At 69.9% G+C, this 57,671-nt stretch carries 50 protein-coding genes, 7 pseudogenes and 2 riboswitches (1 of these 59 running past the window's edge); of the genes and pseudogenes, 42 read left to right on the top strand and 15 right to left on the bottom strand.

Features of this window, described 5'->3' with window-relative positions:
• Together JK364_RS48300 and JK364_RS48295 are read left to right on the top strand one after the other, a co-directional pair.
• A protein-coding gene (locus tag JK364_RS48300) for a cytochrome P450 family protein (RefSeq protein WP_201857817.1) crosses the window boundary here: on the top strand, nt 1–857 show its 3' portion. It extends 448 nt beyond the left edge of the window; 857 of the gene's 1,305 nt are visible here — the last part of the coding sequence; the start codon falls outside the window, past its left edge; the stop codon is at nt 855–857.
• A gap of 211 nt (nt 858–1,068) precedes the next feature.
• A pseudogene (locus JK364_RS48295) lies at nt 1,069–1,340 on the top strand (Tn3 family transposase); the annotation flags it as partial.
• Nucleotides 1,341–1,379: 39 nt separating this feature from the next.
• Here JK364_RS48295 and JK364_RS48290 read toward each other — a convergent pair.
• Nucleotides 1,380–2,462 carry an integrase core domain-containing protein gene (locus JK364_RS48290; RefSeq protein WP_307841635.1) on the bottom strand — a complete coding sequence of 361 codons (1,083 nt, stop codon included), beginning with the start codon at nt 2,460–2,462 and terminating at the stop codon, nt 1,380–1,382.
• 903 nt (nt 2,463–3,365) lie between these two features.
• On the opposite strand from JK364_RS48290, the gene JK364_RS48285 reads away from it, so the two are divergent.
• The 21 genes and pseudogenes from JK364_RS48285 to JK364_RS48185 form a co-directional block, all read left to right on the top strand.
• Complete coding sequence (locus JK364_RS48285; RefSeq protein ID WP_201857816.1) at nt 3,366–5,027, top strand: ABC transporter substrate-binding protein; 1,662 nt, start codon at nt 3,366–3,368, stop codon at nt 5,025–5,027.
• A gap of 35 nt (nt 5,028–5,062) precedes the next feature.
• Nucleotides 5,063–6,112, top strand: a complete 1,050-nt coding sequence (locus JK364_RS48280) for an ABC transporter permease (protein WP_201857815.1) — start codon at nt 5,063–5,065, stop codon at nt 6,110–6,112.
• Nucleotides 6,109–7,011, top strand: coding sequence for an ABC transporter permease (locus JK364_RS48275; RefSeq protein WP_201857814.1), 903 nt, complete (start codon nt 6,109–6,111; stop codon nt 7,009–7,011). The genes JK364_RS48280 and JK364_RS48275 overlap by 4 nt, the downstream gene beginning before the upstream one ends.
• A 59-nt stretch (nt 7,012–7,070) precedes the next feature.
• A complete protein-coding gene (locus JK364_RS48270; RefSeq protein WP_307841634.1) occupies nt 7,071–8,660 on the top strand; it encodes a dipeptide ABC transporter ATP-binding protein in 1,590 nt (529 codons plus the stop codon).
• A gap of 12 nt (nt 8,661–8,672) precedes the next feature.
• A complete protein-coding gene (locus tag JK364_RS48265) occupies nt 8,673–9,875 on the top strand; it encodes an acyl-CoA dehydrogenase family protein (RefSeq protein WP_201857813.1) in 1,203 nt (400 codons plus the stop codon).
• 9 nt (nt 9,876–9,884) lie between these two features.
• Complete coding sequence (locus JK364_RS48260; RefSeq protein ID WP_201857812.1) at nt 9,885–11,132, top strand: LLM class flavin-dependent oxidoreductase; 1,248 nt, start codon at nt 9,885–9,887, stop codon at nt 11,130–11,132.
• Between the two features lie 17 nt (nt 11,133–11,149).
• Nucleotides 11,150–12,064 carry an LLM class oxidoreductase gene (locus tag JK364_RS48255; protein ID WP_201857811.1) on the top strand — a complete coding sequence of 305 codons (915 nt, stop codon included), beginning with the start codon at nt 11,150–11,152 and terminating at the stop codon, nt 12,062–12,064.
• Nucleotides 12,065–12,130: 66 nt separating this feature from the next.
• Nucleotides 12,131–13,273: an acyl-CoA dehydrogenase family protein gene (locus JK364_RS48250; RefSeq protein WP_201857810.1), complete on the top strand. Its 1,143-nt coding sequence runs from the start codon at nt 12,131–12,133 to the stop codon at nt 13,271–13,273.
• Between the two features lie 26 nt (nt 13,274–13,299).
• Nucleotides 13,300–14,385 carry an LLM class flavin-dependent oxidoreductase gene (locus tag JK364_RS48245; RefSeq protein ID WP_201857809.1) on the top strand — a complete coding sequence of 362 codons (1,086 nt, stop codon included), beginning with the start codon at nt 13,300–13,302 and terminating at the stop codon, nt 14,383–14,385.
• A 50-nt stretch (nt 14,386–14,435) separates the two neighbouring features.
• Nucleotides 14,436–15,260, top strand: coding sequence for an NADPH-dependent oxidoreductase (locus JK364_RS48240; protein ID WP_201857808.1), 825 nt, complete (start codon nt 14,436–14,438; stop codon nt 15,258–15,260).
• A gap of 58 nt (nt 15,261–15,318) precedes the next feature.
• On the top strand, nt 15,319–16,674 hold the full coding sequence (locus JK364_RS48235) for an NtaA/DmoA family FMN-dependent monooxygenase (protein ID WP_201857807.1): 1,356 nt from the start codon (nt 15,319–15,321) through the stop codon (nt 16,672–16,674).
• Nucleotides 16,675–16,766: 92 nt separating this feature from the next.
• On the top strand, nt 16,767–17,990 hold the full coding sequence (locus JK364_RS48230) for an acyl-CoA dehydrogenase family protein (protein WP_201857806.1): 1,224 nt from the start codon (nt 16,767–16,769) through the stop codon (nt 17,988–17,990).
• Between the two features lie 27 nt (nt 17,991–18,017).
• Entirely contained in the window at nt 18,018–19,040 is a 1,023-nt protein-coding gene (locus JK364_RS48225; RefSeq protein ID WP_230993666.1) for an aldo/keto reductase, read from the top strand.
• 63 nt (nt 19,041–19,103) lie between these two features.
• On the top strand, nt 19,104–20,141 hold the full coding sequence (locus JK364_RS48220) for an aldo/keto reductase (RefSeq protein WP_201857805.1): 1,038 nt from the start codon (nt 19,104–19,106) through the stop codon (nt 20,139–20,141).
• 159 nt (nt 20,142–20,300) lie between these two features.
• Nucleotides 20,301–21,521, top strand: a complete 1,221-nt coding sequence (locus tag JK364_RS48215) for an MFS transporter (RefSeq protein ID WP_201857804.1) — start codon at nt 20,301–20,303, stop codon at nt 21,519–21,521.
• 502 nt (nt 21,522–22,023) lie between these two features.
• A complete protein-coding gene (locus JK364_RS48210; protein WP_201857803.1) occupies nt 22,024–23,148 on the top strand; it encodes an LLM class flavin-dependent oxidoreductase in 1,125 nt (374 codons plus the stop codon).
• A gap of 62 nt (nt 23,149–23,210) precedes the next feature.
• On the top strand, nt 23,211–24,926 hold the full coding sequence (locus JK364_RS48205; RefSeq protein ID WP_201857802.1) for an ABC transporter substrate-binding protein: 1,716 nt from the start codon (nt 23,211–23,213) through the stop codon (nt 24,924–24,926).
• Between the two features lie 66 nt (nt 24,927–24,992).
• A complete protein-coding gene (locus JK364_RS48200; protein WP_307841633.1) occupies nt 24,993–25,952 on the top strand; it encodes an ABC transporter permease in 960 nt (319 codons plus the stop codon).
• 11 nt (nt 25,953–25,963) lie between these two features.
• Nucleotides 25,964–26,839, top strand: a complete 876-nt coding sequence (locus JK364_RS48195; protein ID WP_201857801.1) for an ABC transporter permease — start codon at nt 25,964–25,966, stop codon at nt 26,837–26,839.
• Nucleotides 26,836–28,548: a dipeptide ABC transporter ATP-binding protein gene (locus tag JK364_RS48190; RefSeq protein ID WP_201857800.1), complete on the top strand. Its 1,713-nt coding sequence runs from the start codon at nt 26,836–26,838 to the stop codon at nt 28,546–28,548. The genes JK364_RS48195 and JK364_RS48190 overlap by 4 nt, the downstream gene beginning before the upstream one ends.
• Before the next feature lie 99 nt (nt 28,549–28,647).
• Nucleotides 28,648–28,899 (top strand): annotated as a pseudogene (locus JK364_RS48185) (hypothetical protein); the annotation flags it as partial.
• A 425-nt stretch (nt 28,900–29,324) separates the two neighbouring features.
• Here JK364_RS48185 and JK364_RS48180 read toward each other — a convergent pair.
• Nucleotides 29,325–29,930 (bottom strand): NADPH-dependent FMN reductase, encoded by a 606-nt coding sequence (locus JK364_RS48180; protein WP_201857799.1) that lies wholly within the window; start codon nt 29,928–29,930, stop codon nt 29,325–29,327.
• Nucleotides 29,931–30,081: 151 nt separating this feature from the next.
• Between JK364_RS48180 and JK364_RS48175 the strand changes: the two genes are divergently transcribed.
• Entirely contained in the window at nt 30,082–30,930 is an 849-nt protein-coding gene (locus JK364_RS48175; RefSeq protein WP_201857798.1) for a helix-turn-helix domain-containing protein, read from the top strand.
• Between the two features lie 127 nt (nt 30,931–31,057).
• On the opposite strand, the gene JK364_RS48170 is transcribed toward JK364_RS48175, so the two are convergent.
• From JK364_RS48170 to JK364_RS48125, 11 genes are all read right to left on the bottom strand, one after another.
• Nucleotides 31,058–31,504 (bottom strand): hypothetical protein, encoded by a 447-nt coding sequence (locus JK364_RS48170; protein WP_201857797.1) that lies wholly within the window; start codon nt 31,502–31,504, stop codon nt 31,058–31,060.
• A gap of 32 nt (nt 31,505–31,536) precedes the next feature.
• Nucleotides 31,537–32,589 carry an LLM class flavin-dependent oxidoreductase gene (locus JK364_RS48165; protein ID WP_201857796.1) on the bottom strand — a complete coding sequence of 351 codons (1,053 nt, stop codon included), beginning with the start codon at nt 32,587–32,589 and terminating at the stop codon, nt 31,537–31,539.
• Between the two features lie 13 nt (nt 32,590–32,602).
• Complete coding sequence (locus JK364_RS48160; RefSeq protein WP_201857795.1) at nt 32,603–34,279, bottom strand: dipeptide ABC transporter ATP-binding protein; 1,677 nt, start codon at nt 34,277–34,279, stop codon at nt 32,603–32,605.
• A complete protein-coding gene (locus JK364_RS48155) occupies nt 34,276–35,199 on the bottom strand; it encodes an ABC transporter permease (RefSeq protein ID WP_201857794.1) in 924 nt (307 codons plus the stop codon). The genes JK364_RS48160 and JK364_RS48155 overlap by 4 nt, the downstream gene beginning before the upstream one ends.
• The gene (locus JK364_RS48150) at nt 35,196–36,155 is read right to left on the bottom strand and encodes an ABC transporter permease (RefSeq protein ID WP_201857793.1); all 960 of its coding nucleotides are present in this window, start codon (nt 36,153–36,155) and stop codon (nt 35,196–35,198) included. Before JK364_RS48150 ends, JK364_RS48155 begins: the two co-directional genes overlap by 4 nt.
• A gap of 3 nt (nt 36,156–36,158) precedes the next feature.
• Entirely contained in the window at nt 36,159–37,778 is a 1,620-nt protein-coding gene (locus JK364_RS48145) for an ABC transporter substrate-binding protein (RefSeq protein WP_201857792.1), read from the bottom strand.
• Nucleotides 37,779–38,025: 247 nt separating this feature from the next.
• Entirely contained in the window at nt 38,026–38,142 is a 117-nt protein-coding gene (locus tag JK364_RS58315; RefSeq protein WP_372462084.1) for a putative leader peptide, read from the bottom strand.
• A 34-nt stretch (nt 38,143–38,176) separates the two neighbouring features.
• Nucleotides 38,177–38,289, bottom strand: a riboswitch (SAM riboswitch).
• Between the two features lie 88 nt (nt 38,290–38,377).
• A complete protein-coding gene (locus JK364_RS48140; protein WP_201857791.1) occupies nt 38,378–39,202 on the bottom strand; it encodes a DUF1684 domain-containing protein in 825 nt (274 codons plus the stop codon).
• Nucleotides 39,203–39,269: 67 nt separating this feature from the next.
• Nucleotides 39,270–40,193, bottom strand: a complete 924-nt coding sequence (locus JK364_RS48135; RefSeq protein ID WP_201857790.1) for an LLM class F420-dependent oxidoreductase — start codon at nt 40,191–40,193, stop codon at nt 39,270–39,272.
• Nucleotides 40,194–40,297: 104 nt separating this feature from the next.
• Entirely contained in the window at nt 40,298–41,698 is a 1,401-nt protein-coding gene (locus tag JK364_RS48130) for an NtaA/DmoA family FMN-dependent monooxygenase (RefSeq protein ID WP_201857789.1), read from the bottom strand.
• On the bottom strand, nt 41,695–42,801 hold the full coding sequence (locus JK364_RS48125) for an LLM class flavin-dependent oxidoreductase (RefSeq protein WP_201857788.1): 1,107 nt from the start codon (nt 42,799–42,801) through the stop codon (nt 41,695–41,697). The genes JK364_RS48130 and JK364_RS48125 overlap by 4 nt, the downstream gene beginning before the upstream one ends.
• Nucleotides 42,802–43,101: 300 nt before the next feature.
• Here JK364_RS48125 and JK364_RS57345 point away from each other — a divergent pair, with 300 nt between their 5' ends.
• From JK364_RS57345 to JK364_RS48110, 4 genes are all read left to right on the top strand, one after another.
• On the top strand, nt 43,102–43,230 hold the full coding sequence (locus tag JK364_RS57345) for a hypothetical protein (RefSeq protein ID WP_269146421.1): 129 nt from the start codon (nt 43,102–43,104) through the stop codon (nt 43,228–43,230).
• An 81-nt stretch (nt 43,231–43,311) separates the two neighbouring features.
• Nucleotides 43,312–43,557 (top strand): PLP-dependent transferase, encoded by a 246-nt coding sequence (locus tag JK364_RS56380; protein WP_201857787.1) that lies wholly within the window; start codon nt 43,312–43,314, stop codon nt 43,555–43,557.
• A 35-nt stretch (nt 43,558–43,592) separates the two neighbouring features.
• The gene (locus tag JK364_RS48115; protein WP_201857826.1) at nt 43,593–43,778 is read left to right on the top strand and encodes a hypothetical protein; all 186 of its coding nucleotides are present in this window, start codon (nt 43,593–43,595) and stop codon (nt 43,776–43,778) included.
• A complete protein-coding gene (locus JK364_RS48110) occupies nt 43,779–45,248 on the top strand; it encodes an MFS transporter (protein ID WP_201857786.1) in 1,470 nt (489 codons plus the stop codon).
• Between the two features lie 35 nt (nt 45,249–45,283).
• Here JK364_RS48110 and JK364_RS58310 read toward each other — a convergent pair whose 3' ends face one another.
• Entirely contained in the window at nt 45,284–45,607 is a 324-nt protein-coding gene (locus tag JK364_RS58310) for a hypothetical protein (protein WP_372462085.1), read from the bottom strand.
• 361 nt (nt 45,608–45,968) lie between these two features.
• Nucleotides 45,969–46,088, bottom strand: a pseudogene (locus tag JK364_RS58305) (hypothetical protein); the annotation flags it as partial.
• Nucleotides 46,089–46,233: 145 nt separating this feature from the next.
• Here JK364_RS58305 and JK364_RS48100 point away from each other — a divergent pair.
• The 14 genes and pseudogenes from JK364_RS48100 to JK364_RS56370 form a co-directional block, all read left to right on the top strand.
• Nucleotides 46,234–46,722, top strand: a pseudogene (locus tag JK364_RS48100) (TauD/TfdA dioxygenase family protein); the annotation flags it as partial.
• Nucleotides 46,723–46,902: 180 nt separating this feature from the next.
• Nucleotides 46,903–47,011: riboswitch (SAM riboswitch) on the top strand.
• Between the two features lie 322 nt (nt 47,012–47,333).
• Nucleotides 47,334–48,314, top strand: a complete 981-nt coding sequence (locus JK364_RS48095; RefSeq protein WP_201857785.1) for an amino acid ABC transporter permease — start codon at nt 47,334–47,336, stop codon at nt 48,312–48,314.
• Entirely contained in the window at nt 48,311–49,108 is a 798-nt protein-coding gene (locus JK364_RS48090; RefSeq protein ID WP_201857784.1) for an amino acid ABC transporter ATP-binding protein, read from the top strand. Before JK364_RS48095 ends, JK364_RS48090 begins: the two co-directional genes overlap by 4 nt.
• A 63-nt stretch (nt 49,109–49,171) precedes the next feature.
• The gene (locus JK364_RS48085; protein WP_201857783.1) at nt 49,172–50,197 is read left to right on the top strand and encodes an ABC transporter substrate-binding protein; all 1,026 of its coding nucleotides are present in this window, start codon (nt 49,172–49,174) and stop codon (nt 50,195–50,197) included.
• An 89-nt stretch (nt 50,198–50,286) separates the two neighbouring features.
• Nucleotides 50,287–51,012 (top strand): GNAT family N-acetyltransferase, encoded by a 726-nt coding sequence (locus tag JK364_RS48080; protein WP_201857782.1) that lies wholly within the window; start codon nt 50,287–50,289, stop codon nt 51,010–51,012.
• A 2-nt stretch (nt 51,013–51,014) separates the two neighbouring features.
• On the top strand, nt 51,015–51,158 hold the full coding sequence (locus JK364_RS58300) for a putative leader peptide (protein WP_372462083.1): 144 nt from the start codon (nt 51,015–51,017) through the stop codon (nt 51,156–51,158).
• Nucleotides 51,159–51,235: 77 nt separating this feature from the next.
• Complete coding sequence (locus JK364_RS48075) at nt 51,236–52,444, top strand: LLM class flavin-dependent oxidoreductase (protein ID WP_201857781.1); 1,209 nt, start codon at nt 51,236–51,238, stop codon at nt 52,442–52,444.
• A gap of 21 nt (nt 52,445–52,465) precedes the next feature.
• Complete coding sequence (locus JK364_RS48070; RefSeq protein WP_201857780.1) at nt 52,466–53,839, top strand: NtaA/DmoA family FMN-dependent monooxygenase; 1,374 nt, start codon at nt 52,466–52,468, stop codon at nt 53,837–53,839.
• On the top strand, nt 53,836–54,927 hold the full coding sequence (locus JK364_RS48065) for an LLM class flavin-dependent oxidoreductase (protein WP_201857779.1): 1,092 nt from the start codon (nt 53,836–53,838) through the stop codon (nt 54,925–54,927). The genes JK364_RS48070 and JK364_RS48065 overlap by 4 nt, the downstream gene beginning before the upstream one ends.
• On the top strand, nt 54,920–56,068 hold the full coding sequence (locus JK364_RS48060; protein WP_201857778.1) for an LLM class flavin-dependent oxidoreductase: 1,149 nt from the start codon (nt 54,920–54,922) through the stop codon (nt 56,066–56,068). Before JK364_RS48065 ends, JK364_RS48060 begins: the two co-directional genes overlap by 8 nt.
• Before the next feature lie 32 nt (nt 56,069–56,100).
• A pseudogene (locus JK364_RS56375) lies at nt 56,101–56,303 on the top strand (dimethylsulfone monooxygenase SfnG); the annotation flags it as partial.
• 41 nt (nt 56,304–56,344) lie between these two features.
• Nucleotides 56,345–56,902, top strand: coding sequence for an NADPH-dependent FMN reductase (ssuE, locus tag JK364_RS48055; protein ID WP_201857777.1), 558 nt, complete (start codon nt 56,345–56,347; stop codon nt 56,900–56,902).
• Nucleotides 56,903–56,937: 35 nt separating this feature from the next.
• A pseudogene (locus tag JK364_RS48050) lies at nt 56,938–57,485 on the top strand (acyl-CoA dehydrogenase family protein); the annotation flags it as partial.
• Nucleotides 57,479–57,671 (top strand): annotated as a pseudogene (locus JK364_RS56370) (hypothetical protein); the annotation flags it as partial. The pseudogenes JK364_RS48050 and JK364_RS56370, both read left to right, overlap by 7 nt.

Here is a 57,671-nt window from a genome sequence, read left to right as displayed (position 1 = left end):
ACTGCGAGCGGTTCGCCGACGACATGGTCGACACCTTCGCGGGCCGCGGCAACTCGAACCTGATAAACGAGTACGTCTACGCGGTGCCCTCGCTTGTCATGGCCCGGCTGTTCGGCATCCCCAACGACGAACTGGAGACCGTGGCGAAGGCCGTGTGCGCCACGGTGATCGCCGACGACGACGCCATCCCGGGCCAGCAGCGCGCCGCCGAGCTGCTGGCGCGGCTGGTGGCGGCCAGGCGCCAGGCTCCCGGATCGGACATCATCTCCCAGCTTCTCCAGGCTGCCCCGACCCTGAGCGATGAGCAAGCCGTCGCGGACCTGATGGCGATGATGGCCGGACAGCTACCCCTCACAGCCTGCTGGATCGGCAACACCATCCGGCTGATGCTCATGGACGACCGCTTCTCTCTGACTCTGTCGGGCGGCCGTCTCAGCGTCGGCGAGGCGCTGACCGAGGTGCTGTGGGCCGACTCCCCCATGCAGAACCTCCTCGGGCGTTACGTCACCCGGGACACCACGCTCGGGGGCCAGCACCTCCGCGCCGGGGACCTCGTCGTGCTCGGATACGCCGCCGCGAACCGGGACCCCCTGCTGTGGTCCGACTCGGACGCGGGCTTCGCCGGGAACAGCGCCCACCTGTCCTTCAGCCACGGGGACTACGGCTGCCCGGTGGGGGCGCCGGAGATGGCCAAGACGATCGCGCAGACGACGGTCGCGGTGCTCCTCGACCGACTTCCTGATGTGACGCTGGCAGTCGCCCCGGACGAGCTAGAGTGGCTGGATTCGCTCTGGTACCGCGGCCTGGCCAGCCTTCCCGTCACCTTCACACCCGCTCCGGCGGGGCAGCCGCGCTGATCCCTCGCTGCAAGGAACCACCCTGACGAACCTCCCAGCCCCGCAGAGCCACCCACCCCCTTCCCCAGCCGCTGCACGGGCCGCAGTTCTGGAGGATCCGGCTGCGGCCTGCCCGCGGATACGGTATTCACCACCCACTGCGGACCGGAGCACAGCTCTGCGCGATCCTGCTGCCCATTTGCCGGCTCGGTCGCGGGCATGACCTTGATCGGGCGTGTGGTCCTCGAACTTCATGACCGAGACCCACGCCCGCTACGGAACTGGATGATCTATTGGCATGTGGAGCGGAAGAACGTCTGCGTCTACTCCCAGCTCAAGAGCTGTTCGTCGTCCGAGGTCGCGGCGATGATCGAGGGCCTGTTGCGGCACTGCACGGACACCGAGATCGAGTCGAACTACGTCGACACGCACGGCGCGAGCGTGGTCGGGTTCGCCTTCACCGAGCTGCTCAAATTCCGCCTGCTGCCCCGTCTGAAGAACATCGGCAGCATCCTGTGCCGCCCGAAAAGTGATCGCTGCACGTCATGCTGCATGTATGTACTCGTTGATGAGGCCGCCGAGGATCCGGGTGCGCAGGACTTTGCGGGTGTTGAGGTTGGGCGCCGCGATGGGTTGTTCGGAGGCTTCGGGTGGTAACTGGTTCCGCGCTTGGTGGGGCCGGTGTCGGTTGTAGTGCCGCTCATAGGCGCCGAGGACCTGGCGGGCGTGGGTCTCGTTCATGATGAGGATGTGGTCGAGGGCTTCGCGTCGGATGCTGCCGATGACGCGTTCGCAGTGCGCGTTCATGCGGGGAGCTTGTGGCGCACTTTTGATGATCTCCATCTCCTCGGCCTGGAAGACAGCGTCGAACGCCTCGCCGTACTTGCCGTCGCGGTCGCGCACCAAGAAGCGCAGGGTCTCGATGCGTATGCCCAGGTCGGATGTGAGGTTCCTGGACTGCTGCACTGCCCAATCCCGTGTCGGGCGGGCGGTGACCCCGGCGATGTGCAGCCGCCGAGTACCGTGCTCGAGGAACGCCAATGCGTACAACCGCCTGCCGAGAGCGGTGTCGAAGTGGAAGAAGTCTGCCGCGATAATCCCGTCGGCTTGCGCGGTCAGGAACTCGCGCCAGGTGGGACCTGAGTGACGCGGTGCGGGGTCGGTGCCGGCCGCGTTGAGAATCTCCCAGACCGTAGAGGCGGCGATCCGATGCCCGAGTCGGGTCAGTTCACCTTGGATCCGCCTGTGCCCCCACCTCGGATTCTCCCGGGCCAGCCGCAGGACGAGTGCCTTGATCGCTGCCGTAGTGGGTGGGCGTCCGGTGCGTCGGCGCGCGGTGTAGTCCCACTTCGCGGCGATGAATCTGCGATGCCAGGCGAGCAGGGTGCCGGGGGTGACAGGGAAGACCTCGCGCCAGTGGCGTCGAGGTATCAGGCCGGACAGAGTTGCGAACCAGAACCGGTCGGCGGGCTCATAGCGCACCGGTCCGGTCAACTGGCGGCGCAGGACCGCGTTCTCGTGCCGCAGCACCAGCAGTTCCGCGTCCTTCGCCATCTCGCGACGGAGGAGCACTGTCGGAACGGTCAGTAGCTTCCGGGTCACCTTGTACAGCAAGGACACGATCACGTAAGGCATGATTTCAGCGGCCCGCCGCACCCCGCTCACCTGCGGCGATGACTTTTCGAGCGGCACAGGATCGAGGCTAAGAGGGCGCGCGGATAGGTGGGGTGGAGGAAGGAGCGGGGCGAGGGGCAAGCATGGCAAGGCGGAGGAGGGAGGCGACGCGGAGCGTCGTCGACCGACGACAACGCCGCCAGGCGCCGCCCATCGCCCCGCGACGCCGCCCCACCTATCCGCGCGCCCTCTAACCTCGGGCTTTCGCGTGGCCGGGTGTCCGATGGGTGATCGGAAACGCGAAGAGTGCTCCTGACCTGCAACGATGGGACTTGTCTAGGGCCCGGGTCGTCGCATGAAAGAAGCACTCCTCAGGTGAAGAAGCGTATCGGGTCCTATCCGCGTGTCCGCATCGAGGGCGGCGGGAGCGGGGCTCAGGTGCGCGTCTCGGGATTTGGGCGACCCTTGACCGCTCCCGCCCGCGGATGCCACCCTCTCGCTCATGCCGAGGACCCCGCTGACCAGCCGCCGAGTGGTTGATTACATGCTGATCGCCACCAGCGAGTGTCGCTTCCGCTGACGGTTCATCCCGTCGGGCGTTCTCATCGGTTGATCGCCGGATTCCGCTAGCTCGTCTATTGCGTTCGTCCCGCCTCTCCCGTCGCCCAGCTCCTTGCGTCCCGGTGCGTGAGCGACGGCGCTTTCCTGTCGCGAACGTCCCGTAACGCGCTGGCTGTTCTGCCGCCTTGCCCACTGCCGTTGTGCGCTCTCACGCGCCCACCGGGCGGGCGCGAACCACCCGTGAAGCGCTACCTATTCCTGCTGCCCTGCCGTGCTGCCCGCCGCCGTTGTGCGCTCTGACGCGTCCACCGGGGGGCGGCTTCGTGCGGCCCAAGAAGGAAGACAGTTCAGGCCATGACCACGTTCCGTCCACGCCGCCCAGCGTTTGCGCTCGGCGCCATTGCCACCGCCTCCGCCCTGTTCCTGTCGGCGTGCGGTTCCTCAGGCAGCAGCTCGAACCCAGGTTCGGGTGGCGGTTCGCCGCAGACCGGCGGCACGCTCACGTTCTACGACCCCGTCCCGTACCAGAAATGGCAGACCACCAACTCGCTGTGGTCGGTGAGCCAGGTCACCGACAACATCGGTGAGCGCCTCATCTGGCAGGATCCCAAGACCGGCAAGCTGAAGCCGTGGCTCGCGCACTCATGGTCGGTCAGCGCCGACCATAAGACCTACACCTTCCGCCTCAAGCCGAACCTCAAGTTCACCGACGGCACCGCGCTGACCTCCCAGGTGGTCAAGGACAACTTCGACCAGCATGGCTTCGGCGACAAGAAGTTGGGCATCTCGGCCGACCAATTCTGGAACGGCTACGCCGGCACCAAGGTCATCAGCGACACGACGTTCCAGATCAAGCTGAACACGCCGGATGCCGGCTTCCTGCAGGTGCTGTCGAACTACCGCGCCTCCACGATCCTCGCTGAGTCGTACGTCAAGCAGAACCTGGCAGGACAGAGCAAGATCCAGAACTGGGTCGGCACCGGCCCGTTCAGGTACGCCGGCGGCGACGGTGTCAACGAGGTCATCCTCAAGCCGAACCCGCACTACACCTCGTGGCCGACCGGCTCGGCCCACACGGGCCGGGCGTACCTGAACGAGATCGACTTTAAGTACGTCCCGGAGGAGAGCACCCGCATCGGTGCGTTGCAGTCCGGCCAGGCGCAGATCGTCCGCAACCTGTCGCCCACTGACGAGCAGACTGTCAGCTCCTTCGGCGGCCAGCTGAAGTCGTTCGGTGTGCAGGGCGAGACCAACGCGCTTGCCGTCCAGGTCAAATCCGGCCTCATCACTGACGACAAGCATGTGCGGCTTGCGCTCAACGCGGCCACCGACCGCAAGGAAATCAACCAGGCCGTTCTGTCGTCGAACTACGGCACCCCGATCGGCCCGCTCGTCAAGGGCACGCCGGACGCCCCCGACCTGTCGAGCTATCTCACCTACGACCCCGACAAGGCCAAGCAGCTGCTGCAGAACGCCGGCTGGACGCTGAACTCGGACGGCTACCGCTACAAGAAAGGTAAGCAGTTGCACTTCGACATCTGGGTCGCGCCGTACTACCAGGTCTCCCAGCAGGTGCTCGAGGTGCTGCAGTCGCAGTGGAAGAAGGTCGGCATCAACCTGACGATCCACAGCGTCTCGCTCGACCAATACGAGTCGATCTCGGCGGCCGGCGGCACGGGCAACAAGAAGTTCTCGTTCAGCCAGTCCCAGACCTCGACAGCTGACCCGAACGTCCTTCGCGTCGACTACGACACCATCCGCGCCAACGGTCTGGGCCAGGACGTGAAGAGCCCGGACACGAAACTGAACGAGCTGGTACGCAACCAGGCCGAGATCTTCGACCCGACCAAGCGCGCGGCGGCCGTCAAGAAGATCGGCGAGTACGTGTACCAGCAGGGCTACAGCATCCCGCTCTACGACGAGACGCAGGTCTTCGGCCTGTCGTCCGCGGTGCACGGCTTCGGGACCGAGTCGACGGCTCGCGCCTGGCTGTACGACACCTGGCTGAGCAAGTGACGGACGGGGACCAGCGAAGAGGCCGGTGAAGAGCAATGCGACGCTACATCCTCAAGAGACTGGCACAGGCGATCGTCGTCCTCTGGGCGGCATACACCCTGTCCTTCATTCTCCTGAGCGTGCTGCCCGGCGATGCCATCAGAAACCGGATCAACGCGCCGGACTCCCTGATGACACCGCAGCAAGCACAGACACTCCTGGAATACTACGGATCGAATCGACCGCTCATTGAGCAGTACTTCCGCGAGCTGGGTGGCCTCTTCACCGGCGACCTTGGCTACTCCATCACCAACGGCGGCACGGTGTGGAGCCTGCTGACGCTCAACCTGCCCCCGACGGCGAAGCTCACAGGCCTGGGCCTGGTGATCGGGCTCGTGTTCGCGGCGATCGTCGCGCTCCTGATCAACTATGCGAAGTTCGGCTGGCTGAAGGACATCTTCAGCTTCCTGCCTGCGCTCTTCACCTCGGTGCCGATCTTCGTCATCGGCATCATCGTGCTGAATGTCTTCGCCTTCGACCTGCACTGGATCCCGCCGGTGGACAACCACACCTTCACGGCGCTGATCGCACCGGCGGCGACGGTAGGGCTGGCGGTCTCGGGGCCACTGGCCCAGGTGCTGAGCAACTCGATCCGGCGGACCCGGGGCCAGCCGTTCGTCCATGTCATGCACGCCAAGGGAGCGGGCGAGGGCTATATCTTCCGCAAGGACATCCTGCGGAACTCCTCGCTGCCGATCCTGACCCTACTCGGCCTGACGATCGGCGAACTGCTCGCCGGCGCGGTCGTCACCGAGAGCGTCTATGCCCGCGCCGGCCTGGGACAGCTGATCGTGACGTCGGTCAACACCCAGGATCTGCCGGTCGTGCAGGGCATCGTGCTGCTGACGACGGCGATCTACGTGACCGTCAACTTCATCACCGACATTGTCTACCCCTTCATCGACCCGCGTATCACGCTCGATGGGAAGACAACGCGCGTCACTCGCACCAGGCGGGCTGCGACGGCCGAGGAACTCGGCGGAGATCTTGTTGGGGCGGCTGAACTGTCCAAAGAGCGCTCCCCAGTTGAGGTGGCAAGGCCATGACCGCAATTGCAGATACCGCTGGCCTCGTCGACGCCAGGTCCGGACAGTCGGCTCCCGGCAACGACGGTAAGTCCCGTGCTGCCAGCGGCCTGGTGTGGCTCTCTCGGCACTGGAGCCTGGTGCTGGCGGTCGCGATTGTGGCGATCATCCTGCTGTGGGCGATCGCCCCCAGCCTGTTCACCAGCCAGGACCCGCTCACCATCGTGCCCACGGCGAAGTTCCTCCACCCGTCGTCCGAGCACTGGTTCGGCACCGACCAGCTCGGCCGTGACGAGTACGCGCGCATCATCTACGGCGCCCGCCCATCGCTGATCGGCTCCGCCCTGGCCGTTGCCATCGGCGTCGTGGTCGGATCCCTCATCGGCGCCGTCTCCGGGTGGTTCGGCCGGTGGGTGGACGCCCTGATCATGCGAGGGATCGACGTCGTGCTGTCGATCCCCGGTTTCCTGTTCGCGATCGTCATCGTCGTCGTGCTCGGCTTCGGCGTCATCCAGGCCGCGGTTGCGGTCGGCCTGACGTCCTCGGCCACCTTCGCCCGCCTGATTCGCGGCGAGGTACTCAAGGCCAAGGCCAGCAACTACGTCGAGGCGGCGGTGACGAGCGGCACCTCCTCGCTGGCGATCCTGCGGCGCCACGTGTTGCCCAACTCGATCGCCCCGACTGTCTCGCTCATCACGCTGCAGTTCGGCGTGGCCATCATGTGGATCGCCTCGCTGAGCTTCCTCGGACTGGGCGCCCAGCCGCCGCAGCCCGAGTGGGGCCGCCTGGTCACCGACGGCCGTAACTACATCGCCAGTGCCAGTTGGCTCACGCTCTGGCCGGCCGTCGTGATCATCGTGGCGGTTCTGGCCACCAACCACATCTCGCACTTCATCAGCAAGCGGAGCAGCTCCCGATGACCGTCACCAACGAATCCGCCCCCGGGAGCGTCGACGGCACGAGCGGCGAGCGCCTGCTGGTGGTCGAGAACCTCAACGTTGCCTACAAGGTCAATCGGCGGCTCAAGCCGACCCTGCATGACGTCAGCTTCAGCATCGCCCCAGGTGAGGTGGTCGCACTCGTCGGCGGGTCCGGTTCGGGCAAGACCACCACCGGCCATGCCATCCTCGGGCTGCTGTCGGAGAACGGGCATGTCACTGGCGGCAAGATCATGTTCCGTGACCAGGTGCTGACCGAGCTGTCGCCGAAGGGCTGGCGCTCTTTGCGGGGCCGTGCCGTCAGCTTGATCCCGCAGGATCCGACCGTTTCGCTTGACCCACTGCGCCGTGTGGGTGAGCAGGTCGAGGACATGCTGTCCCTGCACAGCAACCTTGACGCCGCACAGCACCGGCAGAGGGTCTACGAACTGTTCGAGACCGTCGGCTTCCGTGATGTCGAGCTTCGGTATCGCCAGTACCCGCACGAGCTGTCGGGCGGTATGAAGCAGCGCGTCCTGATCGCCTCCGCGATCGCCGGCGAGCCCGACCTGATCATCGCCGATGAGCCGACCTCGGGCCTGGACGCCACCGTCCAGAAGCAGGTACTTGACCTCATCAGTGACCTGTGTCGCCGCAGCCGCACGGCTGTCGTTCTGGTCACCCACGACCTGGGGGTCGCCGCCGACCGTGCCGACCAGATCGGCGTCATGGAGCACGGGCGGCTCGTGGAGGTCGGCACCCCCGACCAGATCTTCAACAGTCCCCAGCACCCGTACACCAAGCGGCTCGTCGGGGCGGTGCCGTCACGGGTCGCGGTACCCGTCCGCGATGTCGCAGCGGTCGAGAAGCGCGAGCCAGCCATCACCGTCACGGACCTGCACAAGTCGTACGGCGACATCGAGGCGGTTGCCGGGACATCGTTCGAGGTACGCCATGGCGAGACGTTCTCGATCGTCGGCGAATCCGGCAGCGGCAAGTCGACGACGGCCCGCGTGCTCCTGGGACTCACGGAAGCAACCTCGGGTTCCGTGTCCGTGCTCGGCAAGGACATCACCCAGCTCGACCGGCGCGGGTACCGGCCGCTGCGCCAGGACATCCAGATCGTCTACCAGAACCCGTACTCGTCCTTCGACCCGCGATTCGACGTGTTCGATGTCGTCGAGGAGCCGCTGCGCGCCTTCCAGCCCCCGCAACTGCCCTGGAAGCGAAAGAAGGCCAACCGCGACCGGATCGTGGCGGCACTTGAGGCGGCCGCGCTGCCGCCGTCATTCGCCGACCTGCACCCGGCGGAGCTTTCGGGCGGCCAGCGCCAGCGCGTCGCCATCGCCCGAGCGCTCGTGGTCGAGCCGAAGATCCTGGTGCTCGACGAACCCATCTCGGCGCTCGACGTCTCGGTCGCGGCGCAGATCCTTCAGTTGCTGGAGAACCTCCAGAAGGAGCGAGGTCTGACCTACGTCTTCATCTCGCACGATCTGGCGGTCGTGCGGGCGATCTCGGATCACGTAGCGGTCATGCAGAACGGGCAGATCGTCGAGCAGGGGTCTGCCGACGATGTCTTCAGCCGGCCGTCGTCGCCGTACACGCAGAAGCTGCTGGCGGCGATTGCCGGCCAGAAACTCGTCCACCTCTAACGATCGAGGATCATGAACACCACTGTTGCCGCAACCTCCCTCCAGGAGGCGCGGGCCACGTTCGACGCAGTCTTCGCGGAGTTTGCCGAAGGAGCAGGGGAGCGGGATCTCAGCCACGAGAACCCCATCGACCTTGTCCGGGCCCTCACGGACGCCGGCTTCGGCCGGCTGCGGGTGCCGGTCGAGCTCGGCGGCTTCGGCGTGGACCTCCCGACGCTGTTCGAGCTGCTTGCACAGGCCGGCGAAGCCGACTCCAACGTGCCGCAGATCTTGCGCGGTCACTTCACCACGGTTGAGATTCTGCGCCACACCGAAGACCAGGAGACCGCGGCCTATTGGCTGCGCAAGGTGGCCGCGGGTGCCGTCTTGGGCAACGCGCAGTCAGAACTCAACGGAGCGCCCTTCGAGACCACGACGAAGGTCGAGTCCGTCGATGGGCAGCATCTCGTCTCGGGCACGAAGTTCTATTCGACGGGGTCGCTGTACGCCGACTACATCCGCGTCGCGGTCGCGGACGACAAGGGCAACCGACGGTTCTCCGTTGTCCCCGCCCGGCACCCCGGCGTCGCCCACCTCGACGACTGGGACGGCATCGGGCAGCGCTTGACGGGCAGCGGCACGACGGTCTTCGACCGGGTGCCGGTCGAAGACCACGGCGAACTGGGCCGCTACAAGGAAGACCTGCGTTCGCTCAACTCCTTCGTGCAGCTGGTGCACCTGGCCAACCTGACGGGCATCGCCCGCAGCCTTGTGGCCGAGACCGCTGCCGTGGTGCAGGGACGCAGCCGCACCAGTCTCCACGCCCTGTCCGACAAGGCCACGCAGGATCCCGACGTACTTGGCGTGGTCGGGCGCCTGTACGCGCACCGGTTCACCGCTGATGCCGTGCTGCGCAAAGTGTCCGAGGCATTGGAGAGCGCCGAGACCGCCGACACCCCGGAGGCCTTCGCCCAGGCCTACATCGAGACCTCGGCTGCCCAGGTCGCGCTCATCGACATCGTTCTGGAGGCAGCGAACCTGGCCTTCCACGCCGGCGGTTCCTCCACCGCACGCGAGCGGGCACATCTGGATCGCCACTGGCGCAACGCCCGCACGCTGGCCTCGCACAACCCCGTCATCTACAAGCCCCGCGTGATCGGCGACTACGTCATCAACGGCACCGGCCCTGTCAACGGCTACGACCGGGGCCGCGCATCCGCGGCCGCCGACAACTGAGAGGTCCGCATGGCCAACCAGCTCCACATCAACGTCAATATCCTGAACTCGGGTGTCTTCGGCGGCGCCTGGCGCCTGCCCGGCAGCGACCCGCTCGCCGCCTACTCGATCGACCACTACACCTCGATCGCCAAGAAGGCCGAGACGGCTGCACTCGACGCCGTCTTCCTGGCTGACGGCCCGGTCATCGAGCCGATCATTCGCCACCGTCCCGGCAACAACTTCGAGCCCTCGACCGTGCTGGCGCGCATCGCTGCCCAGACCGAGCGCGTTGGCCTCATCGGCACCCTCTCCTCCAGTTACAACGACCCCATCGAGCTGGCTCGCCGTATCGGTGACCTCGACCACATCAGCGGCGGTCGGGTCGGCTGGAACGTCGTGACCACGGCCGGCCCCGCTGCCGCTCGTAACTTCGGCCGTGACGAGGAGCCCGACCACGCGCTGCGCTACCGCCGCGCCGGCGACTTCACCGAGCGCGTCGTGGCCCAGTGGGCCGGCCGTGAGGAGTTCACCTCCCCGCAGGGCCGTCCCGTGGTGGTGCAGGCCGGCGGGTCGAGCGACGGCAAGCGGCTCGCCTCCCGGGTCGGCGAGGTCATCTTCTCCGCTTCCCAGGACATCGACGACGCCAAGGCCTTCCGCGACGAGATCCGCGCCGGCACCGTTCAGTTCGGGCGCCGTCCGGAGGATGTCGTGATTCTGCCGGGCCTCTCCACGGTGGTCGGCAGCACCGAGGAAGAGGCACGCAAGCGCCGGGAGCTGCTCGACGACCTGCTGCCGCTGGCGTACGGCCGTACCCGGCTCGCGGCTCAGCTCGGCTTCTCGGTCGATGACCTCGACCTCGACCAGCCGATTCCGCAGGAGCTGCTGACCGACCCGGACGAGGCCGGCGGCTCGCAGAGTTTCTACAAGATCGTGCGCGCGATTATCGAGAAGGAGCAGCCGACGCTGCGCCGGCTGCTGCGCCGGCTCTCGGGCAGCAACGGCCACCGCATCGTCGTCGGCACACCTGAGCAGATCGCCGACAACATGGAGCACTGGTTCCGTTACGGCGCCGCCGACGGCTTCAACGTCATGCCCGACGTCCTGCCGTCCGGCTTCGACCACTTCGTCGACGGTGTGATCCCCGAACTCCAGCGCCGCGGCTTGTTCCGCAAGGAATACGAGGCGGACACGCTGCGCGGTCACCTCGGCTTCACGATCCCGCCGGCCCCCATCGCGTTCGACGTGTCCGAGCAGGCGCTCGAGACCGCGCGCTGAGCGAGAGAGAACACGTGATGAGCATCGTCATCGTCGACCTGGCGGTCGGCACCATCATCTCACCCTCCGACGCCGCCGGTATCACGAAGGCCGCCGCGGACGCCGGGGTCACGGCGATTCGCGTTCTCGACGGCGCGCCGGGCCAGGCCCTGGACGCCTCGGTCATCGCCTCGTATCTGGCCGGTACGGATGCCGCGCTGTGGTCGGATCTCGGGTGGATCCTGGAGGCTTCGACGAGCCACAACGCGCCGACGAACCTCGCGCGCCGATCGAACTCGTTCGACCGGGCCACCGGTGGGCGTGCGGCGCTTGCCCTGCGCGCCGGCGACGGGGACGAGGTCAGCGACCCGGTCGCGCCGAAGCCGGGCAGCGACCGGTCGGCTCGCTGGGACGAGCACGCCCAGATCCTCAAGGGCCTGTGGACGTCCTTCCCGCCCGCAGCGCTCGTCGGCGACCAGGACGGCGAGGTCTTCGCCGAACACACCCTCATCAAGCCGCTCGACTTCGAGGGTGACTACTACCGGGTGGCCGGTCCGCTGGACGGCCCCACCTCGCCCCAGGGCGGCCCGCTGCTCCTCGCCGACGATGTGGACACCCTCGGCTGGGACGTCATCGCCCGCAACGCCGACGTCGTTGTCGTCGACCGGAAGGCGGTGCCGACGGCCGATGCCAATCTGTCCGCCGCCCTGGCGCGAGCGGGCCGGCGGCGCGAGAGCGTCGCGCTCATCGTCCGCGTCGACGTGACCGAGCCGGAAGCGGTGGCGGCCACCCTGCCGGCCCTCGTGGCCGAGCACGGGCTGGACGGCGTCGAGCTCGTGGCCGCAGGCGGCAAGGACGACGTGCTGACCCTGATCGCGGACGTCCTGCCGGCCCTCGCCCCGAGCACCGGCGCGACCCTGCGCAGCGCCTTCTCGCTGACGCCGTCGGCCTGAGGCGTCCCACGCGGCTGACCCCCACGCGTCCCGTGAACCCACGTCACAGTTCAGGAGGTACGGCTGATGCCGGCCCAAGCAGCCGTTGGGGAGACAACCGCCCCAGCCACGACCGCCGCCGCAGCGGTCGACGCCGCCGAAGAGCGACCACTGGTAGCCCGCACGAAGAAGTACGCCCTGGAGAAGCTGGCGCCCGCGGCACTTCGGACCGACCGCGAGCACGTCTCACGGGAAACGATCGAAGACCTCCGCGGCCTGGGGCTGCTCAACCACCTGGCGCCCCTGGAGTTCGGCGGCGCCGGCCTGGACCGTTACGCCGACCGCCGGCTGCACGAGTTGCTCGCCTACGCCGACCTCAATGTCTGGCTGATCTGGGCCCAGCACGCCCCGACCGTCGCGCGCGTCGCCGGCACGCTGAACTCCGCGGCGGGCGCATCCCACCCCCTGGTCGAGCCCGTGCTGCGCGGTGAGTTGCTGATCGGTGCGGCACTGAGCGACGTGCGCCGCTACCCGACCGGCCATCTGACCGCGCGGCGCTCCCGCGACGGATGGACGGTGAACGGCACGGTCTCGTGGTTCAGTGGCTGGGGCCTCAACGAGGCCGCCGTCCTCGCCGCGGTCGACCCTGAGTCCGAACAGGTCATCCTGGCCCTCGTCCCGATCGATGAGCACTACCGCGCGACGCCGCTGGCGCTCCAGGCGCTGTCCGGGAGCCGCACCGAGCGCGTCCGTATCCTCGACGCGGTGGTACCGGACACCTACGTGCTGGACGTAAAGCCGCTGGCCGAGTGGCAGCACAGCGACATCTCCACCGCCGGCAACGCCGGCTCGCAGTTCTTCGGGCTGGGCAGGCGCATCCTCGATGAGATCGCCGGCGAACCGCACGGTACCGGCGTCGCCGAGGCCTGGCTCCCGTATCTGCGGGACCTGCGTGCCCGGGCGTATGAGCTGGCGGACGCGGTGCTCGATGGCGGTGACCCCGATGCCTCGCTCGCGGAACGGCTCTCCCTCAAGGTCCGCGCAGGCGAGGCCCTGACGACGCTCAGCGGCGCACTCGTGGTGGCTCGCGCCGGCCGGGGACTGCCCGCAGACAACACCGCACAGCTGCATGCCCGCTCCGCTCTGTTCCTTCAGGTGCAGGGACAGACCAGGGCAGTACGCACCGCGCAGCTCGACGCGATCACCGACCGCGTTCCCCGGCTCCCCTGAGACGCCACCCGAGACAGGACACCGACATGAGCTACCTGTGGTACATCCCCAACCAGATCGAGCCTGGCCACCGCGGCGACGACACCAGCGGGGACCAGGGCTGGGGCACCCTCGGGCACTCCACCGACCTGGCCCGCACCGCCGAGGACCACGGCTGGGAGGGCGCGCTGCTGGGTACCGGCTGGGGCCGCCCCGACACCTTCACGCTGGGCGCCTCGCTGGCCGCCCGGACCACGACCTTCAAGCCGCTGATCGCCGTGCGGCCCGGCTACTGGCAGCCCGCGCACTTCGCGAGCTCCGCCGCCACCCTCGACCACCTGAGCAGCGGCCGGGTGCTGGTCAACATCGTCAGCGGCCTGGACAACCTCGCGGCCTACGGCGACTACACCACCGACCCGGCCAACCGCTACGAGCGCACCCGCGAGTTCGTCCAGCTGGTCCGCCGGCTGTGGACGGAGGAGAACGTCACGTACCGGGGCGAGCACTTCGCTGTGGAGAACTCCACAGTGGTGCCGCACCCCGACGGCTATCCCGACCGGCACCCCACCCTCTACTTCGGCGGCGCGTCCGAGCCCGCCGAGCGGGTGTCGGCCGCCGAGGCGGACGTGCAGTTGTTCTGGGGCGAGACGCTGGAGGGCCTGGCCGAACGCATCGAGCGGCTGAAGAAGCTGGAGGGCGAGGTAGAGCGCAGGCACAAGCCGCTGGAGTTCGGCCTGCGCATCACCACACTCGTCCGTGACACCTCCGCGGAGGCGTGGCGCGACGCCGAGGCCAAGGTCGCCGGCATGGCCGAGAACGCTGGGGCCACCCCAGGCTATGCCGCTGCCGGCAACCGCAAGACCGCGGTGGGCCAGCGGCGTCTGTTCGAACTCGCCGAGCGCGGCGAGGTGCTCGACACCTGCCTCTACACCACGCCGGGCACGGTGGGCGGCGGCGGAGCGGGCACCACCTGGCTGGTCGGTTCGGCCGACGAGGTCGCGCAGGCGCTGCAGCGCTACCGGGAGCTCGGCATCTCGCACTTCGTCCTGTCGGACACGCCCTACAAGCAGGAGATCATCCGCGTCGGCGACGAGCTGCTGCCCAGGCTCCGCGCGCTCAACAGCACCCGGTGAGCGCCACGACGTCACCCGTTCCCGTTTCCTCCTGAAGAGAGCCCGCACAGATGAGCCTCACCGACAACACAACGATCAACCGGGCTGGTATCCGCTACGGCGACCCGGACTTCGTCCTCGGAGCGACCTCGCCGGTCATCGAGCACCAGCTGCGTCACCGCTCGGTGCGCGCGTTCCTGCCGACGCCCGTCACCGAAGAGCAACTGCGGGCCATCGTCGCCGCGGCGTCCTCGGCGTCGACGTCCTCGAACCTGCAGGCCTGGAGCGTCATCGCGGTGACCGACCCGGAGCGCAAGCGGCGGCTGTCGGACCTGGCGGCGCGGCAGCAGTTCATCGTCGAGGCGCCGTTGTTCCTGGTCTGGGTGGCCGACCTCGACCGCGGCCACCGCCTGGCGGAGCGCGACAGCAAGCCGCTCGGCGCCACGGTCTACCTGGAGTCCACGCTGCTCGGCGTCATCGACACCGCGCTGGCCGCCCAGAACGCGGTCGTGGCGTTGGAGTCACTCGGCCTGGGATCGGTCTTCGTGGGCGCGGTCCGTGACCACCCCGAGGAGTTCGCCGAGGAACTGGGCCTGCCGCCGCACAGCGTGGCCGTCTTCGGGCTGGCGGTCGGGCACCCCGACCCCACCGAGGACGCCGACGTCAAGCCCCGCCTCCCGCAGACCGCCATTCTGCACCGCGAGACCTATGACGCCGGCCGGGCCGACGCCGGCCTGCCGGCGTACGACGAGCGCCTGGCCGCCTACAACCGCGGCCACGGGCTCACCGGCGCGTGGACGGAGCGCGTCCTGGCCCGGCTCGCCGGCGCTGCCAGCCTGACCGGCCGCGACAGGCTCCGCGTCCTCCTCGAACGCCGCGGCCTGCCCTCCCGCTGACCACTGTCTCGGGCTGCCCTGTTCACCCGTTCCGCCGCCCAACCATCCGGAGCCTTCCATGAGCAGCGACCAGTTCCACCTCAACTTCTCCCTGATGTCGCCCGGCCACTACCGCGCCGCCTGGCGGCTGGCCGGTGCCGACCCGCATGCCTACCTCGATGCCGACCATTACGTGCGCCTGGCAAAGCTTGCCGAAGAGGCCGGCATCGACGCCGTGTTCCAGGGCGACAGCCCCGCGCTCGGGCCCGAGATCGCAACCGGAACCTCGGGCGGCCTCGACGGATTCACCCTGCTGGCCATGATCGCCGGCGCCACCGAGCGGATCGGCCTGCTGCCGACCGTCTCGACGACCTACAGCACGCCCTACAGCCTGGCCCGGCGCTTCCAGAGCCTCGACCACCTCACCAAGGGCCGTGCCGCGCTCAACGTGGTGACCACGGGCAACCCGGCGGCCGCCGCGAACTTCGGGGTGTCCGCCCACCCCGACCGCGACGCCCGTTACCGCCGGGCGCACGAGTTCCTGGAGGTCATCACGCGGCTGTGGGAGGCGTGGGAGCCCGGCACCATCATCGCCGACAAGGCCACCGGGCAGTTCGGCGACCCGAGTCGCATCCACGCCATCGACCACCACGGCGAGTTCTTCGACGTCGCCGGCCCCCTGCCGGTGCCCACCTCGCCGCAGGTTCGCCCCGTCATCTCCCAGGCGGGCGAGACGCCGGCCGGCCTCGAGCTCGCCGCCCGGTACGCCGACGTGGTGTTCGCCGCCGGCCACACCGTGGCCAAGGCCAAGGCCTCGCGTGATGACATCCGTGCACGCGCGCAGGCACACGGCCGGGACGCCGACAGCATCAAGTACTCGCTCGGCCTCATCGTGCTGGTCGGCACCGACGAGGAGGATGCCAAGCGCCGCCACGACGAACTCAACGCCACGCTGCCCCCGCTCGAGTACCTGGTGTCGGCGGTCCTGTCGTCGCTCGGCCTGCCGGCTGACGCCTTCGGCCCCGACGACGTCATCCGGCTGGAGGACGTGCCGGCCGAGCCGAACCTCAAGGCCTTCTCGGTCGGTATGTACAACAACACCCGTGCCGTACTGGCCGAGGGCCCGCGCAGGCTGCGCGAGCTGGTGGCCCACACCGCGGGCATCGGCACCCACCGGCTGGTCGTCGGTTCGCCGGAGCGCATCGCCGACGACCTGGAGTCGTGGTGGCGCCAAGGAGCCGCCGACGGCTTCACGGTGATGTTCGCCGACACCCGCGTCGACCTCGAACGCTTCGCCACCCTGGTGGTGCCGATTCTCAAGGAGCGTGGCCTGTTCCACCGGGAGTACCCGGAGGGCACGCTGCGCGACCGTCTGGGCCTGCCGGTGCCCGGACTCCAGCCGGCCGGCCGTCGACTCGCTGCGAGTCCGGCCTGAAGGTGACCGCGATCCAAGACGGGCATCCGCCCCTTGGACCGAAGTCAATAAGTCTATTGGATACCACTCGGAAGGCTCCTATGACTCTGGATGTGGCAGACGCTGCGCCGGGGAGTCCGTCGACTCCCGCCGAGCCGCTGACCGTCGCTCGGCTGCGTACCGTGACGGCGCCGATCCTCGCGCGGCTGGCAGTTTCCGCCGCGGAACGCGAGGAAACGCGCGACTACCCCTTCGACGACGTGCGCGCCCTGGCGCGTGCGGGCGTCGCCCTGGCCGTGGTGCCGCGTGAGGAGGGCGGCGCGGGAGGCTCCCTGCGCGATGCCGTGGACGTCGTCATCGAGATCGCGCGTGCCGACTCGAACGTCGCCCAGGCGCTGCGCTCCACGTTCATGTCCGCGTGGGCCGTGACGTCCCGGCCGGACACCCCGAACCGCGACGAGACGCTGAGCCGGCTACGGCACGGGCACATCCTGGCCGGCACCGCGAACGAGCGGAGCGGCGGCGCCAGTGGGTCGGTGAACACCACCGCCGTGCGCAACGGCAACTACTGGGTGCTGAACGGCGAGAAGTACTACTCCACCGGCGGGCTGTACGCCGACTGGTTCGGCGGGACGGCGAAGACTCCGGAGGGTGCCGTCCTGCGGTTCACGGTGCCGGTCGACCGCGAGGGCGTCGAGCGCCTCGACGACTTCGACGCGGTCGGTCAGCGGCTCACCGCCAGCGGCACCACCCGCCTGACCGACGTCCTTGTCGGCGACGACGAGGCGATCCTGGTCGACGCGAACTCGCCGGTCGCGGACAACCCGTGGCAGGGCAGCTATCCCCAGCTGCACCTCGCGGCGATCGAGGCGGGCATCGCCGCCCGAGTCCTCGACGACGCGCTGTGGTGGGTGCGGGAGAAGGCCAGGCCCATCAAGCACAGTTCGGCCGACAAGAGCATCGACGACCCGTACATCCGGCGTCGCATCGGGGAGATATCGGCGTACGCCCGCGCGGCGCGCTCAGCCGTCGTGCTCGCCGCGGAGGAGCTCGACTCGGTGCGCGGCCTGCACAGCGAGGAAGCGCACCGGGCCGGTGCCCGCGCCGCGGCCGCCGTCGCGGAGGCCGCGGTCATCGCCATCGACGCGGCTCTCTCGGCCGCACCGCTGATCTTCGATGTGGGCGGCGGCACCCTCACCGACCGCGAGTGGGGCTACGACCGCCACTGGAGAAACGCCCGCGTCATCGCCAACCACAACCCCCGCGACTGGAAGCTCGCCGTCGCCGGCGCCTACCGGCTCGGCGTCGCCGAGCCCCCGACCACCGGCCTCTTCTGACCATCTCCGAAAGGAATCACCACACCCATGAGCATCGGCCTGACCCGTTACCTCGGCCGCACCGGCGTCCGCGTCTCACCGCTCACCCTCGGCGCCATGAACTTCGGCCGCTGGACCCGGGACAAGGAGAGCCTGGAGATCATCGGGGCCGCGCTCGACGCGGGGATCAATGTCGTCGACACCGCTGACGTCTACGGCAACGGCGGCAGCGAGGAGATCGTCGGCAAGGCCATCAAGCACCGCCGCGACGACCTCTTCCTGGCCACCAAGTTCCACGGCCAGGTCGGCGACAATCCCCACCACGCCGGCAACAGCCGCCGCTGGATCGTCAAGGCCGTCGAGAACAGTCTGCGCCGCCTCGGCACCGACCACCTCGACCTCTACCAGGCGCACCGGCCCGACGAGCACACCGATCTGCTGGAGACCATCCGGACGCTCGACGACCTGATCCGGCAAGGCAAGATCCGCTACTACGGCACCTCGGTCTTCCCGGCCCACCAGAAGGTCGAAGCGCACTGGCTGGCCGAGAAGCACGGCCTCATCGCCCCGCACACCGAACAGGCGCCGTACTCCCTCCTCGTCCGCGGGGTCGAGCGCGAAGTCTTCCCGACCGTCCAGAAGTACGGCGAGGGTGTCCTCTCCTACGGCCCGCTGGCCGCCGGCTGGCTGTCGGGCAAGTACCGCGTCGGCGGCGAGCAGCCTCAGTCGGCCCGTGCCGAGCTGACCGCGGGCCGCTTCGACATCTCGCTCGAGCGCAACCAGCGCAAGCTTGCCGCCGCCGACGCGCTCGCCACGCTGGCCGAGGACAACGGCCTTACGCTGCCCGAGCTGGCGGTCGCCTTCGCGCTCAACCACCCGGCGGTCAGCAGCGTGATCATCGGACCGCGTACCCACGCCCACCTGGAGACCTACCTGAAGGCCGCCACGGTCGAGTTGAGCCCCGAGATCCTGGACGCCATCGACGAGATCGTCGAACCCGGCACCCAGTTCCTGGAGCGCGACACCGGTCGCGACACCCCCTCGCTGCAGCCGACCGCGTTGCGCCGCTGAGTTCCCGCCCATCCCCTCCCCCAAGCCCCGACAAGCCCGACAAGCGACAAGAGAGAGCACCCGATGAGCGAGCAGTACCCGAACTACGAGGACGTCTTCAAGGCGGCCGACAACCGCTACGACTCCTTGCCCTACCGCCGCACCGGGCGGTCCGGGCTCGACCTGCCGGCCCTCTCCCTGGGCCTGTGGCAGAAGTTCGGCGCCGACTACGCCTACGACACCCAGCGCGACATCATCCTGCACGCGTTCGACCTGGGCATCTCCCACATCGACAACGCCAACCGCTACGGCCCGCCGCACCGCGCCGCCGAGCAGACCTTCGGCCGGGTGCTGCGCCGGGAGCTGGCGCCCTACCGCCATGAGCTGATCCTGTCCAGCAAGGCCGGCGGCATCTTCGGGCCCAACCCGAACCTCCGCGGAGGCAGCCGCAAGGCGCTGCTGACCTCGCTGGAGCTGAGCCTGCGCGACCTCGGCACCGACTACATCGACATCTTCTACCACCACACCCCGGACGAGACGACGCCACTGGAGGAGACTGTCGGCGCGCTCGCCACGGCCGTCAAGTCGGGCAAGGCTCTGTACGTCGGCATCTCCAACTACAAGCCCGACCGCGCCGAGGCCATCGCCCAGCTGCTCAAGGCCGAGGGCGTGCCGCTGCTCATCCACCAGCCGCGCTACTCCGTCTACGACCGCAGCATCGACCGGAACGGCCTCGCCGACCTGGCCATCAAGGAGGGCTTCGGTCTCATCGTCTACTCACCGCTGGCCCAGGGCCTGCTCACCAACAAGTACCTGGAGACCATCCCGGACGGTGCCCGCGCCCAGAACAGCGACTTCCTCAAGCCCGACCAGATCGACGAGACCTACCGGCAGCGCACGGCGCAACTGAACAAGCTCGCCGAGGACCGCGGTCAGTCGCTGGCCCAGCTCGCCCTGCAGTGGGTGCTGCGCAACCCCGCCGTGACCTCGGCGCTGATCGGCGCCAGCTCCAAGGAGCAGCTCGACCACAACCTGCGGGCGCTGAACGGCCCGGAGTTCACCGACGAGGAGCTCGCCGCCATCGACGAGTACGGCGTGCACGGAACGGGCCAGCGCGGCTGACACCACCAGGGAGACCGTCGCCGGGGGAGGGCAGCCGGCCATTTCGGCCGGCCGCCCTCCCCGGGGCAGCTGTGTCACTGAGCTTGATGAACGGTGAAACCACATGATCGCGCCCCTGTTCGCCATGGCCGGAGGAGCTGCTCAGATGCTGATGCCCGGATGACCGTGCGCACGGCCCGCGAGGCCCAGCGGCACGCCCTCCGTCCCGGCAAGCCAGACGGTCGGCGGCTCGTGATCATCTTCGCGATCACCCAGACCCTGGGCTACGGGTGTCTGGCGCAGGGCTTCTCGGTGCTCTTGATTCCGATGTCCCACGACCTGCACAGCTCGCGCACCGCCATCACGATGGCCTCGACCATCTCCACGCTCATCGGCGCCTTCGCGGCCTACCCGGTTGGGCGAGTCATGGACCGGTACGGCGGACGGGCCCTGATGACCGCCGGCTCCACGAGCGGCGTGATGGGCGTCTTCCTGTGGTCGTGGTCAACCGGATTGCCCGAACTGTACGCGGCGTTTGTGCTCATCGGCCTGGCTCTCGCCATGTCGACGTACGACGCCGCGTTTGCCGTCGTGGTGGTCGCCACCGCGACGGATCGCCGCGACGGCGCCATCGTGACCATCACCATGATCACGGGTTTCCTGACGAGCTTCTTCTATCCGCTCATCGGGTGGCTGCAGGGCGGGCTCGGGTGGCGCACCACACTGCAGGTGCTGGCGGTCGCCATGATGCTCATCGTCATCCCCGCGCATCTGTGGGCCGTACCGGGGCGTGCCACCCACCACAGCCGGATCACCAAACGCACCGGGTTCCAACTGGGCGACGCGATCAGGACAGCGCGATTCTGGCTGCTGCTGGTCTCGTTCGTCGCTCAGGCCGGCACCACGTCCGGCTTCCTGGTCATGATGGTGACCTACTTCCAGGACGTCGGCTTCAGCGCGCACACGGCCTCGACACTGCCGCTCGCCGTCGGTGTCCTGCAGCTCGCCTCGCGCCTGGCACTGGCACCGCTGTCGGCGCGATTCGGCATGCTGCCCGTGACGACGTTCTCCTTCGCCGCGCAAGCCCTCGGGCTGCTCCTGCTGCCACTTGCCGGCGCGTCCATCCTGCCCACGGTGCTGTGCATCATGGCCTTCGGACTCGGCTACGGGGTCAGCGTGGTCGCCCGGCCGTCGGTCGTGGCCGGCACCTTCGGGGTCACGCGGTTCGCGAGCATCATGGCCGTCACCGCGGTGCCCATGGCTTTCGCTCGTGCGGGGACGCCGCTGGTCGCCGCGTGGCTGGAGAACTGGCGGTTCCTGATCCTGCTGGGCTCGGTCACCGCTGTCGCGGCCGTCGCCCTGGTGCCGCTTGCGCGCCATCAGCACCGAGCGGACAGGTGATCCGCTTGAGGCCGCCGAACGCGTTCTCCCGGCCCAGGGACCCAGCCAGGCACGGGTGTTCGCAGTTCAAGACACTGCTTGACAAGGAATACCGGTCCACCACAGACTCAGTCCCCATGAGCCTCCTGGACCCTCTGCTGACCAGCGAGCGCTGTGTCGACCTGCTCAGGGTTTCCAGCGCGCGGTGTTGACGACCCGCGTGGCGTGATCCACACCCCGGACGACCGGTCTTCGATCGTCCGCTCCGTCTTGAGTACCGGCGCGGCCATGGTCCCGGCGGATCGGCCGGCGGTACTTCTCCCCTGACGACAGCGTCGAAGCGGACGGTGGGCTGACCACCGGCCCCCGCGGACGCACCTGTCGTGATCCGTTCCGCCGCGATCCGGTGGAAGACCCACACCACCCCACATCCCACCGCCCCCACGGTCGACCCCGGCCGCGGGCGCGTCGACGCGCCGCACCCCATGCCCGGTGGCGGTCGCCGACGTCCCGAAGGAGCACCATGAGCAAGGCGTCCATGACATCCCCGACCGAGGCATCGACCAGCACGGCGACCACGGGACCGGTGCCCGTGACCGAGACGGCGGGCGTGGTCGGAGCCGGAGTGGCGGACGGCCGGCCCTTCCGGCTCGGCTTCCTGCTCCACCTCGACTCCGACCTCACCCCTGCCGCGGCGTACCGCCAGGCCATCGACCTGTTCGTGGCCGCCGAGCGACTCGGTTACGACTCGGGCTGGGTCATCCACCGTCACTTCCGCCAGGGGAACGAGCATGTCTCCGCCCCGCTCGTCCTGCTGGCCGCGATCGCCGAGCACACCACCCGGATCCGGCTGGGCACCGGCGTGCTCGTCCTGCCGCTCGCGGACCCCTTGACCGTCGCCGAGGACGCGGCCCTGCTCGACGAGCTCAGCGGTGGGCGGCTCGAACTCGGTGTCGGCTCAGGTCCGTTCCCGACCGCCTGGGAGGCATTCGGCCGCAGCATCGAGGACCGGTACCGGCTCTTCGACGAGAGCGTGGCGAGGCTGCACGGGATCCTCGAAGGACGACCGGTCAACAGCGCCGGGGAGGTGCTTCACCCACCGGGTGCCGGTGTGCGGCAGCGGCTGTGGCAGGCGACCACAAGTGAGCCGACGCGGGCCGTCGACGCGGCCGTTGCCGCAGCCAGGGCCGGCGACGGGCTGCAGTTCTCCCGGGCCGGCGACTGGCCCGGCCGGCAGACCGCCCGGCGGCAGGCGGACATCGTCGCCGCGTACCGCGAGGCCGCGGCCGGGGCGGGGCACGAGCCGCGCGTGCAGATCTCGCGCGCGGTCTATCCCCACCCCGACCGGGCCAGTGCGATCCGCGCGGTCACACCCGGTGTGCGCCGCTGGCAGTCATGGGCTGCCCAACGCCGTGACGTCGCCGAGCTCGGCGTCCAGGAGTACCTGGAGCGCGACCGGTCACTGCTCGGGCCGCCCGAGGCAGTCGCCGAGTCCCTCGCCGCCGACCCGTCCCTCGCCCACGTCACCGATCTGCTCGTCAGTTTCGTCCCCGGTGTCCCCGAGTACGACGAGCACCTCCGCCTGCTCGCCACCACGGCCCGGGAGGTCGCGCCGCTGCTCGGCTGGCGTCCCCTCCAGGACTCGTGAGCCAACGTCCCACCCCCACGCCGACCCCGCTGTCACCCGTCCATTCGTCACGAGGAAAATCGATGTCCGACCTTCGCAGTTCCATCGAACGCGCCGCGCCCAGACGTAAGAAGTGGCCCTGGGCCGCCGGTGTCGTCGCCGTACTCCTCATCGCCGTGAGCGCCTTCGCCCTCACCCGCGGTGGAGGCTCCGGTGACCAGGCCGCCGGCGACGGCAAACCCGTCCGCGGCGGCACCTTGCAGTTCGCGCTGATCGACTACCAGCGCAGCCCGGACCCGCAATGGGGCACCAACTACGCCGAGTCACTGATCGGCAACAACATCACCGACAAGCTGACCTGGCAGGACCCGGACACCGGCGAGATCACGCCATGGCTGGCGAAGTCGTGGAAGTACAACAAGGACCTGACCGAGTTCACGTTCCACCTGCGCACGGATGTCACCTTCAGCGACGGCACGCCGTTCGACTCCGCCGTGGTCAAGGCCAACTTCGATCAGTACGTGCACGGCGACCAGAAGCTCGGCATCCTCCCCAACGGCGCCACCCTGCTGCCCGGTTACATCGAGACGCGCACCCCCGACAAGTACACCGCCGTCATCCGCTTCAAGAAGCCCCTCGCGAGTTTCCTCCAGGCCTCGTCCTTCACCGCGAACGCCCAGCCCGGCTTCCTGTCGCTCTCCACGCTGAAGCTGAGCGCCAAGCAGCGGACGGACCCGAAGAAGGTGATCGGCACCGGCCCGTTCGTGTACCAGTCGTGGAAGGCGCAGGACAGTACCGTCCTGGTCAAGCGCAAGGGCTACAACTGGTCCCCGCCGGCGCTCAAGCACCAGGGCGAGGCGTATCTGAACAAGATCGTGTTCAACACGATCCCGGAGGCCAGCGTCCGGACCGGCTCGCTGGAGTCCGGCGAGCTCGACGCCACGCTCGACGTGGGCACCACGGATGAGAAGTCACTGGCCGACCAGGGCTTCGAGATCACCCACCGGGCGGTGTCCGGCACCGCCATCTTCTTCAACTTCAACTCCGGGTTGTTCCCGACCAATGACATCGCGGTGCGCAAGGCGATCCAGCTCGGCTGGAACCGGGAGGCGCTCAAGAAGACGGTGCTCACCGACTCCTACTCGGTGGCGACCTCGGTCCTCGGGCCGTCGGTCTCCGGATACGCGGACTACAGCGGCTCGGTCCTGACGTACGACCCGAAGAAGGCCGAGCAGCTCCTGGAGAAGGCCGGCTGGAAGCAGGGCCCGGACGGGATCCGGGTGAAGGACGGCAAGAAGCTCGTGGTCAAGCTGCTGGGCATCAACAACCTGGTGGTGAACAAGCCGGCCTACGAGTCGGTCCAGCAGGACCTGAAGAAGATCGGCATCGACCTGCAGCTCACCGTCGTCCCGATCCCGGACTACACGGCCAACCTGGCCAAGGCCAAGACCGACTGGAACATCACCGCGGCCAACCGCTCGCGCAACGACCCGGCGGTCCTCAACCTCCTGTACAGCCCGCTGCTCGGCAACGGCTCCTACCTGGGCGAGGATTCGACCGGCGTCGACGTCGACGAGGTCACCAAGACCCTGGGCCGGCTGGAGCTCACCCTGGACCCGGCCGAGCGCAAGCAGTACGCCAAGGCGGCGCAGGACCTCCTGCTGGACAAGTACGCGCTGGTGAACCCGGTCTACAACCCCTCGCAGGTGATCGCCCAGGCGAAGTACGTCCACGGGATCATCTTCGACGCCCAGTCCCGCAACCACTTCGTGAACGCCTGGAAGGGCAACGGGAAGTGACGCCCCGTGGTCGCCGTGCCCCGAGGGGTGCGGCGACCACTCGCACTCCCTGATGGAAGGATCTTCGTGCTGCGCTACCTCGCGCTGAAGGTCGGACGGGCCCTGTTCGTGGTCTGGGCCGCGTTCACCCTGACCTTCGTGCTGCTGTTCGTCCTGCCGGCCAACCCGGTGGATCTGCTCTTCGACCCAGCCGAGCTCAACACCATCACACCGGAGGTCCGCGAGCAGGCGGCGGACAGCTACGGCTTCAACAAACCGGTGTTCCTGCAGTACCTCCTCCGCCTGGGACACGCGCTGACCGGCGACTTCGGCAACTCCGTGCAGTCGGGCCGCTCGGTCACCGCGACGATCCTCGACGTGCTGCCGAGCACTCTCGTCCTCGCGTCCGACGCTCTGCTGCTGGCCCTGCTCATCGCCTTCGCGATCGCGCTCATCGCGACCTCGACCCGCCGGACATGGGTGCGCAACCTGGTCGAGGCGCTGCCGTCGGGCGCGGTCTCGGTGCCGGTCTTCCTCTCCGGCATTCTCATGCTGCAGGTCTTCTCATTCCAGCTGGGCTGGTTCCCGGCCTACGGCGACCGCGGCGCGAAGAGCCTCGTGCTGCCCGTGATCACACTGGCCATCCCGGTGTCGGGGCCGATCGCGCAGCTCCTCGTCCGCAGCTTCGCCACCGAGTTCCGCTCCGGCTACGTCACGACGAGCTGGGCGAAGGGGGCCACCCGCGGCGTCATCGTCGTCCGTGACGTCTTCCGCAACGCCAGCCTGCCGGCGCTCACCATCGCCGGCATCACCTTCGGCAACCTGATCGCCGGGTCGGTCATCACCGAGACCGTCTTCGCCCGTCAGGGCATCGGCCGGATGACCCAGGCCGCGATCAACACGCTGGACGTCCCGCTGGTGCAGGGGGTCGTCGTCCTCGTGGCGGCCAGCTTCGCGGTGATCAACCTGATCGTCGACCTGATCTACCCGCTGCTGGATCCGCGACTGCGGGCCACGCTCACCGTCGGCTCACCCCGGGCGGCCTGAGGAGGAATGTGATGACCGTCGAACTGGACACCCTCGCCGCGCCCGCCCGGCCCGGTTCCGGCCGCGCGTCGCTCAGACGCCTCGGTGAACTCGCGCAGCAGCCGGTCCTGGTGGCCTCGTGGATCACTGCGCTGGTCGTGATCGGCTGGGCCGTCGCCCCCCGGCTGTTCACCTCCCACAGCCCCTATGGCGGCGACAGCGCCGCGAGCTTCGCACCACCGAGCGCGGAGCACTGGTTCGGCACCGACCGGCTGGGCCGGGACCTGTTCGCCCGCACGGTGTACGGCGCGCACACCACCCTGACCGCGACCCTGCTGGCGGTCCTCATCGCCTTCGGCATCGGCACGGTCGTCGGGCTGATCGCCGGCTTCAGCGGAGGGATCGTCGACACCGCCGTCATGCGACTGGTCGATGTGTTCCTGGCGATCCCCAGCCTGCTGCTCGCGATGGTGGTGGTCTCGGTCCTGGGCTACTCCACCCAGAATATCGCCCTGGCGGTCGGCATCTCCTCCATCGCGTCGTTCGCGCGGGTGATGAGAGCGGAGGTGCTCACCGTCGTGAACCAGGACTACGTCAAGGCGGCGTACGGCCTCGGGGGAGGCCGGCCGGCCGTCCTGCTCCGGCATGTCGTGCCCAACTCGCTCAACTCAGTGATCGCGCTGGCCGCGCTCGAGGTCGGAACGGCTGTGCTCGCGGTCGCCTCGCTCGGCTTCCTCGGCTACGGCGCACCGCCGCCGCAGCCGGAGTGGGGCCTGCTGGTGGCCGAGGGCCGCGACTACGTCGCGACCCACCCATGGCCCTCGATCATGCCCGGCCTGGCGCTCGCGCTCGTCGTCATCGCCACCCACCGCATCAGCACCTCGTACCGGAAGGAACACCGCCGATGACGGACGTGCCCGAGGAGAAGCAGGACCCGCTGCTGCGGATCGCCGACCTCGCGATCGACTACCGGACGAGGCGCCGCCGGTGGACACCGGCCGTCCACGGCACGGATCTCCACGTGGACCCGGGCGAGTTCGTCTCGCTCGTCGGGGAGTCCGGATCGGGCAAGACCACCCTGGTCCAAGGCGCGCTCGGCCTGCTTCCGCCCGCCGCGCGGATCCGGGCCGGCTCGATCGCGTACTCCGGTGTCGACGTCACCGGCTGGAGCGACCAGCGCATGGCACGGGTGCGGGGCAACTACGTGGGCTTCATCCCCCAGGACCCCAATACCTCGCTCAACCCGGTCAAGAAGATCGGGCAGCAGGTGATCGAGGCGGTCCGGTTCAACGCGCCGGAGGCCCGCACCGCGGCACAGCACAGGGAAGCCGCGCTGGAGAGCCTGCGCACCGCGGGCCTCAAGGACGCCGAGCGGATCTTCCACCAGTACCCCCACGAGCTCAGCGGCGGCATGAAGCAGCGCGCGCTCATCGCGATCGCGCTGGCGGGCAAGCCGAAGATCATCGTGGCCGACGAACCAACCAGCGCGCTCGACGTCACCGTCCAGAAAGTGATCCTCGACCACCTGGCGCGGCTGCGCGAGGAACTCGGCATCGGCATTCTCCTGATCACCCACGACCTCGGCGTCGCACTGGACCGCTCGGACCGGATCCTGGTCATGCAGGACGGCCGGATCGTGGACGAGGGCCCGGTACGCCAGGTGCTGGAGAACACCACCCACGACTACACCCGCCGACTCCTCGACGCGGCCCCCGCGCGGCACGCCGGCCGGCTCGAGCCGACCTCAGGCCTGCGGACGGTCCCCACCGACAGCCCGCCGGCCCTGCGGGCGCGCGCCCTCACCAAGAGCTACCACCTGCGCGGCGGCCGGGGCCAGCGGCGGCACTTGCGGGCGCTGGACGGCGTCGACCTGGTCGTGCGCAAGGGCACCACGCACGCGATCGTCGGTGAGTCCGGCGCGGGCAAGTCGACGCTGGCGAGCATCCTGGTCCAGTTCACCGCCGCTGACAGCGGCACGGTGCACATCGGCGACCGGGAACTGACCGGCCTGGGCCGCAGACAACTGCGGGAGATCCGCCGGGACCTGCAGTTCGTTTTCCAGAACCCGTTCACCTCGCTCGATCCGCGGTTCACGGTCGGCAGACTCGTCGCCGAGCCGCTGCGGGCCTTCAAACTGGCGACCGGAAAACGGGAACGGACGGCCCGGGTAGTCGAGTTGCTCAGGGCCGTGGCACTGGGCGAGAGCCATCTGCACCGGCTCCCCAGCGAGCTCTCCGGCGGTCAGCGGCAGCGGGTCGCGATCGCCCGGGCGCTCGCGCTCAACCCCGGGATCCTCGTGCTCGACGAGGCCGTGAGCGCGCTCGATGTGTCGGTCCAGGCACAGATCCTGCAGCTGCTGGTCGATCTGCAGGCCGAGTTCGGACTCAGCTACGTGTTCGTGACCCACGACCTCGGGGTCGTACGCCTGATCGCCGACGACGTCACGGTGATGCGGGGCGGCGTCGTGGTCGAGACGGGCCCGGTCGAGCAGGTGCTCCGCTCGCCTCGGCACGAGTACACCCGGGAACTGCTGGAGGCCGTTCCGGGAGCCGGGTTCACCGGCGCCGGCGCGAGCGGAGAAGAGCGGGTCGGCACGTTGATCGCACACCAGGCGTGACACCGTGCGCCGACGGTGCGGGGCGGAATCGGCTGCCGCGCACCCGGCGCCCCCTGGAGGCGGTCAGGCTGACGACGCCGCCCTGCGCGAGGCGATCACCAGGTCGCGCGGGCGTCCGTATCCCCGGCGGCTCTACGCGCCACGGAGGGGATCTTCGATGTGGGCGGCGCGTCGGCCACGTCACGTGAGCACGACTTCGACCGCCACTGGCCCGACGCCCGCACCCTGGCCGGCCACAACCCTGCCGCGTACAAGGCCCGAGCGGTCGGCGACTTCCTGCTCAACGGCGAGGGCCCGCCGCTCACCGGATTCTGCTCAGGCCGTCCGCCGATCGGACGCACGGCCCTCTGACACCGTGGGCCGCCAACCCGGCACCGGTACCGAGCAGTTGCCCGTAGCGCGTGCGGCGGTTTCCTGTCGGAGAAGGCGGCGATGCTGTTCGCATGCGCTCGGCCTCTGGCCACCGTGTAACGGCGGTGCCGCAGAACCGGCAGTTCGGCCCGGACCTGGTCAAGGCGTTCCCGGGGCGCCTCGATGACCGTGAGGCCCGGGGCTTCGCCGAGGTCGGCCAGAGGGAGACCCAAGGGGGTCGAAGGCGGCGCTGCGTCCGGCGCGGGCCTCGTTGACTTGGCGGGAGCGACCACGTAGCGGTGGCACTGTGATGCCCGCGCGGTCATGCCCTCACCTCGCGCTTTCGGCAAGCCCTCGGTCGCCGCCTTGTAGCGGGCGGGCAGGGCGTGGCCGGGGCGAGGGCTGTCGGCCGAGGCCGGGGAGGGCTACCGGTTCGCGATGTGCGGGCGGTCGCGGCGGGCGTCGTGGAGGACCGAGCCCCACCAGAGCAGCTGATCGAGCATGGCTCTGGCGGCGTCCTCGGGACCCTGCGGGTCCCGGAGCGTGCCGTCGGGGGAGAAGAGGCGGTAGTAGCTGGGAAAGGCGACGTAGTCGCGCACGGTGTGGGCGTGCAACTCGTTGAAGACCTGCCGCAGTTGCTCGATCGCCAGCAGACCGCCGCTGAGGCCGCTGTAGCCGACGAAGCCGATCGGCTTGGCCTTCCACTGGGTGTAGTGCCAGTCGATGGCGGCCTTGAGGGACGCCGGGAAGCTGCGGTTGTAGTCGGGCGTCACGATGACGACCGCGTCGGCGGCGTCGAGCCGCCGGGTCAGTTCGGCCATGCCCTCGGGGCGCGGTAGGTCGGGCTGCAGGGCCGGCGGTGTGGGCGGCAGTGCGAGCGGGAGGTCGACGTCCGCCAGATCGATCAGGTCGATCGTGAACTCGTCCTGGCGCTTGGCCACTTCGACGAACCAGTTGGCCACCACCGGGCCGAAGCGGCCCTCCCGGACACTGCCGACGATCACTGCGAGATTCAGTCGTGAGCTGGACATGATTGTGCTTCTCCTCCGGAGGGGTTGGGGCTGCCCCAGGCCGGGGCGTGCGCTCCACGGTGCCGGGCGGGTGGCGGACGAGGGAGGCCGGGCGGAGGGTGGTAATGACAGGGCCATGATCCGCCGGAGCGGCCGGTGTTACGTTCAAGGGATGAGCGACAACGAGCTCGGCTTGTTCCTGCGGCTGCGCCGGGAAGCCGTCACACCGGCTGAGGTGGGACTGTCCGCCGGGCCGCGCCGCCGTACGCCGGGACTGCGCCGCGCGGAACTGGCGACGCTTGCCGGGGTGAGTGTCGAGTACGTCATCAGACTGGAGCAGGGGCGGGACCGCAGGCCCTCGGTGCAGGTGCTGGCGGCCCTGGCGGACGCGCTGCTGCTCACCCCCGGTGAACGGGTCCATCTGCACCGGCTTGCCAAGGGCGCCGACCCCGGCTTCAGCTGCCGGGGCGGGGCGGGACCGAACAGGGCGGTCAGGCCCACGGTGCGGGCGCTGCTGGAGCGGTTGGAACCGGCGCCCGCCGTGCTGGTGAACCGGCTGAGCGAGATCCTGGCCTGCACGGACGGGTACCGGCGGCTCGCCGAACCGCTCGGACTGCTGGACGGTGTCCGGCCCAGCCTCGCCCGCTTCGTCTTCACCGACCCGCGGGCGCGTACGGCCTACCCGGACTGGGACACGGTCGCCGACGAGCAGGTCGCGGCCCTCAAGCAGGGGCCGGGGCAGACCGACGTCCATATCGGCACACTGATGGACGAGTTGACGGTGTCCTCCGGGGAACCGTTCGCCGGCCGGCTGAGGTCGCTGCCGGGGCTGCCGCGGGCGAACGGGGTGATGCGCATGGTCCACCCGCAGGTGGGGGAGGTACGGCTGGCGTACGAAACGCTCGGCCTGCCCGCCGACGACGACCAGCAGCTCGTCGTCCACCTGCCGGTCGACGACGCGAGCGCCGCCGCACCCGACCGCCTCACCGGCCGCTGCCCAGGCGCCCTTCGGGCGGTCTGAGCGACCGTCGATCCCTGCGCCCAACGCGCCGTTCTCCGCCGCCGGTTGACCGGTCCGGAAGAGGAGGCGGCGGGTTCCGTGTGGCGAGCGGGCGCGAGCCCGAGCCCACCCACCTCGTCGGCGGTCGTCAACCCCGGTACGGGTTCGTCGCCCCACGTCGCCACAGGCAGGTCGAGCAACAGCCGCCCGTTGCCCGGCAGCAGATCGCCCCGCCAGGCACCGAAGACGACCGGCTATCCGTGGCGAAACAGGTAGCCGGTGCCTGCGTCGGTGAGCGTCCCGGTCCGGTTGGTGTGCGGGCGGCGCAGAAATACTGCACGGCGCGCTTGTTGCCCCGATGGCCCCAGTCGAAGAACAGCCGTCGGCGCCCGCCGTCGACCGGCCGCAGGATGACGACGTCACCGCTGAAGCGCACCCGGCCGCTGCTGTCGCGCGGCGCGATGTCGAGGTCGGGGATCGGGCGGTGGGCCGGCGCTTCGGGGACGACGGCGTAGTGGGCCGTGGCGGTGAGTACCTCGTACGCACCCGTGCCGGCGAAGTGGTGGCCTTCGGCGAACGGCTCCCGGGTGTGCACCTACAGCCGCACGGCTGGTTCTGGAAGGGGGCTCATCGGACCGCTGCCTCCTGTGTCGTCCGGGAGGCGGGGCGCCAGCCCAACTCGGGTGCGATCAGGTGTCGTACGTCGTGCAGGATCTGTTCGTACTCCTCCCGGTGGAACTCGTACGGCAGCTCCAGACGCATTTCGGACACCTGCGCGAAGACGGGATCGGCGGCCAGTTGTTCGAGGATCTGCTCGGCGGTTCCCACCACGTCGGGGGCGAAGAGGGTGTGTTTCGGGCCCTGGGGTGCCAGGGTCCGTTCGTGGCGGCCGGCCGCGTAGGCGCGGTAGCGGGCCCGGCCGGCCGCGTCGGCGCTGTCAAAGGGCACGATCACCCGGCCCAGCGCCACGCGCGCCGGACGGTCCGCGTCCTTCGCGGACAGCGTGCGGCGGTACTCGGTCAGCAGGTTCAGCTGGGCGGTGGTGAAGTCGTCGGTGTCCTCGCCGGTGACGATGTTGCCGGACAGCAGGTTGAGACCGTTCTCGGCGGCCCAGCGGACTGAGCGCAGGCTGCCTCCGCCGTACCAGATGCGCTGCGCCAGACCGGGGTTGTGCGGCTGCAGGCGCGGGCGCTGGATGTTGCCGGGCGAGTGGATCACCGTGTCCGGGCCGCCGAGGTAGTCGCCGCGCAGGTTGTCGAGGAGCCGGGCGATCCTGCCGTACGACAGGTCGAAGCCGCGCCAGTCCCCGTCGTACACCAGGTCGCCGAGCAGTTCGGCGTGCGGCATGCCGGTGCTGAAGCCGACCTGGAGGCGGCCGCGGGACAGTACGTCTGCCAGCGCGAGGTCCTCGGCCAGGCGGAACGGGCTCTCGTACCCGATGGGGATGACGGCGGTCCCCAGCTCGATCCGCTCGGTGCGCTGGCCTGCCGCGGCGAGGAACACGGCGGCCGAGCCGACGCCGTGTTCCAGGTGGCGCTGACGGATCCAGGCGCCGTCGAAACCCAACCGCTCGCCGTACTCGAAGAGTTGGAGTGTCTCCTCCAGACCGGTGTACGGGTCGTCGTCGGCGAAGTTGCCCGGGGTGAGAAAGGCCAATGAGGTAATGGTGGGCGCGGTCATGTGATCGTGCTCCTCAGCTCGCGGTGGTCTCGGCGGCGGGAGTGGGGACACGGCCTCCGGGGATCGCCGCGAGCAGTTCGCGGGTGTAGTCGTGGCGGGGGCGGGTGAACAGTTCCTCCGGCGGGCCTGTCTCGACGACGCGGCCGGCCCGCATGACGGCGACCTGGTGCGCGATCTGCCGTACGACGGCCAGGTCGTGCGAGATGAAGAGGTAGGCCACCCCCGTGTCGGCCTGCAACTCTGCGAGCAGGTCCAGGACCTGGGCCTGCACGGACACGTCGAGGGCGGAGACCGGCTCGTCGCAGACCACCAGGTCGGGGGAGAGGGCGAGGGCGCGAGCGATCGCCACGCGCTGCCGCTGTCCGCCGGACAGCTCCGCCGGCCGGCGCTCCAGTGTGGCGGTGGGAAGCGCCACCCGGTCGAGCAGTTCTCGGGCCCGGGCGAGCCGGGAGGCGCGGTCGCCGACCTTGAAGGCGCGCAGCGGCTCGGTGATCACCTCGCCGATGGAGAAGCGTGGGTTGAGCGAGGCGTACGGGTTCTGGTAGACGAGCTGGGCGCGGCGGCGCAACTGCCTGGCCTGGGCGCCCTTGGCGGTGGTGACGTCGGTGCCGTTGAACAGGATCTGCCCGGCGGTCGCGTCGGCGAGGCGGAGCACCAGGCGGGCGGTGGTGGACTTGCCCGAGCCCGACTCGCCGACCAGGGCGAGGGTCCGGCCCTGGTGGAGGGTGAGGCTGACGTCGTCGACGGCGCGCAGGGTGCGAGGACCGTCCCCGGTGCGGGGCAGCCTGAACTCCTTGACCAGGTTGCGCACTTCGACCAGGGGAGCCGTCCGGGCCTCGGGGATGGAGACCGGGGTGCGGGGCCGGGCGGCGGTCAGGCTCGGGGCACTGGCCAGCAGGTGCCGGGTGTAGTCGTCCCGCGGATCGGCCAGGATGTCTCGGGTGGAGCCCGCCTCGACGACCTTGCCCTGGGACATCACCACCAGCCGCTGTGCCCGGTCGGCGGCGACCCCGAGGTCGTGGGTCACGAGCAGGATCGCGGTGCCCGACTCCTCGGTGAGGCGCTGGAGATGGTCGAGGATGACCCGCTGGACGGTGACGTCGAGTGCGCTGGTGGGCTCGTCGGCGATGATCAGTTCGGGCTTCGCTGCGATGGCGATGGCGATCAGGGCGCGTTGCCGCATGCCGCCGGACAGTTCGTGCGGATACTGCCGGGCCCGGACGGTCGCGTCGGGGAGTCCGGCCCGGTCCAGGATGGCGATCGCCTCGGCGGGGGCCGAGCGGCGGGTCGCCAGACCATGGATGCGCAGCACCTCGGCGACCTGGTCGCCGATCCGCTTGACCGGGTTGAGGGAGACGGTCGGGTCCTGGGGGACCAGTCCGATCCGTGCTCCGCGTACGGTGCGCAGTTCCGCCTCCGACAGGGTGGCGAGGTCGTGCCGGCCGAAGCCGACCGTGCCCGCGTCGATACGGCCGTTCGCCGACAGGAGCCGGGTGATGGCGTGTGCGGTCGTGCTCTTGCCGGAGCCGGACTCGCCGACCACCGCAGTCACCTGTCCCGGCCACACGTCGAGGTCCACGCCCCGGACGGCCTCGACCGTGCCGCCCCGGGTGCGGTACGACACCGACAGGCCGCGTATCTCCAGCAGTGGTGTGGTCACGTCCTCACCGTTCTCACGTTCGTCGGTCATCGCTGCCGGGACCATTCGCCGTCCAGCGCCCGGGCGATGCGGTTGGTGGCCAGCACGGTCGCGGCGATCGCCAGCCCGGGCAGTGCGGTCAGCCACCAGGCGTTGGCGAGGTAGTTGCGGCCGTCGGAGATCAACGTGCCCCACTCCGGGGCCGGCGGGGGCGCCCCGTAGCCGAGGAAGCTCAACGCCGACACAGCCAGGATGGAGGCGCCGAAGTCCAGGGTGGCCAGGACGACCACCGGGCCCGCCGCGCCCGGCAGCACGTGCCGGCCCAGCACCGAGTACCAGCGGGCCCCGCTCGCGCGCGACGCCTCCACGAACACCGCCTGCCGCACCCGCAGCACCTCCGCGCGCGCCACCCGCGCGAACGCGGCGACGCTGGCGATGCCGACCGCGACCGCCACCTTCACCGTGCCGTATCCCAGCGCGGTGACCAGGGCCAGGGACAGGAACAGCGCGGGGATGGACAGCAGCACGTCGACGAAGCGCATCAGCACGTCGTCCACCCAGCGGCCCACGAACCCGGCGACCACCCCGAGCAGCCCGCCGACCACGAACGCCACCAGCACCGCGATCAGCGTGGCCTTCAGGGACAGCTGGGCGCCATGGACGACCCGCGAGAACACATCGCGGCCCAGCTCGTCGGTGCCGAACCAGTGACTGCCGCTCGGGCCGCGGAAGTTCTGCGACGGCACGCCCTTCAGCGGGTCCTGCGAGGTGAACAGGCCGGGCCAGAACGAGGCCAGCACCACCAGCACGAGGACGACGACCGACAGCAGCAGACCCGGGCGGTGCACCACGAAGCGCAGCAGCCGCCGTACATCCACGCGGCGTGCCGGCTCCGGCCCCGCGCCCGCCTCGACAGGGCGGGCCAGTCCCAGCGCCGCCTCGGCCGGGTCGTCGATGAGGTTCTGGCTCATGCGAGTGCCGCCCTTCTGTCCGAGGCCACCACGATCCGCGGGTCCAGGAGCGGATAGACCAGGTCGATGACCAGGTTCGTCGTCACGAAGATCAGCGCCCCGAACACCACCACCCCTTGGACCAGCGGGATGTCCTGGGCCGTGACCGCCGCCGCGGTGACGCGGCCGAGGCCGTCGCGGGAGAACACCGTCTCGACGACCACCGAACCGGCGATCAGCTGCCCCACCAGCAGGCCGACGACCGTCAGCGCCGGGAGGGAGGCGTTGCGCAGGGCGTGCCGCAGATGGACCCGCCACCGGTTGGCGCCCTTGGCCCGCGCGGTCTCCACATACGCCTGGTCCAGTGCGGTGAGCAGGCTCTTGGCGAGCACCTGGGCGACCTGCGCGCCGGTCGGGACCGCCAGCGTCAGGGCCGGCAGCACCAGCCCCTTCAGGCCGTCGTTGCCGAACGCGGGGAACCAGTGCAGCCGGAAGGAGAACGTCTCGACGAGCAGCAGCCCCACCCAGAACGTCGGGACGGACACCCCCAGCGGCGGCAGAGACAGCAGCAGCTGCCGCAGCCAGCGCTGAGCGGTGTAGGTCGCCAGCACCGCCAGACCACCACCGAGGAGCACCGCGAGCAACAGGGCTGCCCCGGTCAACTGCAGGGTCTGCGGCAGCGCGTCGGCCAGCGTCGAGGTGACCGGGCGGCCGGTGGACACCGAGTCGCCGAAGTCCCCGCGCACGGCCCGGCCGAGGTACTCGGCGTACTGCACCAGCACCGGCTTGTCGAAGCCGTACTCGTGCCGCAGGGCGGCGATCTGCTTCGGGTCGACCTGTCCCGAGTCCATTCCGGCACTGGCCATCGCCGTGACCGGGTCGCCCGGCAGGTAGTCCAGCACCAGGAACGAGACGGTGTAGGCCGCCCACAGCACTCCTGCCGCTTGGGCGAGCCGTTTGATCACATAGCGGCGCACGGGCTAGCCGATCCAGGTGTCGTGCAGCTGGATCCGGCTGGAGGCGTCGAAGTTCAGGTCGTGCACCTTCTTCGAGACTCCGAGCTGGGTCTGGAGCTCCACGACCGGGACGTTGTAGGCGTTCTGCACGATCAACTTCTGTGCCTGGCCGACCAGTTGCGCGCGCTTGGCCGTGTCCGTGGTCGCGGCCTGCGCGGTCAGCGCCGTGTCCAGGCTGCTCGCCGGCACGCGGTAGAAGTTGGCGAGCTTGGTGGAGAAGGAGCTGCGCAGGATGTCCGGGTCGGCACGGGTGATGTTCGTCCAGGCCACGTCGTAGTTTCCTGCCTGCAGCGTTGGTGCCAGCTGAGTGGGCTGGAGCTGCTTGAGGGTCACCTCGACGCCGACGGCCTTGAGTTGCTGCTCGATGAGTTCCAACGCGGGCTGGTTGGTTCCCGCGTTGGGGATCCAGTCGATGGTCAGACTGAGCTTCTTGCCCCCCTTCGTGCGGATGCCGTCGCTGTCGGCCTTCCAACCGGCGGAGTCCAGCAGGGACTTCGCCTTGGCCGCGTCGAAGGCCAGGTCTGGGGCAAGACTGGTGTAGTCGGGCGTGGTGTGCGCGAGGACGCTGGTCGCCCCCCGGGTGCCGGTGGGGAACACGGTGTCGGCGATCTGCTGCCGATCGATGGCGAACAGGATCGCCTGGCGCACCCTGGCGTCCCTCAGGGCCGGCCGCGAGTTGTTGAGCCCGAAACCGAACACGACGCCGGGGTTGGCCCGCCGCAGGAGAGTGACCTGGCCGCCCTTGAGCGCGGCCTCGTTGGCCTTGCCCACGCTGCTGATGGCGTCCACCTGGCCGGACTGGAGACTGCCGGCCCGTACCCCCGCCTCCGGTACGACCTTGAACACCAGCTTGTCCAGGTACGCCTCGCCCTTCTTGCTCCACCGCGAGGAACCCCAGGCGTACCCGGGGCGCTTGGCGAAGGTGAGCGACTGGTTCTGCACGTACTGCTTCAGCACGAAGGGCCCGGACCCGACGATCCCGTCACTGCACTTCTGCTGCGGGGTCTTCTTCACACTCGCCGACGACTCGATCCCCAGCGAGTGCGTCGAAGTGGCCTGCAGGAACTGGGCGTTGGGCTCCTTGAAGGTCACCCTGATGGTGAGCGGGTCGACCACGGCGGTGCTCTTGACACCGCTCAGGTAGCCCTGGGCCAGGACACCGAGGGCGCCGAGCTTCGGCACCGCGTCGAAGTTGTCCTTGACCACCTGTGCGGTGAGCTTCGACCCGTCGCTGAAGGTGACACCCGACCTCAGATGGAAGGTGAACGTCGTCGTGTCGGAGCTGATGTCCCAGCTCTTCGCCAGCCACGGCACGATCTTCCCGGTCCTGGGGTCCTGGTCCGTCAGGGAGTCCACGATCTGGCGCACCGAGTAGATGGTCTCGTTGCTGGCGACCTGCTGCGGATCCACGCAGCCGGCGTCCGAACTCACCGCGAAGGTCAGGGCGCCGCCGGACTTCGGCTTGTTGCTGCCGCTGCCGGAGCCGTCGGTGCCCGACCCGCAGGCGGTCAGCAGCACGCTGGTGGTGAGAAGGGCGGTGAGCGCCGCCCAACGGGGGGCTCTGAAATCCGGATGTGCTGTCACGGAGGTTTCTCCTACTCAGGTCACCAGGCACGGGGTGCCATACGAGCAACGGCCGCGCATGGGCGTGCGGCCCCGGCCGGCGCGACGCCGGTGGCGGGGGAGCGCTGTTCAGACAGGGATCAGCTTGGGAATGGGGATCAGCTGGAAGGCAACCAGCTGGAAAGGGGGAGCAGCTGGAATAGGGATGAGCATCAGACCAATGCCGCGACGACCGGTACCGGACGTCGACCGGTGGTGGGGAAGCGCGTCAGGCCTGACAGAGGCAGCTGGCCGAGCGCTTCAGATCGATGTGGCGCCGGCGCGAGAGCCGGGAGAACACCGTGGCGACGGCGTAGGAGGCACTGAGTTCACCACCGAACCGCATACCGGGCCTCCACATCTCCGGCCCCGGTCACGGGGCCACGCGCTTGCGGGATCGTCGGTGGTCCCGCCGGGCTTTCACCTGGAGCACCCCACCGCGCGGGAGGGTTGCCGGTCAGCGAGCCAGGGCTTGACGCTGACACTCAATGCCGTTCGTGATCGTACGGAGGGCTCTTGTCGTACGTCAATGCCGGGAAGCGACGCCCTGCAGGGGCAGTCGGACCGGCGCCGGGTCCGGCTCAGGATCCGCCGCGCTCGCGGGGGATCTTCTGACCCGTCTCGATCGCCACCTGCAGGCGGTTCTCGGCCGGGGGCAGCGGGCAGGTGGCCAGGTCCGTGTAGGCGCACGGCAGGTTCGCGGCGCGGTTGAAGTCCAGGACGACCGTACCGTCGGCGGCGGGCGGCTCCAGGGCGAGGGCCCGGTTGGCGGCGTAGGTGGTGACCCCGGAGGTCTCGTCGGTGAACAGCACCATCAGTCGGCCCGCACCATGGCCGGGGAACGTGGTCAGCGACAGGGGGCGCCCGTCCAGCTCGAACTCGATCCTCCCCGGAGCGTCGTACACATGCTCAAGGCCCTCGACCGCGGCGCCCACGGTGGTCGGTCGTGGAGTGTCGAAGGGGATGTAGCGGCCCGTCACAGCCCAGCGCGGATCGGGGGCGTAGGCGGGTGTGCCGGTGAAGGCCGTGCGCAGCGGCGCGTCCGGGTGCCGGGGGCGCACGATGTCGTGCCCGCCGCGCCTGGCGACCTCGATGACGGCGTCTCCCCAGACGGCGTCGACGCCGCCACGTTCGGGAAGCACGCCGAAGCGGTGTTCACCGTGCACCTGCGTTCCGTCGACGACCAGTTCCTCGCCGTCGTCGAGGTCTACGACGACCCCGTCGGGGCCGGTGCGCCACGCACCGGGCGCGTCGGGGAAGCGCTGCGGCCGGTCGTCGAGCCAGTGCAGGCCGGTGATCGCCAGGAACCCGTGCGGGTCGGCGAGCCGGGCCTCCTGGGCGCGGTACCACTCCATCCAGTTCTCGGTGAAGGCATGGAAGTCGGTCGTGGTGCCCTCGGTGGTCATGGGTTCTCCTTCGTCAAGGGAGGCAGGGGGTCGGGGGGCCGGTCGGGCCGTCGGTTCGACGGCGTGCTCAGCGGGCCAGTTCGCCGAGGAGTCGCCAGGTGCGTCGGCGGTCCGCTTCTCCCGCGATCTCGGTGCCCGAGAACACGACCTCGGTGGCGCCGGCGTCGCGGTAACGACGTACCTCGGCCTCGACGGTCTTCTCGTCGCCGATCACGGCCAGATCGGCGGCCCGCCGGCCGCCGGAGAGTTCGATGACCCGGGCGTAGGACGGGATCTGTTCGTAGAACTCGAGGTTCTCGGTGGCCTTGGCCCGCACCGCGTCCACGTCGTCGGTGACCACGCCGGGCACCAGGGCCACGATCCTGGGCGCGGGGCGGCCGGCGGCCTTGGCCGCGGCGGTCAGGGCGGGAACGATGTGCTCCGACAGGGCGCGCGGTCCCGCCAGGTAGGGCAGGATCCCGTCCGCGAGCTCACCGCTGACCCGGAGCGCCTGCGGCCCCATCGCGGCGACCAGCACGGGGACGCCGTTCTCGGCGCCCGGTACGCGCGCCGGGATCGGGGTGGTGGCGGTGAGCAGCTCACCGTGGAAGTCGGCCGTGCCGGTCTCGGTCAACTGCCGCAGGGCGGTGAGGAATTCACGCAGACGGGCGATGGGGCGTTCGAAGGGCAGGCCGAAGCCGGTCTCCGTCAGCAGTTTCGTGCCCAGGGCCAGACCGAGGTGGTAGCGGCCGTGGGTCGCGGCCTGGGCGGTCTGGGCCTGGCTGGAGACCAGCAGCGGGTGGCGGCCGAAGACGGGGATCGCGGAGGTGCCGACCTGCAGTCCGGGCACTTCCCGCCCGACGATCGCCGCGAGCTGGGGTGAGTCCGCGCCGAAGGTCTGCCCGAACCAGGCCGACCGAAGACCGGCGGCCGCGGCCTCCTGGGCCAACTGCACGGTGGCATCGACCTGGTTCTGTGCGTCGGACGCGTTGAGCGCTACTCCAACAGTCATGCCAGTAAGAACGGGTGTCGGTCGAACCCGCATTCCGGTCCGTCTGTGACAGCTTCTTGTCAGTCATGTGTACTCAGTCCTGAGTGGAAGGGGCATCCCGGTGCTCAGCCCACCTGCCGTCGGTCCCGCGCGGACCGGTGCGTGAGGGGTGCGCGCAGGCCGAGGTTCTCGCGCAGGGTGGTGCCGGTGTACTCGGTGCGGTAGATCCCGCGTTCCTGCAGTTCCGGGACGAGCAGGTCGACGATGTCGTCGAGGCCGTCGGGGATGAGGTACGGCGTGACGTTGAAGCCGTCGACCGCGCCGTGCCGCACGAAGTGGGCGAACTTGTCGGCCAGGCCGGACGGAGTGCCGACGTGCCCGCGCTGCGGGCCGAGCGCGATGACGGTCTCGCGCAGCGACCAGCCGTGTGCCTCCGCCTTGGCCCGCCATTCGGCCACGACCGCGCGCGGGTCTGCGATGCGCCGGGCGCCGAAGGAGCCGTCGTTCTCGGAAACGACCGGATCCTCCTTGGGGAGCGGCCCGTCGGCGTCGTGGTCGGACAGGTCGATGCCCCACAGCAGACCGGCGATCCCCAAGGCCGTGGCCGGTGTGACCTGTTGGAGCCGGAGCCAGTGCTTCTTCTCCTGGGCCTCCTCCTCGGTGGCGCCGATGATGATCTCGGTGCCGGGCAGGATCCGCAGGTCGTCGCCGGGCCGGCCGGCGGCGCGCAGGCGGGTGCGGATGTCCTCGGCGAAGGCGAGTGCGTCGTCGAAGTCGTTGCCGTGCGCGGAGAAGATGACGTCGGCGTTGCGGGCGGCGAGGTCGCGTCCCTCACCGGAGTCACCGGCCTGGAAGATCACGGGGTGCCCCTGAGCGCTGCGCGGCAGGGTCGGGACGAGGTCGACGTCGAACTGCGGTCCGCGGTGCCGTACTTGGTGTACGGCACCGGGCGCCGACCATTCCCGTGCCCCCGCGGAGTCGGCGATTGCTCCGTCCTTCCAGCCGTCCCAGAGCGCGCGGGCCACGGTGAGGAACTCCTCGGCGCGGCTGTAGCGGTCGGCGTGGTCGAGGTAGCCGCCGCGGCGGAAGTTCGCGCCGGTCCAGGCGTTGTCCGTGGTCACCACGTTCCAGCCGGCGCGGCCCTCGGAGAGCAGGTCGAGGCCGGAGAGGCGGCGGGCGAGGTCGGTGGGCTCGTTGAAGGTGGAGTTGGAGGTGGAGACCAGACCGATCCGGCGGGTGACCGCGGCCAGGGCCGCGAGCTGGGTGATGGCGTCCGGCCGTCCGGCCACGTCGAGATCGTGGATCTTTCCGTCCACCTCGCGCAGCCGCAGGCCCTCACCGAGGAAGAACGCGTCGAACAGGCCCCGTTCGGCGGTCTGGGCGACCCGGCGGAAGGAGGCCGGGTCGATCTGGGAGCCGCTGTCGGGGGCCGACCAGATGGTCCAGTGGTTGACGCCCTGGAAGAACACTCCGAAGTGCAGCTGGGCGTGGGGCCGGGGGACGTCGAGGGGGTCGGTGCGGGTCATCGGGCGTCCTCCTGGGCGGCCACGGCAGCGGCTGCGAAGCGATTGGCGGGGCGCTCCAGACCCAGGGTCGAGCGCAGGGACGTACCGGGCAGCGGGCGGGCGACGAGGCGCCGCTCGGACAGGGCCGGCAGTACGAGGCGGGAGAGGACGGGCAGATCCTCGTCCAGCACCAGCGGGTGCAGCCGTACGCCGTCGACGTGACGGATCAACTCGGCCAGCAGTGCGACCAGTTGATCCGCCGAGCCGACGTGCCGCAGCCACCCCCGGTCACTCCACGCCGTGTGCTGTTCCAGGTCGGCGACGCGCTCGGCGGCCGTGGCGTCCGGGGTGTCCAGCGCCACCTCGACCTCGGCGACGACGCGGGGCGTGCCCGCGGCAGCAGCGGCCGTGGCGACCGACGCGAGGTCGCGCCCCTCGACGAGAGCGACGTCGAGCTGTGCGGCGGGAACCCGGTCCGGCCGGCCCAGGACGACAAGCTGCCCCTGAGGCGGGCGCGGCACGATCGCCGGGCCCTTGACGGCATAGGTCTCGCCCGTGAAGTCGATGTAGTGCAGCCGCTCACGGTCGAGGTAGCGGCTGGTGGCCACGGACCGGATGACCGCGTCGTCCTCCCAGGAGTCCCACAGGGCGCGGGCCACCTCCACGCCGTCCCGGGACTCCCGGGCCCGCGCGGCGGCGTCGGCGATCAGCGGCCGCCCCCAGGCACGTGCCGCCTCGGGACGCTCCTCCTCCGTCACCACCCACCCGGCGCGACCGGCGGAGATATGGTCCAGGGACGCCAACTGGCTGGAGACATGGAAGGGTTCGGCGTACGTGACCGGGACGACGGGCGCGATCCCGATCGTGCTCGTGGACGCCGCGGCGAACGCCGCCCGCTCCACCGCGCCGATACGGGCCAGGGGACCCGGCGCGGCACCGGGCGGCAGCACGCCGTCATTCAGGGTGATCAGGGTGAACCCGGCGTTCTCGGCCACGGCGGCGAGCCCGGCCACCCGGCGCGGTGTGAGCAGCTGATCGGGGGAGTGGGCGGCGCGGCGCCAGGCCGCGGGATGGGCGCCGTCACCGTCGATCTCGACGGCGAGGTGCAGGGCGGGGCCGGACAATGGACGTTCCTTCCGGGAAACACGAGGACTCGCGGCCACAGGGCCACGACGAGACAGCCGACGGGACGGCCGGCAGGGGTCAGGCGTGTCCGGAAGGACAGACGGCGGAGGAGGTACGGCAGTAGTCGACATGCCGCCGGGTGATGAGCCGCGCACCGGTGCACGCACCGCGCGGTGCCGCGCCCAGTACGTGCATCAAAGCCTCCACATGTCAGGAACTTTTCCGTTCAACGTACGTCGCCCGCCCCCGTGAGTGTCAAGGCCGACCATGGCGGAGGGGCATCTCATCCGCTGGGACGCATGGTGGACGCAACTTTCCCGTTGTGCTTTGATCCGGCCATGGAGACCACCGGCCCGGCGCACACGGTGCTGCTCGACCCGTTCTGGGTGAGCCGCCGCGCCGACCAGTTCGACCAGGTCTGTTGCTGATCGCCGTTCGACGGCTCGCGATCTCGCTCTTCTCTTTCTGCCTGCAGCCTTCTCTCGTCCTCGAGCAGCCACTCTCCGGGCGTGGTTGTGAGGCGCGCGCATCCGCACTGCCGTGAAGGAAACCCCCCATGGCCCAGTCCCAGTCCTGCCTGTCATCGACATCTCCCGCTCCACCACCCGGCCTCCACCACGCACGCCCAACTCGCCCCAAACCAGCAGCTCGTGGCCGGTGTCACGCCCGGGCCGGTGCGGCTGTCAGTCGGCATCGAGGGCGCCGACGACCTGATCGCCGACCTCGAAACCGGTCTGCGGGCAGCCGCCGTGTGAACCACACCTCACGCACCCAGGGAGCAAGATCCGCCATGCGCCGCAGCACCGATGTCCGGCTCGCCGCCGCCGCGGTCCCGGCCGTCCTGGCCGTGACGGCGTGCGACTTCACCGAGCTCGTGATCCCCGAGCTGCGCCGACGCAGTCTGTTCCGTACTCACTGCACGGGTCGTACGCTCTGCGACCACCTGGGCCTGCCACGGCCGTCCCGGCAGGCGTAGATGCTCCCGAAAGAAGACCGCGCCGCACGACGGGTGCTGCTGGTGTGCATGGCGGCGGGTGCTACGACCCTGCTGGACCAGGCCGTCCTGAACATCGCGGTCCCGAGCATGCGCCAGTCCATCGCGGCCACCGGGGCGGACATCCAGTGGATCGTGGCCGGGTACTCGCTGGCCTTCGGCCTGGCCCTCGTCCCCGGCGGCAGCCTGGGTGACCTGCACGGCCGCAAGCGTCTCTTCATGGCCGGGATGGCGGTCTTCCTCCTGGCCGGGGTGACGGCCGCGACCGGAGGAGCGCCCGGGCCCCTCATCGGCGCGCGGCTCGTGCAGGGGGCCGCGGCCGGGATCGTCAACTCGCAGGTGATCGGCACCATTCAGGATGTCTTCCACGGTCAGGCCCGCGGCCGCGCGCTGGGCCTGTACGCGGTCACCGGCGGCGTCGCCACAGCCCTCGGCCCGCCCCTGGGCGGTGCCCTCGTCGCCGGACTCGGCCCCGAGGCGGGCTGGCGGTGCTGCCTGTTGCTGAGCTCACCGTGCGCGGTACTCACCCTGACCCTCGCTGCCCGCTGGCTGCCCCCGCCCCGGCGTACCGCCCGCAACTCCCGGCTGGACGTCCTCGGCCTCGGTCTGCTGTGCGGCTGCACGCTGACGCTGATGGTGCCCTTCATCCGCACTCCGGGCAGCGGGGTAGAGGCACTCGTGTGGGGCACCATGGTGTGCGCGCTGGCGGCCGTCTTCGTCGTGCACCAAGGACTGCGGGTGCGGCGCGGCCGTCTCCCGCTGGTGCACCCGGCGCTGACCTCGTCGAAGCCGTACATGCTGGGCACGGCCGTTGCCATGGCCCAGTTCGGCTCCTCACTGGCCGCGTTCCTCGTGCTCACCGTCTTCCTGCAGGACGGGCTCGGCCTGTCCGCTCTGCTCACGGCGGCGGTCACCCTTCCTGGGGCGGTCGGGATGGGCATCTCCTCGGCCCTCGCCTGGCGGCTGGTGCGGCGGATCGGACCGCGTACGGTGACCGTCGGCCTGACGCTGGGCATCGGTGCCGCCCTGGCGGGGGCGGCGGTCGCGCTCCGCATGCCGACGGCGGTGCTGCCCATGGCTCTGGCGGGAACGCAGCTGATGTCGGGCGTCGCCGGAGGGCTCACCGTCTCGCCCAACCAGACCCAGGTGCTCCAGCACGCTCCGGCAGAGGCCGCGGGAGTGGGTGGCGGGATCCTGCAGATGGCCCAGCGCATCGCGGCGGCCGTCTGCCTCAGCGCCGTCCCCGCGGTGTACCTGCACGCCGCTTCTGGTCCGCCGGGAGGCAGTCACCCCCGGGCCGGGTACGCGCTGGCCTCCTGTGTCTGCGCGGGCCTGCTCGCCGTCGCCCTGCTGCTGTCCCTGCTGCGCCGGGCCGCCACGCCGCCCCGCCCGTCGGCACTCGCGTCGGCGAACAACGCCGGCGTGGTCCCCCTCCCCAAGGAGACGACCTGACCACCCGTGGCGCGGATGCCACACCTCGCCGCCCGTCACGCCTCACCGGCCCCTTCACCCCACCGAAGCCCAAGGACAACACGTGAGTTCGACCAGAACACGCCCGTCCTCGTTGTCCTGGGCGCGGCGGCCCTGTTGACCGCTTCCGCCGCCGCGTCACGCAGGGCCTGGGCCACGGCCGCTGGTGAGTCCGGTCCCGCGGCGCCCGCGCGGTAGGTGACCGAGCGGAGGGTGCCGGTGTAGTGGAAGACGCCATGTCGTTCGTACAGCGACCAGGAGACCGGCGACTTGCGGGCCACTCCCACACTGATGCCCTGGAACGGAGCCATGCCGATTAGCTGGTGGACCGATTCCGCCAAGGCCCGTTCCGTCCCGTCGACGGACAGGGCGAAGCGCCGGCGCAGGCCGGGCTCGGCGGTGGCGGTGAGGAGGATCGTGCGGGTGTCCGGGAGGAGTGGGCGGGCGTCCGTCTCGCGCAGCGCCCCGTACTCGTTGTAGGCGAGGCGCAGTCGGCCGTCCTCGATGTACAGGCTGTAGCCGCCACCCTGGTCGCCGTGGGAGACGAGGACGCCCGCGTCGCCCTCCTCGTACGAGTCCAGTTCGACCGTGACCGTGAAAGAGCGGAAGGCGATCAGGCGGAACGCCGTCGCCGGTGCGACGAACTCCAGCCAGTTCCAGCAGGGTTGGCGCCAGGTCCGTCACGTACTGGTACTGGTGGCGCACGCCGTCGTCGCCGGGGCCGCGGCGCAGCCCGCGCGGCCACGAGATCAGGAACGGAACCCGTACCCCACCCGCGTACGTGTGCCGCTTGTACAACCGGAACGGCGTGTTCGACGCCATCGCCCAGCCGCGCGGATAGTGCACCAGGCTGCGCGGGCCGCCCGATCAGCTCCGGGTCGCGCTCCACGTCCGTCGGCCAGTCCTCCGGGAGGCGCGGATGGCCCGCGAAGCGGCTGAAGTAGCTGCGGCTGCCTTCGGCGCCGCCCTCGCCAACGACTACGACTACGCCGCCGTACGCCCCGACGCGCCATCCGCTGAACTGCGGCAGTTCCGAAAGGTGTTCACATCGACCAAGTTCGAGACCGAGCACCCCGTGGTGCGTGTGCACCCGGAGACCGGCGAAAGGGTCCTGCTGCTCGGCAACTTCGTGCAGCGACTGACCGGCCTGCGCGGCAGGGACTCGGGCGCGATCATCAACGTCTTCCAGTCGCACATCGAACGCCCGGAGAACACGGTCCGCTGGCAGTGGCGCGTCGGGGACGTCGCGCTTTGGGACAACCGCGCCACCCAGCACTACGGCGTGGACGACTCGGACGACCACACCCGCACCCTGCGCCGCATCACCATCGACGGTGACGTGCCGGTGGGCGTGGACGGCCGCCGCTCGGCGCTGCTCACGCCCGAATCCGTGCCGGAGCCGGCGTACGGAATCGCCTCGGGCGCATCCACCGACGGCGCGGTCGTCCCGGCCTGACCCGCTGATCGGACCGCCCGCGAGGGCACGCACCCGGAACAGGCGATCACGCCCGACCCAGTGTGCGTGCCCTCGCATTGTTGCTGGGGACTGGACGGCCCACGCCGCCCGCCGGCCGTTCCACCCGCTGGACCGGCGTTGACAAATGTTCGAACCGTTGTCTTAACTACCGCCCAGAACGGTCATGAGCGTCAGCGACAAGCCCTGGCTTGCTGACCGGCAACCCTCCCACCGCGGTGGGGTGCCCCAGGTGAAGACCCGACCGATGAAGTTTCGGTAAGCGCGAGGCCCCTGGGGCCGGAACAGTGACGGTGACGCCATGTACGCAGCTCCCAGGAGGGCAGCACGCCGCCCTCAGGGCTGCGTACAGCCGTACCCGAACCCTCTTGTCGCCGATCGCGCCGTCGATCTGCTCCGCGTGAACAGCGCACTGTGTACCGCACCGGGCCGCGCCCGCTGTCGAGGCTGACACCTCCCCGCAGCCCCCGCACTTCCTGACGAACACCGCGCCCGCGGTGTGCCGTTTCCCTCCCCGCCCGGTACCTCGCCGTCGTGTGCGCCACCGCATGCCGCCGCGCTTCCGGGGTGTTCCCACCCAGCCGGAGCCCACCATGAGTGAACCCCCTGGCGCCACCGCCACCCTCCCCGAGGCGCCGACCGCCGACGAACCGCCGAGATCCCTCACAGCCCAGCGGGTTCTGCCGCTGCGCCGTCCCGGCCGCTGGATCGTCACCGCGGTCGTGCTGGTCCTGGTCGCCCAGTTCGTGCACGGACTGGTCACCAACCCCTTCTACCAGTGGGACCGCTGGAGCTACTGGTTCCTGCGCCCCACCATCCTCGACGGCCTGCTGATCACCCTCGAAGTCACCGCCTACAGCGCGGTGCTGGGCCTTGTCGGCGGCATCGTGCTCGCACTGGCCCGGCTCTCGAAGAGCCCGGTGCTGCGCGCGGTCAGCTGGACGTACGTCTGGGCGCTGCGCTCCATCCCGCTCATCGTGGTGCTGATCTTCCTCTACAACTTCAGCGCCCTGTACAAGACGCTGAGCGTCGGCATCCCCTTCGGCCCGGCCTTCTTCACCTTCGACGAGTCGAGACTCGCCACCGACATGGTCGTCGCCGTCATCGGCCTCAGCCTCAACGAGGCCGCCTACGCGGCCGAGGTGGTCCGCGGCGGCATCCTCTCCGTCGACCAGGGCCAGCACGAGGCGGCCGCCGCGCTCGGCCTGCCGAAGGGCTACCAGTTCCGCAGGATCGTCTTCCCGCAGGCGTTGCGCTCGATCATCCCGAACTACGTCAACCAGCTCATCGGCCTGATCAAGGGCACCTCGCTGGTCTTCTACGTCTCCCTGCTCGACCTGTTCGGCTCCGCGCAGACCATGGGCTCCACCTATCCCGGCGACATCGTGCCGCTGCTGCTGGTCGTCACCGTCTGGTACCTGATTCTCACCAGCGTCGTGTCCGTCGTCCAGTTCTACGTCGAGCGGCACTACGCCCGCGGTGCCACCCGCAGCCTGCCGCCGACGCCGCTGCAGAAGCTCCGCACCGGTCTTTCCGACCTGCGGGCCCGCATCCGCCGGGAGGCCGCCATATGACCGCCGAGACGCTCGAAGCCCTGGCGGACGTCGAGGCCGCCACTGTCGAGGTGCACGACGTGCACAAGTGGTACGGCACCCACCGGGTACTGGACGGCGTCGACCTGACCGTCCGCCCCCGCGAGGTCACCGTCATCCTGGGCCCCTCCGGCTCCGGCAAGTCCACCCTGCTGCGGGTCATCAACCACCTGGAGAAGCCCGAGATCGGCTACGTCAGTATCAACGGCGAGCTGATCGGCGTGAAACGGCACGGCGACCGGCTGAAGGAGCTCAGCGAGCGGGCCATCCTCACCCAGCGTGGCCGGATCGGCTTCGTCTTCCAGAACTTCAACCTCTTCCCGCACCTGACCGTGCTGGACAACGTCGCCGCCGCGCCCGTCGCCACCGGGAAGCTCGGCAAGCCCGAGGCCCAGAAACTCGCCCGCGAACTCCTCGACCGGGTCGGCCTCGCCGACAAGATCGCCGCCTACCCGCGTCAACTCTCCGGCGGCCAGCAGCAGCGCGTCGCCATCGCCCGCGCCCTCGCCCTGCGCCCCGGCGTCATCCTCTTCGACGAGCCCACCTCCGCCCTCGACCCCGAACTGGTCGGTGAAGTCCTCGCCGTCATCAAGGACCTGGCGACCAGCGGCACTACCCTCGTCATCGTCACCCACGAGATCGGCTTCGCCCGCGAGATCGCCGACCGGGTCGTCTTCATCGACGGCGGCAGGATCATCGAGCAGGGCCCGCCCTCCGAGGTCCTCGACACACCGCGGCACGAGCGGACCAGGGACTTCCTCAGCAAAGTCCTCTGACCTGCCGCATCCCCAAGACCTCCCCCACGCCACCCTCATCACCTTCAGCGACAAGGAACGGCCATGCCCACCCAGTTCACCCGACGCAGCCTGATACGCGGCATCACCGCGGCGACCGCCGTCGCCTCCCTGGCCACCGGGCTCGCCGCCTGCGGTGGCAACAGCGACGCGGCCACCACCACCGACAGCGCCAAGTCCGGCGAGGTCGTCATCGGACGTGTCTCCAACGGCGCCGCCACCGAGACCACCATCAAGGTCTCCGAGGTCAAGTCCATCAGCGCCGAACTGCCCGCCGCCGTCAAGAAGAGCGGCAAGCTGGAGATCGGCATCGGCGCCCTGCCGGCCGGCTTCCCGCCGCTGGCCTACGTGGGCAGCGACCAGAAGACCCTCACCGGCGCGGAGCCCGACTTCGGCCGCCTGGTCGCCAGCGTCCTCGGCCTCGAGCCCGAGGTGAAGAACTCCACGTGGGAGAACCTGTTCGTCGGCATCGACAGCGGCAAGGTCGACGTGGCCTTCTCCAACGTCACCGACACCGAGGAGCGCAAGAAGAAGTACGAGTTCGCCTCCTACCGGCAGGACAACCTCTCCTTCATCGCGCCGAAGAAGAGCACCTGGAACTTCGACGGCAACTACGAGAACCTCGCCGGCAAGACGATTGCCGTTGGCTCCGGCACCAACCAGGAGAAGATCCTCCTGGAGTGGAAGGACAAGCTGGCCAAGGAGGGCAAGAAGCTCACCGTCAAGTACTTCCAGGACAGCCCCAGCACCTACCTCGCCCTGAACAGCGGCAAGATCGACGCCTCCTTCGGTCCCAACCCCGGCTTCGCCTACCACAACCGTCAGGTGGCCAACACGCCCAACGCCACCCGCACCGCGGGCACCTACTCCGGCGCGGGCGCGAGCCTGCAGGGCCTGATCGCGGCAACGGCGAAGAAGGACAGCGGCCTGGCCGAGCCGCTCGCCGACGCGATCAACCACCTGATCAAGAACGGTCAGTACGCCGAGTGGCTCAAGGCGTACAACCTCTCCAACGAGGCCGTCGCCAAGTCCGAGGTCAACCCGCCCGGACTGCCGCTCGACAACTCCTGACCGCCGCCTGCCGGGGACTCCGCCACCGCCCCACGGTGGAGTCCCCGCGCGCCGGACACCCCGAGCCGCACCCTGGAGACCGCCACACCATGTCCGTCACCACCCTCGACGCCAGCTCCTCGCACATCCTGGACAACCCCGCCTGGGCCGCGCTCACCGGCCCGCACAGCCACTTCGCCGAACGAATCGGGCGCGCCGTCCGATACCACCCCGACGTAGCCCCCTTCCACGCCGTCTCCGACGAGGACGACCCGCGCGCCTGGGCCGACCTCGCCGCGCTCGTCGGCCCCGGCCGCACCGCCTCGGTGCGGGGCGTCACCGAGGCGCCGGTCGGCTGGGAGGTCGTGGGAACCGGCCACGGCGTCCAGCTCGTGGACACCGGCCTGCGCGCGCAGCCCGACCCCGAGGCCGTACGGCTCGGCCCCGACGACGTGCCCGAGATCCTGGACCTGGTCGCCCGCACCGAACCCGGCCCCTATCTGCCCCGTACCGTCGAGATGGGCACCTACCTCGGCATCCGCCACCGCGGTCACCTGATCGCCTTGGCCGGCGAACGCCTCCATCCACCCGGCTGGACGGAAATCAGCGCCGTGTGCACCGACCCGGCGTATCGCGGCCGAGGTCTGGCCACCCGCCTGGTCCGCGCCGTCGCGGTCGGCATCAAGGAGCGCAACGAGTGGCCCTTCCTGCACGCCAGGGCCGACAACGCGAACGCGATCCGGCTGTACGAGTCGATCGGCTTCACCCTGCGCCGCCGTACGGTCTTCTCGCTCGTCCGGCACACCGGAGCCGCCGCCCTGGAAGAAACGGCATAGCCGTGCCGTTGTCCTTGTCGAAGGCGACTGTGTGGACCGCTCGGACGGAGGTGCGACACGTGACACGTGTACTCCGCGCCGTCCGCCTCCACTCCCGGCCCCACATCGACCTCCAGCGCGTGGCCGGCTCCCTCTGTAGCTCCTGACCCCGTTTCCCCAGCCGCCGTGCGCCCCGGTTCCCGCGGGCCGGCGATCTCGTACGGACCTCCAGGAAGGCACCCTCGTGTCCTCAACTCCCGCTTCTCGTCTCCACCTCGCCGTCGCCCTCGACGGCACCGGCTGGCACCCCGCCTCCTGGCGTGAGCAAGTCGCCCGCCCCCGGGACCTGTTCACCGCCGCCTACTGGGCCGACCTGGTCGCCGAGGCCGAGCGCGGCCTGCTCGACTTCGTCACCATCGAGGACGGACTCGGCCTGCAGTCCTCGCAGTTCGGCAAGTTGGACGGCCGCACCGACCAGGTCCGCGGACGCCTCGACGCCGTCCTGACCGCCTCCCGCGTCGCGCCCCTCACCCGGCACATCGGCCTGGTCCCGACCGTGATCGCCACCCACACGGAGCCCTTCCACATATCCAAGGCGATCGCCACCCTCGACTACGTCAGCTCCGGCCGCGCGGGCCTGCGGGTGCAGATCTCCGCCCGGCCGCACGAGGCCGGCCACTTCGGCCGCCGCGCCTTCCCGCTGATCGACCTGAGCGAACTGCAGAGCCCGGCCGGGCAGGAGCGGCTCACCGACCTCTTCGACGAGGCCGCCGACTACGTCGAGGTCGTGCGCCGGCTCTGGGACAGCTGGGAGGACGACGCCGAGATCCGGGACGTCGCCACCGGCCGTTTCATCGACCGGGACAAGCTGCACTACATCGACTTCGAGGGCCAGCACTTCAGCGTCAAGGGCCCGTCCATCACCCCGCGCCCGCCGCAGGGCCAGCCGCTGGTCACCGCCCTCGCCCACCAGACCGTCCCCTACCGGTTGGTGGCCCGCCAGGCCGACGTCGGCTACGTCACCCCGCAGGACACCGGGCACGCCCGGGCGATCGTCGCTGAGATCCGCGCCGAGCAGGAGACGGCCGGACGCGCCGGTGAGCTCCTGCATGTCTTCGGCGACCTGGTGGTCTTCCTGGACGACGAGCAGGCCGCCGCGGAGGACCGACGCGCACGCCTCGACGCTCTCGCGGGGGAGCCGTACACCAGCGATGCCCGCGTCTTCGCCGGTACGCCCGCCCAACTCGCCGACCTGCTACAGGAGTTCGCGTCGGAGGGCCTAAGCGGCTTCCGGCTGCGGCCCGCCGTCGCCGGTCACGACCTGCCCGCCATCACCCGTGGCCTGGTCCCCGAACTCCAGCGCCGGGGCGTCTTCCGCACCGCCTACGAGGCCGACACCCTGCGCGGCCTGCTCGGCCTCGCCCGCCCCGCCAACCGCTACGTCGCTGCCTGAAGCCGGAAGGACCGCACCGACATGACCAGCAAGCCGCTGAAGCAGATCCATCTGGCCGCGCACTTCCCCGGCGTCAACAACACCACCGTGTGGAGCGACCCGAAGGCCGGCAGCCACATCGAGTTCAGCTCCTTCGCCCACTTCGCGCGCACCGCCGAACGCGCCAAGTTCGACTTCCTGTTCCTCGCCGAGGGCCTCAGACTGCGCGAACAGGACGGCAAGATCTACGACTTGGACGTGGTCGGCCGCCCCGACACGTTCACCGTCCTCGCCGCGCTCGCCGCCGTCACCGAGCACCTCGGTCTGACCGGCACCATCAACTCCACCTTCAACGAGCCGTACGAGGTGGCCCGCCAGTTCGCCAGCCTCGACCACCTCTCCGACGGCCGTTCGGCCTGGAACGTCGTCACCTCCTGGGACGCCTTCACCGGCGAGAACTTCCGCCGCGGCGGCTTCCTCCAGCAGGAGGAGCGCTACTCCCGCGCCAAGGAGTTCCTGACCACCACGAACGAGCTGTTCGACTCCTGGCACGGCGACGAGATCGTCGCCGACCAGACCACGGGTGTCTTCCTGCATGACGCGAAGGTCGGCTCCTTCGTCCACACCGGCCGGCACTTTGACATCCACGGCCAGTTCAACGTCCCGCGCTCCCCGCAGGGACGTCCCGTCGTCTTCCAGGCCGGCGACTCGGAGGAGGGCCGTGAGTTCGCCGCCTCGTCCGCCGACGCAATCTTCAGCCGGCACGCCGCCCTCAAGGAGGGCCAGGCCTTCTACACGGACGTCAAGAACCGCCTCGCCAAGTACGGCCGCCGCTCCGACCAGTTGCTGATCCTGCCCGCCGCCTCCTTCGCGCTCGCCGACACCGACGCCGAGGCGGAGGACCTGGCCAGGGAGGTGCGCCGGCAGCAGGTCAGCGGGGCCACCGCCCTCAAGCACCTGGAGTTCGTCTGGAACCGGGACCTGTCCTCCTACGACCCGGAGGGGCCGCTGCCCGACATCGACCCGGACGTCAGCGACAACCACATCTCCAAGGGCCGCGCGCAGGTGCGGATGTACCGCGACCCGCTGGCCACCGCCCGCGAGTGGCGCGAGCTGGCCGCCGCCAACAACTGGTCCATCCGCGACCTGGTCATCAACACCGGCAACCGGCAGGCCTTCATCGGCTCCCCGACGACCATCGCCAAGACCATCAACGACTACGTCCAGGCCGACGCCAGCGACGGCTTCATCCTCGTCCCACACATCACCCCGACCGGCCTCGACGACTTCGCCGACAAGGTCGTCCCGCTCCTGCAGGAACAGGGCGTCTTCCGCACCGAGTACGAGGGCCCCACCCTCCGCCACCACCTGGGCCTCGAGCACCCCGACGCCGCCGACGACCGGGCCGCGTCGTGAAGTTCCTCGCGATCACCCTTATCGTCCACCGGCCGGATCCGGTCACCGGCGTGCGGAAGTCGACCCACGACCGCTTCCGTGAAGTGCTCGACAACGCCCTGCTCGCCGAGGAGCTGGGCTTCGACGGCTTCGGCGTGGGGGAGCGCCACGAGCGGCCGTTCATCTCCTCCTCACCGACCGTCGTACTCAGCCAAGTGGCCGCCCTGACGAAGCGGATCCGCCTGTTCACGGCCGTCACGACGCTCAGCCTGCTGGACCCGGTCCGGGCATACGAGGACTACGCCACCCTCGACCACCTGTCCAACGGACGCCTCGACCTGATCATCGGCAAGGGCAACGGCGCCGCTCAGCGCGACCTGTTCCAGGTCACGCCCGAGGACCAGTGGGACCGCAACGCCGAGAGTTACGAGGTCTTCCGGAAGATCTGGCGCCAGGACAAGGTCACCGCCGCCACCCGCTTCCGTCCCCCGCTGACGGACGCCGAGGTGTGGCCACGGCCGTATCAGCGGCCGGTCCGGGTCTGGCACGGCAGCGCGACCAGCAAGGAGTCGGTCGACCTGGCCGCCCGCTACGGCGACCCGCTCTTCTCGGCGAACGTCACCCACCCCATCGAGCCATACGCCGAGCTGATCCGCCACTACCGCGAGCGCTGGGCACACTACGGCCACGACCCGGCGCACATCGCCGTCGGCGCGGGCACGGCGGGCATCCACGTCGCGCCCACCTCCCAGCAGGCCCTCGCCGCATACCGGCCGATCTTCGAGTCCAACCTGGCCTTCTTCAAGAAGGCGGGCCTGCCGGTCGTCTTCGAGACGCTGGAGGACTTCGTCGAGCGCAGCTCCGCGCTGATCGGCAGCCCGCGGCAGGTCATCGACAAGGTGCACCGCTACCACGAACAGTTCGGTCACACTGTGCTCCACCTGCACGCCGACGCGAGCGGGCTGACGGAGCCCCAGCACCGTGCCTCCCTCGAGCTGTTCCAGTCCAAGGTCGCCCCCGTGCTGCGCCGCGAGATCCCGGACCCGCCGTTCGTGTGGGGACCCGTGCTTCCGGCCCCACCGCTCACCCAGGAGTCCGTCCATGTCTGATACTGCCCTCGGCGTTCTCGACCTGGTCCCGATCCCCTCCGGCTCGACGGCAGCCGATGCCCTGCGCAACTCCATCGACCTCGCACAGCAGGTCGAGCGCTTCGGATATACCCGCTACTGGTTCGCCGAGCACCACCTCAATCCGGGCGTGGCCGGCACGTCCCCCGCGGTCGTCCTGGCCCTGACCGCATCCGCCACCTCCACCGTCCGGCTCGGTTCCGGGGCCGTGCAGCTCGGGCACCGCACGGCGCTGTCCACGGTGGAGGAGTTCGGCCTGCTCGACGCGCTGCACCCGGGCCGCTTCGATCTGGGCCTGGGCCGCTCGGGCGGCCGCCCGCCGGGACAGCCGGCCGCACCGTTGCCGACGGCGACCCCGGTCGTCGACGGCCGCACCCCGAACGGCCTGTTGATCCCGCCCCGCTTCTCCTTCGAGTATCTGTTCGGGTCACCCCGCATCGCGCTGCAGCGGAGGCTGCTTCTACTGCCGGGCGCCGAGTCACAGGACTACGCGGAGCAGATCGACGACATCCTCGCCCTGCTCGCCGGCACCTACCGCTCCCCGGAGGGCGTCGAGGCGCACGTCGTGCCGGGGGAGGGCGCCGAGGTGGAGGTGTGGATCCTGGGCAGCAGCGGTGGTCAGAGCGCCGCTGTCGCGGGCCACAACGGTCTGCGGTTCGCGGCGAACTACCACGTCAGCCCGGCCACGGTCCTGGAGGCGTTGGACGGTTACCGGTCCTTCTTCCAGCCTTCCGAGTTCCTCGACAAGCCGTACGTCAGCGTCTCGGCGGATGTCGTCGTCGCCGAGAGCGACGACACTGCCCGCGCACTCGCCACCGGCTATGGCCCGTGGGTTCGCAGCATCCGCACCGCCGAGGGCGCCATCGAGTACCCGACGCCGGAGGAAGCGCGTGCCCACCCATGGACCGACGAGGACCGCGCCCTCGTCCAGGACCGCCTCGACACCCAGTTCGTCGGCTCACCGGGCCGGGTGGCCGACCAGTTGGAACAACTCCAGGAGGCAACGGGCGCCGACGAGTTGCTCATCACGACGATCACCCACGACCACACGGACCGGGTCCGTTCGTACGAACTGCTCGCGGAGGAATGGCGCCGACGGGGTCACTCCCTTCAGTCGAGCTGATGTTCGGGAATCCCCACCGACCGGCTGCACGCGACGGCTCCCGCACGGGTCTGATCGGCACCCCTGAGCAGATCACCGAGCGGACGTCGCCTACAAGCGGCTCGGCGTCGACCTCTTCCTCCTCGGCTTCCTGCACTACCTGGAGGAGGTCGACTTCGGTAAGCGGGTGCTGCCCCTGGTGCGCGAACTGGAGGCACAGGAAGCCGCGTCAGAGCCCGCCGCCGCCCACGCCTGACCGCGGCCCGCACACGAAACGACGAACCGAAAGGTCCTCCCATGGCCACTGTCCTGTCCGTCTCCGGAAGCCCCTCCGCCACCTCCCGCACCGCTCGGCTGCTGCGCCACCTGGACGAGCGGCTCATCGCGCAGGGGCACGAGGTGACTGCGCTGGACGTTCGTACCCTGCCTGCCGAGGCGCTGCTCGGGGCAGACTTCGCTCACCCGGCGATCGTCCGGGCCACCGCCCTGTTCGAGCAGGCGGACGGCGTGGTGATCGGTACCCCCGTCTACAAGGCCGCCTACTCCGGACTGCTGAAGTCCCTGCTCGACCTGCTCCCGCAGTACGCCCTGGCGGGCAAGACGGTCCTGCCGCTGGCCACCGGGGGCTCCACCGCCCATGTGCTGGCCATCGACTACGCCCTGCGCCCGGTGCTGGCCTCCATGGGCCCTGCACACATCACGCCGGGCTGGTTCACGCTCGACAAGGACATCACGGTAGGCGAGGACGGCACGCTGACCGTCGCGCCGGGATCGGCCGAGGCACTGGCGCAGGTCACCGACCAGTTCTCGGCCGCGCTGAGCGGGCGGACGACGCTGCTGGCGGCCGCCGGATGAGCGTCGCGCACGTCATCGCGGATGACGCCGAGAGGGACGACACCCTGCACGTGGAATACGTCCCGCGCGACGCGCCCGGCCTCACCGTCGTCGACGACTGGGACGGCATGGGACAGCGCACCACCGCCAGCGGAACCGTCCGCCTGGAGTCGGTGCCCGTGGCCGCCGACTGCGTCGTACCGCACCACCTCACCTTCCAAGGCCCCCAACTCCACGGCGGGGTAGCTTAGTTGCTGCACGCGGCCATCGATGCCGGGATCGCCTCCGGTGCGCTGGCCGAGGCAGTGGAGTTCGTCCGCACCAAGAGCCGCCCCTGGTTCGAGAGCGCCGAGCTGACCGACGACTCGGCCGCCGAGGCCTCGATCGCGGTGGCCACCGCGAAAAGTGACGGCGGCCGAGGCCGCCGTGGAGGTCGCCACGCGCCCTTTTCGAGGTCTCCGGCACCCGCTCGGCGCTCGACTCCTGGGGCCTGCACCGCCATTGGCGCGACGCGCGCACCCACACCCTGCACGACCCGTCCCGCTGGAAGGTCCAGCACATCGGCCGGTACGTGCTGGGCGGCACCAAGCCGCCCCGGTGTGGGTGGCGCTCGTGCAACGGGACACGGCGCACCGCCACCACTTGGACGCCGCCACGGTGCACCGCATCACCGAGCACCCCCACGTGTGGGCGTACGCACGACGGCTGGCGGCACACCCCGCCTTCGACTCTGCGCGATCCTGTTGCCCATTGTGTTTATGTGGTGAGGGTGTGCTCAAGTCGGGTGAGG

The sequence above is a fragment of the Streptomyces endocoffeicus genome (genome assembly GCF_016741935.1).
Lineage (GTDB): Bacteria > Actinomycetota > Actinomycetes > Streptomycetales > Streptomycetaceae > Streptomyces > Streptomyces endocoffeicus.
This window is presented reverse-complemented; position numbering and strand designations above follow the sequence as displayed.

Excerpts from the sequence above, each read along its gene's own strand:
- JK364_RS48285 (WP_201857816.1), top strand. The coding sequence starts at position 3,366 with ATGACCACGTTCCGTCCACGCCGCCCAGCGTTTGCGCTCGGCGCCATT.
- JK364_RS48280 (WP_201857815.1), top strand. The coding sequence starts at position 5,063 with ATGCGACGCTACATCCTCAAGAGACTGGCACAGGCGATCGTCGTCCTC.
- JK364_RS48275 (WP_201857814.1), top strand. The coding sequence starts at position 6,109 with ATGACCGCAATTGCAGATACCGCTGGCCTCGTCGACGCCAGGTCCGGA.
- JK364_RS48265 (WP_201857813.1), top strand. The coding sequence starts at position 8,673 with ATGAACACCACTGTTGCCGCAACCTCCCTCCAGGAGGCGCGGGCCACG.
- JK364_RS48260 (WP_201857812.1), top strand. The coding sequence starts at position 9,885 with ATGGCCAACCAGCTCCACATCAACGTCAATATCCTGAACTCGGGTGTC.
- JK364_RS48255 (WP_201857811.1), top strand. The coding sequence starts at position 11,150 with ATGAGCATCGTCATCGTCGACCTGGCGGTCGGCACCATCATCTCACCC.
- JK364_RS48250 (WP_201857810.1), top strand. The coding sequence starts at position 12,131 with ATGCCGGCCCAAGCAGCCGTTGGGGAGACAACCGCCCCAGCCACGACC.
- JK364_RS48245 (WP_201857809.1), top strand. The coding sequence starts at position 13,300 with ATGAGCTACCTGTGGTACATCCCCAACCAGATCGAGCCTGGCCACCGC.
- JK364_RS48240 (WP_201857808.1), top strand. The coding sequence starts at position 14,436 with ATGAGCCTCACCGACAACACAACGATCAACCGGGCTGGTATCCGCTAC.
- JK364_RS48235 (WP_201857807.1), top strand. The coding sequence starts at position 15,319 with ATGAGCAGCGACCAGTTCCACCTCAACTTCTCCCTGATGTCGCCCGGC.
- JK364_RS48225 (WP_230993666.1), top strand. The coding sequence starts at position 18,018 with ATGAGCATCGGCCTGACCCGTTACCTCGGCCGCACCGGCGTCCGCGTC.
- JK364_RS48220 (WP_201857805.1), top strand. The coding sequence starts at position 19,104 with ATGAGCGAGCAGTACCCGAACTACGAGGACGTCTTCAAGGCGGCCGAC.
- JK364_RS48215 (WP_201857804.1), top strand. The coding sequence starts at position 20,301 with ATGACCGTGCGCACGGCCCGCGAGGCCCAGCGGCACGCCCTCCGTCCC.
- JK364_RS48210 (WP_201857803.1), top strand. The coding sequence starts at position 22,024 with ATGAGCAAGGCGTCCATGACATCCCCGACCGAGGCATCGACCAGCACG.
- JK364_RS48205 (WP_201857802.1), top strand. The coding sequence starts at position 23,211 with ATGTCCGACCTTCGCAGTTCCATCGAACGCGCCGCGCCCAGACGTAAG.
- JK364_RS48195 (WP_201857801.1), top strand. The coding sequence starts at position 25,964 with ATGACCGTCGAACTGGACACCCTCGCCGCGCCCGCCCGGCCCGGTTCC.
- JK364_RS48190 (WP_201857800.1), top strand. The coding sequence starts at position 26,836 with ATGACGGACGTGCCCGAGGAGAAGCAGGACCCGCTGCTGCGGATCGCC.
- JK364_RS48180 (WP_201857799.1), bottom strand. The coding sequence starts at position 29,930 with ATGTCCAGCTCACGACTGAATCTCGCAGTGATCGTCGGCAGTGTCCGG.
- JK364_RS48175 (WP_201857798.1), top strand. The coding sequence starts at position 30,082 with ATGAGCGACAACGAGCTCGGCTTGTTCCTGCGGCTGCGCCGGGAAGCC.
- JK364_RS48165 (WP_201857796.1), bottom strand. The coding sequence starts at position 32,589 with ATGACCGCGCCCACCATTACCTCATTGGCCTTTCTCACCCCGGGCAAC.
- JK364_RS48160 (WP_201857795.1), bottom strand. The coding sequence starts at position 34,279 with ATGACCGACGAACGTGAGAACGGTGAGGACGTGACCACACCACTGCTG.
- JK364_RS48155 (WP_201857794.1), bottom strand. The coding sequence starts at position 35,199 with ATGAGCCAGAACCTCATCGACGACCCGGCCGAGGCGGCGCTGGGACTG.
- JK364_RS58315 (WP_372462084.1), bottom strand. The coding sequence starts at position 38,142 with ATGCGGTTCGGTGGTGAACTCAGTGCCTCCTACGCCGTCGCCACGGTG.
- JK364_RS48140 (WP_201857791.1), bottom strand. The coding sequence starts at position 39,202 with ATGACCACCGAGGGCACCACGACCGACTTCCATGCCTTCACCGAGAAC.
- JK364_RS48135 (WP_201857790.1), bottom strand. The coding sequence starts at position 40,193 with ATGACTGTTGGAGTAGCGCTCAACGCGTCCGACGCACAGAACCAGGTC.
- JK364_RS48130 (WP_201857789.1), bottom strand. The coding sequence starts at position 41,698 with ATGACCCGCACCGACCCCCTCGACGTCCCCCGGCCCCACGCCCAGCTG.
- JK364_RS57345 (WP_269146421.1), top strand. The coding sequence starts at position 43,102 with ATGGTGGACGCAACTTTCCCGTTGTGCTTTGATCCGGCCATGGAGACC.
- JK364_RS48115 (WP_201857826.1), top strand. The coding sequence starts at position 43,593 with ATGCGCCGCAGCACCGATGTCCGGCTCGCCGCCGCCGCGGTCCCGGCC.
- JK364_RS48110 (WP_201857786.1), top strand. The coding sequence starts at position 43,779 with ATGCTCCCGAAAGAAGACCGCGCCGCACGACGGGTGCTGCTGGTGTGC.
- JK364_RS48095 (WP_201857785.1), top strand. The coding sequence starts at position 47,334 with ATGAGTGAACCCCCTGGCGCCACCGCCACCCTCCCCGAGGCGCCGACC.
- JK364_RS48090 (WP_201857784.1), top strand. The coding sequence starts at position 48,311 with ATGACCGCCGAGACGCTCGAAGCCCTGGCGGACGTCGAGGCCGCCACT.
- JK364_RS48085 (WP_201857783.1), top strand. The coding sequence starts at position 49,172 with ATGCCCACCCAGTTCACCCGACGCAGCCTGATACGCGGCATCACCGCG.
- JK364_RS48080 (WP_201857782.1), top strand. The coding sequence starts at position 50,287 with ATGTCCGTCACCACCCTCGACGCCAGCTCCTCGCACATCCTGGACAAC.
- JK364_RS48070 (WP_201857780.1), top strand. The coding sequence starts at position 52,466 with ATGACCAGCAAGCCGCTGAAGCAGATCCATCTGGCCGCGCACTTCCCC.
- JK364_RS48060 (WP_201857778.1), top strand. The coding sequence starts at position 54,920 with ATGTCTGATACTGCCCTCGGCGTTCTCGACCTGGTCCCGATCCCCTCC.
- ssuE (WP_201857777.1), top strand. The coding sequence starts at position 56,345 with ATGGCCACTGTCCTGTCCGTCTCCGGAAGCCCCTCCGCCACCTCCCGC.